This is a genomic window from Vibrio sp. TRT 1302 (assembly GCF_050113875.1).
Lineage (GTDB): Bacteria > Pseudomonadota > Gammaproteobacteria > Enterobacterales > Vibrionaceae > Vibrio.
In genome coordinates this window covers 519,043-576,713 of record NZ_JBNJOF010000001.1, presented here as the reverse complement: position 1 = coordinate 576,713, position 57,671 = coordinate 519,043, and the positions used below count along the sequence as shown (strand labels likewise).

Below are 57,671 nucleotides of genomic sequence, written 5' to 3'. Positions count from 1 at the left end.
ACGAATCTTGACCGTTCTTCTAAACAGTACTGTTGGCCATCTTGATTGAAAAAGGCTTTGAATGTGACAAAACCTTCGTTGTCATCTTGCCCTGACTCTGTGCCGACAACGTCTAAGCCACACCAATCACTGTTAATTGACTCAGCTATCTCATCACGCTGCTGCGGGGCGTTACAACTCGGGTGATAGGTGTTTACCACATAGTCTACTAAGCCTTTTACGTGTGCTGAGTAGCGCGAACGCATCAGTTGTTCGGGGGTTTTGGCTAGTGAATGGTTGTCATGGATAGGTTCACAACAGACGCTGTAATCTTGTGAACTGCCACAAGGACACGAACTCATAAAGACTCCAATTAATTCGTTTTAACCGATAGAAGATCTGCAGTCCATTTCACCGATGAATCGTAACACTCGCTTAGAATGTCATGATCTAGGCCAATGTTTTCACATCGCTGATGGACTTCGTCCCACTCAGCGTGTTCGTACGCTTTGGTCAGGGTGAGAATGTCGCCAAGTATGCCTTCGTTGGCAATAATTGCGAGTTTTATCGTTTCGTCGATTGAGATTTCTTCGAGAATTTGTGCCAGTGGGCGATCAAGTAAACTGTCCAATAGCGAAAACATGCCGGTTAAGAATGCATGTCCTGGTTCGAGTTTGGTATCAAGATTAGAGGCCAGCAGCTCACAGTATCGCGCTCTTTGAATGGACAAGCCATACAAGTAATCTGGTTTGCTATTTTGCGTAGAGGCAAGCGCGACGAGAGAAATAAACTTGCGTAGTTTCTCTTCTCCTAGATACACCAACGCTTGCTTGAAAGATTGGATTTTTGAGCAAACGATAGAAGAAGAGTTAACAAAGGTCAGTAATTTATAGGACAGCGTCAGATCTTTGGTGATGAGTGCTTCAATTGCCGTGTAATCCATATCTGGCTTAGACACTTCAGTCAGTAACTGAACGACTGTCATGAAGGATGGTTCAAGCGATTTGCGGCTGATCATTTCGGGTTTACTGAAAAAGTAACCCTGAAAATAGTCAAATCCAGCGGATTTAGCTTGTTCGAACTCTTCATAGGTTTCCACTTTTTCTGCGAGGAACTCAATATTGGAACCAGCAAGTCTGAGTATAAAAATGCGAGCTTTTTCGATAGAAACTTGGCGGATATCGAATTTGATCAGGGAAATGTAAGGTAAAAATGGTTTCCATTCTCTGGTTGGCACAAAATCATCGAGTGCCATCTTATAGCCAAGGGCTGACATCTCTTTGACAGCCTGCAATAACTCTTTAGTGGGGGCACAGTTTTCTAAGATTTCAACGACGAGACTGTCCGATGGGAAAAGGGTCGGCACCTTATTTATCAGGCTTTGGTAGGGGAAATTGACAAAGCCTAACTTGTCTCCCAAGGTTTCATAGTGAGTAGAAAGGAAGTGATCTGAGAGTAGGCGACTTGTCGCTTGCTCAGGATCAATATCTGGAAACGTGTTTTTTGGGCCATCCCTAAACAGGAGCTCATAGCCAACCGTATGTTTATCTTTATCGAGAATGGGTTGTCTTGCTATATACGAGTGTTTCAAGGTAGTTACCGCGCTTCTTGTCTAAATTTATTGGATCAAAATCACCGGAAAGGGTACGCCATATTGTGCATAAGTTCAGTCACTTAACCAGAAAAAGGTCTTTGTTGTAGGTCGAAATTATTTTTGTTGTAGACCAATACTGAACCCTGAGTGTACCAGTCACCCAACACTATTCTAGTATAGACGCGATCACCTTGTTCAAAAGTGTGAACATTCGGCCGGTGTGTATGACCATGGATCATAAGCTCTACATTGTATTCGGTCATCATTCTCTCTACTTCGCCTTGTGTCACATCCATGATGTCTAGAGATTTGGTTTTCTTGTCATCTTTGATGTCAGACTGAACTTTGGACACAATCTTCTTTTTAATGAACATTGGAATGCGATTGAAAATCCATTGCAGCCAAGGCTGGTGTACTTTGGCACGAAATTCGAGGTATTTAACGTCATCGGTGCACAGGGTGTCACCGTGGAGTACGACGGCCTTAGTACCATAAAGGTCTATAACGGTTTCATCGCCAAGGAGTGTAACTCCCGTCTGCTTAGCAAATCGGCGGCCAACGAGAAAATCGCGATTACCCTGAGTAAAAAAACAAGGCACGCCGTGGTCAGTGAGTCTCTTAAATTCGTCCCGTACGCTTGAGGCAAACTCGGAGCGGTCATCATCACCAATCCAGAATTCAAATAAGTCACCAAGAACATAAAGTGCATCGGCGTGGATCGCTTCCTCGCGCATAAAGCGGATAAAGCATGACGTCGTTTCAGGTGTCGTCGGGGATAGGTGTAGATCAGAAATAAATAGTGTGGTCATAGTAGATTAAAGAAGAGAGCGCAGGGCGCTCTCTTGAATCGGATTATTCTTCGATTGTTGTGCTAGTGATGAACACTTCTTCAAGTGGCACGTCTTGGTGCATGCCCATAGAACCAGTACTTACACCTTTAATTTTGTCAACGATGTCCATGCCTTCAACCACTTCACCGAATACACAGTAACCCCAACCATCTAGGCTTTCGCTACGGAAATCTAGGAAAGTATTGTTGTTAACGTTGATGAAGAACTGAGAGCTTGCTGAATGCGGTTCCATCGTACGTGCCATCGCGATGGTACCTACTTTGTTGCTCAGACCGTTATTTGCTTCGTTTTTGATTGGAGCACGAGTCGGTTTTTCACGAAGACCAGACTCCATACCGCCACCTTGAATCATGAAACCATCGATAACACGGTGGAACAGTGTGTTGTCGTAAAAACCATCACGGCAGTACTGTAGGAAGTTTGCGCTAGTTTCTGGTGCTTTTTCTTCATTTAGTTGAATTTTGATGTCACCAAAATTTGTGTGAAGGGTGATCATGATTTTGTCCTTTACATATGTTTTTGACTTGAAGCAAAGATTCTAGCGTAACTTTTGCGACATTAATACGTGAAAAGCGCAGGTTGAGAGCTGAGTAGCAGTGCTAATGATGGCTTTTTAACCGTTTGAGGGATTACCTATTAGTGCATGACTTGATATACTGGTTCACTATTTTGATTCACCGGAAATATTAGAAAGAGATCATGTTAAAGATATACAACACACTCACAAGACAGAAAGAGGAATTCAAACCAATCAATGCCGGTAAAGTTGGCATGTATGTCTGTGGAGTAACCATCTATGATCTCTGTCATATTGGCCACGGTCGTACCTTTGTTTCTTTTGATGTTGTCTCTCGTTACCTGCGTTACCTAGGTTATGACCTAACGTTTGTGCGCAATATTACCGACATCGATGACAAAATTATCAAACGTGCCAACGAAAACGGTGAAAGCTGTGATTCATTAACGGAACGTCTGATTGGTGAGATGCACGCTGATTTTGATGCATTGAACATGAAGCGCCCTGATGTTGAGCCGCGTGCGACAGAATTTATTGCGGAAATCATTGAACTGGTTGAAAAACTTATCGAGCGTGGTTTTGCTTATGTAGCCAGCAACGGCGACGTTATGTTCGAAGTTAAGAAGTTTGACGAATACGGTAAGCTATCAAAGCAAGATCTTGATCAACTTCAAGCGGGCGCACGTGTTGATGTAGAAAGCGCAAAACGCAGTCCGCTTGACTTTGTGTTGTGGAAAATGTCGAAACCGGGTGAACCAACTTGGGAATCACCTTGGGGCCCTGGTCGTCCAGGTTGGCATATCGAATGTTCGGCGATGAACTCCTCAATTTTGGGCAACCATTTTGACATTCACGGCGGCGGTTCTGATTTGCAGTTCCCTCACCACGAAAATGAAATTGCTCAATCATGCTGTGCTCATGGTACTCAGTACGTAAATACTTGGATGCATAGTGGCATGGTGATGGTAGACAAAGAGAAAATGTCTAAGTCGCTAGGAAACTTCTTCACGATCCGTGATGTCCTTGAACATTATGATGCTGAGACCGTTCGTTACTTCCTAATGTCAGGTCACTACCGTAGCCAGCTGAACTACAGTGAAGAGAACCTCAATCAGGCTCGTGCGTCTCTTGAGCGTTTATACACGGCTCTACGTGGATTGGATCTGGCAACGCCAGCCGCTGGTGGAGAGGAGTATGTTACTCGCTTTGCAGAAGCAATGAATGACGACTTCAATACACCAGAAGCTTACTCAGTGCTGTTTGATATGGCGCGTGAGATCAACCGTCTTAAAACTGAAGACTTATCGGCGGCAAGTGCTTTAGGTTCATTGATGCGCGAACTCGCTGATGTGATTGGTATCTTGCACCAAGATCCTGAAGCGTTCCTTAAGGGTGACGCTGGCAACGATGATGAAGTGGCAGAGATTGAAGCGCTGATTAAGCTACGTAACGATAGCCGTGCTTCAAAAGATTGGGCTAACGCAGATATGGCTCGAGACAAGCTAAACGAGATGGGTATCGTGCTAGAAGATGGTCCAGAAGGCACCACTTGGCGTCGTAAGTAATAGATCTCGATGCGATTGATGCCTTGTTCAGTTTTAGACCTGTGGGTGAGCGTTAAGTCGATCGCATTGGTATAGCAATTTTCTAAGGGCTGTTTATTCAGCCCTTTTGTTTATTTTTTTGATTATTTTGATGGGTAAAAACAGTGGCTCAGATGTACTTCTACTACTCTGCAATGAATGCGGGTAAATCAACCACTCTTCTTCAATCTTCGTTTAACTACCAAGAGCGAGGAATGACACCAGTTATTTTTACCGCTGCGTTAGACGACCGTTACGGTGTCGGTAAAGTCAGTTCACGTATTGGTTTACAGTCGGATGCGCATCTGTACAACTCTGCAACCAATCTCTATCAGGAAATTTCTAGCCTTAATGAAGTCGAGAAGCGTCACTGTATCTTGGTCGATGAGTGTCAGTTCCTGAGCAAAGAACAAGTTTACCAATTGACCGAAGTGGTTGATAAACTTCATATTCCAGTATTGTGCTACGGATTGAGAACCGATTTCTTAGGTGAGCTGTTTGAAGGGAGCAAATACTTGCTGTCTTGGGCAGACAAGCTTGTAGAACTAAAAACGATTTGTCACTGTGGCCGCAAAGCGAACATGGTTATCCGTACGGATGAAAATGGTGTTGCGATTGCCGAAGGCGATCAGGTCGCAATTGGTGGCAATGATAAATATGTTTCTGTCTGTCGTCAGCACTATAAAGAAGCGCTAGGTAAGTAGCAGATACAAAAAACGGAGCGCTAGCTCCGTTTTTTGTGTGTATTCGATAATCTGAGATTAACGAGCACGGAAGACGATGCGACCTTTAGATAGATCGTATGGAGTCATCTCTACAGTTACTTTGTCACCAGTAAGAATACGGATGTAGTTCTTACGCATTTTACCAGAGATGTGAGCAGTAACTACGTGGCCGTTTTCTAGCTCAACACGGAACATTGTGTTTGGAAGAGTATCAAGGACAGTGCCTTGCATCTCAATTACGTCTTCTTTAGCCATTTAATCCTCTTTTCAAAATGGACAATTCCAACCGGCGCACAATGCCGATCAAAATGAATTATGTAAAGTTGGGGCGTATTCTACCCTTGCCAACGCTGATTTACTAGCCTTTGATGACGCTGAAAACGGACTTTATAGTTCATCGCCGGACATTCATCAATTTGATAGCCCAAATAGAGCCACTGCTTACCTTGCTCAATACAGTATTCAGCTTGGAATAATACCGCTAAGGTACCTAAGGATAATGAGTGTTCAGGTTCAAAAAAGGTGTAAAACGCACTGGCGCTATTCGACAAGATATCTGTCACAGCGATCGCGACAAGTTGTTGCTCTTGGTAAATATGGAGAAACTGAGTGTTTAACCAATTGCATTTCGAAAATTGAGCAAACTCCTCTTTTTTAGGAGGGTACATTGATCCACTTTTGTGGCGTGACTCAATATAACGGGCATATAAATCAAACCAGTTATCGTCCATCCTCTCTTTCAATTGCCAATGATATTGAGCCGCTTTTTTTAATAGGCGCTTTTGATTGCGTGATGGTTCAAAATCGGGAATAGAAAGGCGTAGCGCTTGGCAGGATTGGCACTGATCACAATGGGGTTTATAGATCGTATCACCACTACGTCTAAAGCCGTTGGCTAACAGTACCTCATAGCTTGAGCCGCAATGCATGGCAGGATCAAGTGCGACAGCAACGCGTTCCTGACGATCGGCTAAATAGCTGCAAGGATGACAGTCAGTCAATCCAATGCGGATTTGTTGCAGATCAGAACTCATTTATCTCCTCATATTTCACAAGTGAGCCACTGATTGTTAAAACAGCCTTCAATGACAGGTTGGTTCTTAAATGATAGCAGTCTTTGCATGAAATCTTCACGCTGCAACTCAATAGCGCCGAGTGATTTTAGGTGGGCATTCATGACTTGGCAGTCAATCAGTTCCCCTGCATACCTTTGAAAGTGGTTGCATAAATACCATAAGGCAATCTTAGATGCGTTGGTTTTTAAACTAAACATCGACTCACCACAAAATAGTTTTCCGATTGAAAGACCATAAAGTCCACCAACCAACTCTTCCTGATGCCAAACCTCGACGGAATGACAGTGACCCGATTTTGCCAGTTGTTTATAGGCATCCCGCATATCTTCATTAAGCCAAGTTTCATCCTCATGACGAGTCGAGGCACACAAGTCGATGACACGTTCTGTTGCTTGATTAATACTGACTTTATACTGATGCTTTCGCTGAAATTTTTTGAGACTTTTTGCTGGTTCAAATGTCTTAGGATTAAAGACTGCTCTTGGCGAAGGGCTCCACCAGAGAATCGGTTCGCCAGGGCCATACCATGGGAAGATGCCGTTTTGGTAGGCCAAAAGTAATCTGTCTGGTTGGAGATCGCCGCCAAAAGCCAGCAGGCCATTGGGATCAGCCAGTGCTTCCAAAGGTGAGGGGAACCAGAGTTCATCACAGTTAAGTTCAGTCAGATATATCGCCATGAATAAATAGAGGAAACAAGAATGAAGAAGTTGTTATGGATCATATTGGTTTTTCCCCTGATTGCCAATGCAGCTTACCAAAGAAATACCGCACGGCCAGTCAACGAAGTGGTGTTTGGTCAAGTTGATACGGTGCGATATATCACCCAGCAAGAGATCGTCAAATCACAAGGTTCAGGATGGGAAACACTCCTTGGTGCCGTGGTTGGTGGAGTGGTTGGTAATCAATTTGGCGGCGGGACAGGCAAAGAAGTGGCTACCGCCGTTGGAGCGGTTGCCGGTGCCGGTATCGCACGTAGTAGTGCGAACCAAGTCTATCGGATGGAGCATAAGCTGGTGGAGTTGTTGATTGAAACCGATCAGGGGAAATTAATCGATGTCATTCAGGACATAGACAGCAGTATGCTTTTTGAAAAGGGCGATAAGGTTCGTATTCTATATTTTGATGATGGCGTTAGAGTCGATAAAGAGTATTGATAGTCATAATAGGCACCAAAGTCCCGACGACATATTTATTCAGTTTAATTGTGACTTTGCTCTGGTTTTACTAAGGCTTTTTAGATAGGCTGCAAGTACGAAGAATTTTTCATCATCTCGTTTAGGAAGACGGGATGAGCAAGGAACATCAATTTAAATGGAAAGCCTTACGTTACAACCTATCAATAAAGTCAATGGTGAGGTCAACTTACCGGGTTCAAAAAGTGTTTCAAATCGTGCGTTACTTCTCGCAGCCTTAGCAAGTGGTACAACACGATTAACTAATTTGCTCGATAGCGACGATATTCGTCATATGCTGAATGCACTGAGCAAGCTAGGCGTGTCTTACCGTCTATCTGATGACAAAACTGTGTGTGAAGTCGAAGGTTTAGGTAAGCCTTTTCAAGCGACAGAAGCACTAGAACTGTTTTTAGGCAACGCAGGTACAGCGATGCGTCCCCTTGCTGCCGCATTGTGTCTAGGTCAGGGAGAGTTCATCTTGACGGGTGAACCTCGCATGAAGGAGCGTCCTATTGGTCACTTGGTTGATGCATTGCGTCAAGCAGGCGCTAAAATTGAGTACCTAGAGAACGAAAACTACCCACCACTCAAAATCTTCGGCACGGGGCTGAAAGGCGGAACAGTCGAGATTGATGGCTCGATTTCAAGTCAGTTCCTAACGGCTTTCTTAATGTCGGCACCACTTGCTCAGGGTGATGTAACGATCAAAATCGTTGGCGAATTGGTCTCAAAACCATACATCGATATTACGTTACACATCATGGCTCAGTTTGGCGTTGAAGTAGAAAATAACGACTACCAAGAGTTTGTTATCCGTCATGGTCAACACTATGTTGCACCGGGGGATTTCTTAGTTGAAGGTGATGCATCATCGGCTTCTTACTTCCTAGCGGCGGCTGCGATCAAAGGCGGCGAGATTAAAGTGACAGGTATTGGTAAGAAGAGTATTCAAGGCGATATTCAGTTTGCCGATGCTCTTGAAAAAATGGGTGCTGAGATTGAGTGGGGTGATGACTACGTTATCTCCCGCGTGGGTGAGCTTAAAGCAGTCGATATGGATTTCAACCATATTCCTGATGCGGCAATGACTATCGCAACTACGGCACTATTTGCCAAAGGTACGACCGCGATTCGCAATGTGTATAACTGGCGCGTGAAGGAAACCGATCGTTTGGCGGCGATGGCGACTGAGTTGCGTAAAGTCGGTGCTGAGGTGGAAGAGGGTGAAGATTACCTGATTGTGACACCTCCGGAACAACTGATTCACGCTGCGATCGATACCTATGATGATCACCGTATGGCGATGTGTTTCTCCCTTGTTGCACTCAGCGATACACCAGTGACCATTAACGATCCGAAGTGTACTTCAAAAACTTTCCCTGATTACTTTGATAAGTTGGAAGGGTTGAGTTCGTAGAGCGCTTTGTTTGTGGAGAACGAAACCGGATGTCTCCATACCGGATATTTAATTTGGTGTGGTTCGACAAGCGCGTGATTCTCGTTCTTGGCAAGGTCTAAGTGTGCTCCCGAAGGAAACACTAAAAATCAAAAAGGGTTGGCTAATGATGCCAACCCTTTCTTGTTATCCAGTTATCTAGCTCTCTAGTTATCCTTCAAGCGTGAACTCTTTCGACAAATGATGTGCTAAGTACTTAAACATATTAAAGACAGCCGTTGTCTTCGTTGTTGGTAAGCCATTGTCATCAAGAAAATAATTTCCTTTGAACACTAAGACGTCGTCTTTTTCTTCAACGCTGTCGGCTCTCATGCCATCAATGTAATCATCGTGTTCTTGGATGATGTGATTAGCAATCATGAGAAGCTCAAGTTGTGAAACGACTTTTTTTTCGCTCATTGGGGGATACCTTTGTAGATGATTTCTTCTAAGTGAAGAGGTTTGCTGAAAATTGTATGAATAATGACGATAAAATCAATTGCGATAGATCAATCGCACTGCGGACACTTAGTCGCTTAAGCTTGTGGGTTTTGTGACTGGTGGCAAAAAACCTTATCTAAAGTTGGCATCGTAGATCTTATGCCGTTTAGTATGTGGCGTTTTCATAAGTTGCCCGAATCAATCGCGCATTATTTTGTCGTTTGGTAATGCTTACCATTTCTAAGACATCGCTGCATTGTCGAGCAGTCAATGTAGAAATTAAAAAAAGATATTGATCTTCTTGCAATCTCGCTCAATAGTAAAAAAAGAAGCAAAGTATTAAGTATATCGTGCGATATGTATCGCACTTGATAAAGGACACTTGAGTCAATTATGGGTAAGTCACTGGTTATTGTGGAGTCGCCTGCTAAGGCGAAGACCATCAATAAGTATTTAGGTAAGGACTTTATTGTAAAGTCCAGTGTAGGTCACGTACGTGACCTACCGACTGCTGGTCAAAGCACGGGCCAAAAAGCTGCGGCCGTATCAACCACAGGCTTAAGTGCTGAAGAAAAAGCGCGCATCAAGAAAGAAAAAGATCGTAAGTCACTGATTAAAAAAATGGGCATTGACCCATACCATGGCTGGGAAGCGAACTATCAAATTCTGCCGGGCAAAGAAAAAGTCGTTGCAGAATTACAGAAGTTAGCCAAAGACGCAGATTGCGTTTACCTAGCAACCGATTTAGACCGCGAGGGAGAGGCTATCGCTTGGCACCTTCGTGAGATCATCGGTGGCGATGAAGAGCGATACAAACGCGTTGTATTCAACGAAATTACAAAAAATGCTATCCAACAAGCGTTCGAAAAGCCGGGCGAATTGAGCATGGATGGCGTTAATGCGCAACAAGCACGTCGTTTCATGGACCGTGTGGTGGGCTTTATGGTCTCGCCACTGCTGTGGAAGAAAGTCGCACGTGGTCTGTCTGCTGGCCGTGTTCAGTCCGTTGCGGTAAAGCTATTGGTTGAACGTGAGCGTGAAATCAAAGCGTTTATTCCAGAAGAGTTCTGGGATATCCATGCTGATACGAAAACGCAAGACAAAACAGATTTCCGTCTGCAAGTCGCGCAGAAAGATGGTGTTGCGTTTAAACCGGTTAACGAAGCCGAAACTAAAGCGGCTATTGCTGTGCTTGAAAAAGCGCGCTATGAAGTGTGTAAGCGTGAAGACCGTCCTACATCAAGTAAACCATCCGCACCATTTATCACGTCTACGCTGCAACAGGCTGCCAGTACGCGATTAGGTTACGGTGTTAAGAAAACCATGATGCTCGCTCAGCGTCTTTACGAAGCGGGTTACATCACTTATATGCGTACCGACTCAACAAACTTGAGTGCGGAAGCGGTTGAAACTGTGCGTGGTTATATCGGTGATGAGTTTGGTGAGGCATACCTTCCTGCGAAGCCAAATGTCTATGGCAGTAAGCAAGGTGCTCAAGAAGCGCACGAAGCGATTCGTCCATCCGATGTTTCTGTGAAGTCTGAAGATCTTCAAGCAATGGAAGCCGATGCGCACAAGCTATATTCATTGATTTGGAACCAGTTTGTTGCCTGTCAAATGACCCCAGCTCAGTACGACTCCACTACGGTCAGTGTAAAAGCTGAAGAGTACACCCTAAAAGCTAAAGGTCGTATTCTTAAGTTTGATGGCTGGACTCGTGTTCAACGTCCACTAGGCAAGAACGAGGACCAGATCCTACCTGCGGTTCAAGTTGGCGACAGTATCGAATTGGTCTCGCTTGATCCTAAGCAACACTTTACTAAGCCGCCAGCGCGTTTTACAGAAGCTGCGTTGGTAAAAGAGCTTGAGAAGCGTGGTATTGGCCGTCCATCAACCTACGCATCAATCATCTCTACGATTCAGGATCGTGGTTACGTTAAGGTTGAACAACGTCGTTTCTATGCAGAGAAAATGGGTGAGATCGTTACTGACCGTCTAGACGGTAGTTTTGATGACCTGATGAACTATGAGTTCACGTCTCGTATGGAAGAGAAACTTGACCAAATCGCCGAAGGTGAAGCGAATTGGAAAGGCGTACTTGACGACTTCTTTAAGGACTTCACGAGCGATCTTGAAAAAGCTGAACTGGATGAAGATCAAGGTGGCATGAAGCCTAACCATATCGTATACACCGATATCGAATGTCCGACATGTTCGCGTCCTATGGGTATTCGTACGGCATCTACCGGTGTGTTCCTTGGTTGTTCTGGCTATGCACTACCGCCTAAAGAGCGTTGTAAGACAACGATCAACTTGGGTGACGAAGACGGCATTATCAATGTTCTGGAAGAGGACGTTGAAACAGCGGCACTACGAGCTAAGAAACGTTGTCCGATTTGCGAAACCGCGATGGATGCGTATCTGATCGACGATAAACGTAAAATGCACGTTTGTGGTAACAACCCAAATTGTGATGGTTACGTTGTTGAACATGGTGAGTTCAAAGTGAAAGGGTACGATGGCCCTGTTGTCGAGTGTGACAAGTGTGGCAGCGATATGGTGCTCAAGAACGGTCGATTCGGCAAGTACATGGATTGTACGAGTGAAGAGTGTAAGAACACACGTAAGATCCTGAAAAACGGAGAAGTCGCGCCTCCGAAAGAGGACCCTGTTCATTTGCCAGAATTGCCATGTGAGAACTCAGATGCTTACTTCGTACTTCGCGATGGTGCGTCAGGTTTATTCCTAGCGGCGAGTACCTTCCCTAAATCACGTGAAACACGTGCGCCTCTAGTGGAAGAACTGGTGCGTTTTAAAGATCGCCTTTCGGCCAAGTTCCATTACTTAACGGAAGCACCAGAAAAAGATCCTGATGGTTTACCAATGGTGGTTCGTTTTAGTCGCAAGTCAAAAGAGAACTATGTCCGTACTGAAGTCGACGGTAAGCCTACTGGCTACACCGCACTTTATGTGGACGGTAAGTGGGAAATAACGGATAAGCGCAAGAAACCTGCAAAAAGCAAGTAGGGTATAGAATACGAAAGGCAGCCGATAATGGCTGCCTTTTTTTTTAGCCGAACGCTTGTCTGTTTTCATATTTATGAGATCAATATACAATTATTCACCTATTGGTTGTTAATATACTGTGATTCTCAGTCTGTCTTTTGACAATATTATCTCTAGCTTCTATTGATTTAGAAGAATAACGGGAAGGGCACCATGAGACAGAGATTAAGGCTTCTAACTATCATTATCGCAGGTAGCTTGGTTTTGGTGATAGCCGCTTTTACTATCTCAAAACGAGTGCTAGATAGCGTGATTGAGGGATTGCTGTGGGAGTTTGCTCAAGTCTCTGCCAAACATGACGCAGAAGTGTTAAAGCCTATAACGGCTCAGTCCGAGATCGTAAAGCAGTTGGCTACTCATCCCAATATCACTTCATGGGCGCAAAACAGCGAAGATTCAGTCTACTTAGCCGTTGCAGAGGATACACTCGAACACTTTCGTTGGCAGCTGGCGTCCAAAAACTTCTTCGTCGCCTTAGATCAGAACCTGTCTTATCACTACAACGATGTGAATAGCATCCGCCAAGGAACTTTCTTTCGCCACTACCTGGATCCAGATGCGATTACCGACAAATGGTTTTTTGAGCAGAAGTCGAGTGGAATCGATCTCTCCGTCAATATCGCTCATGATGTACATCTGGGCTTAACCAAGATCTGGATTAATCAGACCATAGAAAAGAACGGTCTGTTTTTAGGTATTCTCGGCACAGGTATCGATTTTACGGAACTGATCGAGCAGTTTCATAACTCACACCCCACAGGGATAGATACCTACTTCATTGATGAACAGATGAGGATTCAGCTGGTTCTAGGCGTCGATTCTGTTCAATACCCACTGCGTGATAGTCGTTCAAGGAAACCCCTGCTCAGCAGTGTAATTAGCAACGAAAAAGATTATCAAGCGCTCGAAAAACTGATGAAGTTGCAGAAGAAAGGCCAAGAAGCGCAAGTACTGATGGTTAACCAAGGTGGTGGGCGAGCCGCTGTTGCGATTCACTACATCGAGTCTCTAGGGTGGTATGAAGTGACCTTTGTCAGCATTGAGGCAATAGTGCCGACATGGGTGAATACCCAACTCTATTTCCCACTGCTTGCTGTAACCTTAATCGTCGCAGTTCTTCTCTTTGGTTGGCTAGTCAAGCACTGGTTAGCCCCTCGAGAATATTGGAATCAGCGCATTTATCGACTTGTGCAAGACAACTCAACAGGCCAAGATGGCGCTTCACTCAATCTTGAACAGTGCTTGGATGTGCTTGAGCACGAGTTACAAAATAGTCGCAAGGGATTAGATAATCTGGTTGCGTCTAGAACGGCGATACTGGATGAGCTATCAACATTTGATGTCTTGACCCAGATACATAACCGTAGAGGTCTAGAAAAAGAGCTCAGTGCTGAGTTAGCGCGCTCTTCTCGTGAACAGTATCAGTTTGGTTTGCTGTGGATTGACGCTGGAATTAAGGTGCAATCTGACTCTGAAGAAGAGAGTCATCAATACCAAAATGCTTTGCAGTTGGTGGCGAGAGGCTTACAACGAGCGATTCGGGAGTACGATGTGGCGGCAAGATGGGCGGAAGATGAGTTTTTGGTGCTGGTTAGATGTGGTCAAACTAGGACTTTAGAACGCATCGCCGAGCGCATTAAGCAGTATGTCGATTCACATCAAGATAGTGACACCATTCATTCCCACCATTTGATCAGGCTTTCTATTGGTGGAGCACTTATTCAACCTCAGATGAGTTTGCAACAAGCTCTCGCGTTGGCAGACAGTTCATTGTATCTGGCACAGTCCAACCAATCGACGATTCACATTCACACTGTGCCAAGTGAAAGGCAAACGGCTTGATTTATCTGGGGTTCAACCCTAGGTAATACCCTGATTGTATTCACCGAAGCTATGCGAGCGAAGTCACGTTAATGTAGTTAATTTGTTGCTTGTTTGTGACCTTGTGGCGAGATAGTGTGAGCTATCGCAGAGGGCTGAAAAGCAACAATTGTGAGCTCCAAAGGACGGCATGTTTTAAATTGTAATCTTCCTGAAATACGATAACTTATAATAATCCTTTTACGCCAAGAACTAGGCTTAGAGTCTTGCGCGGCAGCGATTGTTGTGCCCATTCCTACGAGGAACAGGAGTGGGCTAAAGGAATTAGATGAGCCCCCCTAAATAATGGCTCATTACACAATAAATAAAATGGAGAGAATTAAATGGCTGGTGTTTTGGGAATGATCCTTGCTGGTGGAGAAGGCTCGCGCCTACGCCCACTGACGGAGTCTCGCAGTAAACCCTCGGTGCCTTTTGGCGGTAGCTACCGTCTTATCGACTTTGCACTAAATAACTTTGTTAATGCTGACCTGATGCGTATCTACGTGTTAACACAGTTCAAATCTCAATCTTTGTTTCACCACCTAAAGAAAGGTTGGAATATCAACGGTATTACCGACCGTTTTATTGACCCTATTCCAGCACAGATGCGTACCGGGAAGCGTTGGTATGAAGGTACGGCGGATGCTATCTACCAAAACCTTGGCTTTATGGAATTGTCCGAACCGGATCAAGTTTGTATTTTTGGTTCAGACCACATCTACAAGATGGATATCAAGCAAATGCTTGATTACCACAAAGAAAAGCAAGCTTCGCTCACCGTTTCGGCTTTGCGTATGCCTTTAAGTGAAGCATCACAATTTGGTGTTATTGAAGTCGATGCTGAAGGGCGAATGGTAGGTTTTGAAGAAAAACCAGCGTACCCGAAATCTATCCCTGGCGATCCAGAATACGCGTTAGTGTCTATGGGTAACTATGTATTTGAAGCACAGACGCTTTTCGCTGAGCTGATTGAAGATGCAGATAACCCAGACTCAACTCATGACTTCGGCAAGGATATCATTCCAAAAATGTTCCCTCGCGGCGATGTGTTCGTGTATGACTTCAGTACCAACCGCATTACTGGCGAGAAAGAAGAAGTGTACTGGCGTGATGTCGGTACGATTGACGCATATTGGCAGGCTCACATGGATCTGCTCGCGAAGGACGCGCCGTTCTCGCTGTATAACCGTAAATGGCCTCTTCACACCTATTATCCACCGCTACCACCGGCAACGTTTACTGACTCTGACAATGGTCGAGTACAAATTATCGATAGTCTTGTGTGCAGCGGTAGCTATGTTCGCGGTTCGAGAATTGAAAAATCGGTACTCGGCTTCCGTAGCAACATCGCCTCTGCGTGTGACATTAGCGAAAGTATCCTACTGGGCGATGTTAAGGTCGGTGAGGGCTGTGTACTGCGCCGCGTGATCGTCGATAAGGATGCGGATATTGCACCGGGTACCCAAATTGGTGTAAACCTATCGGAAGATAAGAAACACTACCATGTATCGGAAGAGGGTATCGTTGTCATTCCAAAAGGAGCACGTATTGGCTACTAAGAATCTATCCATTCTATTTGTAGCATCGGAAGTTGAAGGGTTAATCAAAAGCGGTGGCTTGGCAGATGTTGCCAAGGCGCTGCCTGAAGCATTACTCACATTACAGCAAGATGTTCGTATCACTCTACCCGCATACCAGAAAGTCGCGGGCATTGATCAAGCTCCAGTTTTACTGGACACACAGCTTGAATATTGGCCGCACACACCGTATCGAGTTAAACAACTCGAAATCGCGGGAGTACCTGTCTATGCGATTGATTGCGAAGGGTACTTCAACCGCTCGGAAATGTACGCAGAGAACAACCAAGCGTATCAAGACAACGGTGAAAGGTTTGCTTTCTTTAGTGCCGCGTGCCTCGATATGTTACCGAAACTTGGCTTTCAACCAGATATCGTTCACGCCAATGACTGGCATACTGGGTTTGTTCCCTACTTACTGAAACACCGATACGGAGCGGATGCGTTTTTCTCAGGGACGAAAAGTGTACTCTCGGTGCATAACGCCGTATTCAAAGGGGTGTTTAGCTATGATGAGTTACAGAATCTACCAGAGATGCACACACGCTACGCTGGCGATGCGGCTGTAAGTGACACCCATGTAACCATGCTAAAAGCGGGCGTTATGTGTGCAGATAAGATTAATGCCGTGAGTCCTACTTATGCTCAGGAACTAAAAACTGAGTTAGGTAGTCATGGTATGGCTGCGGAATTTCAGCACAGAGCCGAGGATTTAGTCGGGATACTAAATGGTTGTGACTACTCGGCATGGAACCCTCAAACCGATCCTTCTTTGCCTGTGAACTACAAAGCAACGCGACAAAGCATGGTCCGAGGGAAGAAAGCGTGTAAGAAAGAACTTCAGCAACGTGTTGGTTTAGAAGCGTGTGATGTCGCTGTATATGGCATGGTTTGTCGACTAACGCACCAGAAAGGTATCCACTATCTAATCCCGATTCTGGATGCTTTCTTGAAGCATCAAGTTCAGGTCGTGATCGTGGGCACGGGAGACCCTGTCTTGGCGGCGCAGCTAAAAGAGATTGAAGCGTTGCACAGCGATAAATTCGTCTTTGTCGAGGCTTACGATAATGACCTTGCTCATTTGGTCGAGGCGGGCTCTGACTTCTTTATCATGCCTTCTGAATTTGAACCGTGTGGATTGAATCAAATCTATAGTATGGCTTATGGCACGTTACCTATTGTCCGTGGTGTCGGGGGATTACGTGATAGTGTCAATGATTACGACGAAGAACCCAATACGGCGACGGGTTTTGTTTTTCAACAACCTGAGCCAAGTGAGTTATTAAACGTTCTACAACGTTCACTCTTGCTATATGCCCAACAGCCAAATGAAGTTAAACGCGTTCAATTGTATGCGATGGAACAAAACTTCTGTTGGTCCAAAGCGGCTGAAGAGTATATCAACCTGTATCGGTCGGCCCTTCACGCTTAACCTGTCTAAAGGCGTCATTTCGACGCCTTTTTCAATGATATTTACATTTTTGACCAGAGAATGACGGATAAATCGAGTTGTCGGACTTAAATCCTTCTAGGATTATGGTAATCTCCTAAGCCAAGATTTTGAACCTAAGTGGCCCTTGTCTGATATGAGCGATACCCTGTTATTCCACAAAACGTTTGCACACCCTACTAGTGACGAGTGGGTTGTCTTTGTGCATGGTGCTGGGGGTAGTTCATCGATTTGGTTTAAACAAATCAAAGCGTACAGGGAGCATTTCAATCTATTGTTGATTGATCTTCGCGGTCACGGCAAATCGAATCAGTTACTCAAAGAGCTGATTGCAAACCGTTATACCTTCAAAGCTGTGACCATGGATATTCTCAAGGTCCTTGATCACCTCAAGATTCGTTCAGCCCATTTTGTGGGTATGTCGCTGGGTACCATTATTGTCCGTAATATCGCAGAGTTATCGACGGACAGAGTGAAATCAATGGTGCTAGGAGGCGCTGTAACGCGTCTGAATACACGTTCTCAAGTGTTGGTCAAACTCGGAAACCTTTGTAAGCACATTGTTCCTTACATGTGGTTATACAGCCTTTTTGCCTATATCGTGATGCCTCAACGTACGCAAAAAGAATCCCGTCACTTGTTTATCCGTGAAGCCAAAAAGTTATGCCAAAAAGAGTTCAAGCGTTGGTTTATTCTTACCGCTGAAGTTAATCCGTTGATGCGTTACTTCAAGGATCGTGAGTTACCCATCCCAACGCTATATTTGATGGGCGAGCGTGACTACATGTTCATCCAGCCAGTCAAAGAGATGGTTGCCGCTCACCGTAAAAGCCAATTACTTGAAATCGCTGATTGTGGTCACGTCTGCAATGTTGAAAGGCCTGATGAATTTAACCAACACTCGATAGCCTTTATTCAACAGCAAATCGAAGCCAAATAGAGTTAGGGCGCACAGGCGCCGCATTGCCAGCACAAACCGAATTGAGCTTCGTTTTGTTCAGCACACCCACTACACAGCCAGCTCACGCCTCGTTCAGCACGCTTAAAATCGGCAATGATTGCTTGTGCTTGAGCGAGTTGTTGCGCATCGAATAGCCAAATATACGGTTCACTGTTCTCACCAAAAGGGAGCTCTCCCTGTAAACCGAATAAACCTTCTCCTCGCACCTCACAAAGGATTTGCTGTGATTTCAATAACTCACAAACGATATGTGCTTCAGGTGGCGTTGCTGCTGAATAGAGGCGCATTACACGTTTCCGTTTGAGGCTGAAGGCGTTGATTTCAGTTTGCCCATTATCCACTTAGCAACAACAGGGAAAAGACCTAATAAGGCAAAGGAAGCCAACACACTTGGAGAAACGATACCGGATAAGCTATCAATCTGCGCCAACTGGGTACCCGCGTTGAGGTATACCGCTGTGCCTGGCAACATACCTAATTGGCTCACCAAGTAGAATCGTGCAGTCGCAATGGGTGTTAGTCCCATCAATAGATTGATCAAAAAGAAAGGAAAAACCGGAATTAGACGTAACGAGAATAGATAAAATGATCCGTCACGTTCAACGCCTTGGTTTATTGCTGACAACTTATCACCAAACTTGGTTTGAACCCAGTCTCTAAGAAGATAGCGGCTGCTTAAAAAAGCCAGAGTTGCGCCAATGGTACTGGCAAAAGAGACAAGGACTAAGCTTGTCCAAAAACCGAATAGGGCCGCTCCCAATAGCGTGACGACAGCAGCACCCGGAACAGAAAATGCGGTGATGGTTACGTAAGCCAAGAAATAGCTGGCGGCCGCGACAACAAAATTATCTGCGATAAATAGAGCGAGCTCGGCTTGCTGAGCTTTCGCATTTTCCAGAGTGAGATACTGTCCAAAATTAAGGGCTAGCAATACAACAACAAGGATGAACACAACGCCCAAAATCAGTTTTTTACTCATACAACATCTCCATCAAACATCAAAGCTAGCGAAATTAAAGTGTTAATAGACTAGAAAGGGAAAGCAAGCAGTAAATTTCACAAATAAGAAAAAAGTCAGCACTAAGGCTGACTCTTTATTGATTCGATAACTTATGTGTTAGTGATGGCTAAGCTCGTTGAGCAGCTCTTGGCGTCGATTTTGAGGAATGACGGACCAATGAGTGCCATTGATAGCACCTTCTAATGCCCAAAGTAGCTCGATGTTAACGTCAGAAGAGTGAGTAGACTGAATCGCTTTGAATGCGTTAACTGAACCGGTTTCTTCAAGGTTTTCGACACTTTCGATACCCGCTTTCTTGAGCATACGCTCAGTAGCTAATCGTAAGTTCGGTAAATCTTTGAGGCGACTTGGCTTCGTTTGCGATTGAGTTTTCTTCTCTTTATTTGCCGCATCAAGTGCAAGTTTGGCGAGTTCTAAGGTTTTATTGGTATCTGAACTCCAGTCATCACACAAGGCGTAGTATTTCGTTACAACGGGAAATCCGCGTTTTTTATAAACGTAAGGTTCGAGTCCTTGAGATTTAAATTGTTTAGTCAGTGCTGCGTCTGCACGAACGTGAAGCTTATCGTTGACCACGAGTGCGAACATCGTGTCATCAGCAAAAATGCCAAAGCCACCAAACATTGAACGAGACTTGATGTAGCCAAGTTGCTCAAATAATCGCATTGAGTCTTTTAGTATTGGTTTATCCATGCTGTGTATTCTCGGTGTATAGTTATACGCCACCAGTTCAGGTCCGAGAGATTAGCAAAATAATGCAGGTACTTTGTTAGTAAGGCGTCATACAACCGTGAGCAATTCGTGTATGACAAGTGCATATTCACCATCGGCAACCCCGCTACCAGACATATCATGTTTAAGGCCGGAGGCTTTGCGTCCCACCCTTTCGGAGTGGTTTGCCCTGTTCGTGGCATTATTCGAACATTTAGAGCATAAATAAAATATGCGCAGGACATCACGCCGAAATGGAATAAGTGTGATCTTGGTTCAGTAAAAAGAAGCAAATTATCCGCTTAGCCAATAGTGTGCTACCGGCTAAGCGAACGGTTTGAACTATTTGTTCAAATCACGGACGGTATTTCGTTCAACAATCTCAGGGTGCATTTCAAAGATACGCTTCTCATGCTCTTTATCTTTGATACGCTCGAGCAAGATTTCGAATGCGTTTTTACCGACACGACGTTTTGGTTGGTGGACAGTCGTTAGTGGTGGAGAGAAGTACTCAGCCAGCTCAATATTGTCATAGCCGATGACTGACATATCTTCAGGAATTCGAATGCCTTTTTGCTGAAGACGGCTCATCAAACCCAATGCCATAGTGTCGTTGAAACAGAACACAGCACTTGGCTTGTTATCCATCGCAGCAATTTTGTCTGCCGCTAATACGGCGGTATCACACTCGAAGTTACCTTCAAGAATCCAATCTTCATTCACCGAAAGTTCTGCTTCACTCATCGCGCGTTTGAAACCGCGAATACGCTCCTGACAGGCAGCTTTTTCAAAGTGACCACTTAGGCAGGCAATATCTTTATGACCACGTTCGATCAGATATTTTGTTGCTAAATAGCCGCCTTCTTCTGAGTTATCAATGATCTTGTCCGCTTGCGAGCTCTCAGGGCCCCAGTCCATCACGACTTTAGGGATATCTTTATGGCGATCGAGCATTTCGCTCAGCTCTTCAGTAAGGTCTGAACACATGACTAAGATGCCGTCTACGCGCTTCTCTGCCAACATGCGGATGTAGTCGCGTTGCTTCTCGTAGATGCCACCCGTATTACACAAGATAAGCGTGTAACCCTGGCGGTAGCAGTAGCTTTCTACGCCATCAATCACTTCTGAAAAGAATAGGTTTGTTGATTGGGTGACCAACATACCGATTGTACGAGTCGTGTTACATTTCAAGCTACGCGCTACAGCACTTGGCGCATAGTTTAACTCGTTCACCGCTTCCATTACTTTTTCTTGAGTAGCTTCAGCAACAAAGCGTGTTTTATTAATTACGTGAGACACAGTGGTTGTTGAAACACCGGCTAGGCGAGCAACATCTTTAATAGTGGCCATAAGGTTTTGTCCTGTCGATGACTGCCACGGAAATATATTCAAGTGTAGAATAAAATAGTCTGGCAGAAAGTATCAGAAACACAAAAACCGCCCTTATTTAGCGGTTTGTATTTGAATCGTTCATTTTTATCGTTTGCGGTCACGATTTTAGACCGCAAACTCTCAGAGAGCAAACAAAAAACGTCAAAGTTGTATGTTTGAGCTCACAATGTACGTTTTTTTACTCGCCTGCAAGATAGCTGCAATCTAGCTCTAAGAAAGCGCTAGTAAGGCTGGCGATTGCAGAGTAAAAACCGAATTCATCGAGTGTCTGACACTTGGCTGAAAATTTCGGAACCCAGCTCAAAAGGTGTTGCTGAATAAACGCTTCTTGCTCTTTTAACGCATCTTCTAAATGACGCTCTTGTTCCAACTCGTTTGAGCGAATAATAAGATTGCCAAGAAAGTCGAGTTCGATTGCAAGATGGTCGGCTGGCTCGTTTAGTTCTTTTTCAACTGCAACCCCATGTTTCGCCATCAGCTCTTCCATCTCTTTCGCTGGCGTGTCGTTAAGTAATCCCGATTGACCAATGTACATAGAGGCATAAGGAAGGGCAGAGTCTCTGTCTGACTTTAAAAACAGATCGCAGAAATCTGCGGCGAGTTCCAATTGAGCATCTTCACGATCCATCAATCGATTGAGTGCATCAACGACGCGGTCAATTGCAGGTTTTAAAGCGGCATTTTCACCCAAACCAGTCAAAAACGCGCGGATTTCAGCGGAATGATACTGCGCGATATTTTCCTCAGTAAGCTCATTGGCAAACAGGCTTGATAGCCACCAGTAAATCTCGGCACGTTTCTCATTAAATGCTTTAATTTCTTGCATTAGGTTCAACTCCTAAAATAACTATCTACTAGTTTAACCAATAAAAATGAATAGTGATAACGGCTTGTGTGACAAGTTACCACCAATTATGAATGGATATTAATGGGCGGGTGACTTTTGTCTTGAATCAAGAAAAAATCATCTTTCTTAGTTTTAAAGTGATAATTACTAGAAATGTTACTATTTATGAATAGAATACAATTTTAGAGCAATTCCCAATGTAAATTAAGTGGTGTAGATGAGCTATCATGTACTAGTTGTAGAAGATGACGCAGTCACGCGTAGCAAACTCGTTGGTTACTTTCAGAACGAAGGTTATAACGTGAGTGAGGCTGAAAGCGGCGAGCAGATGCGTCATACGCTACAAAACAATGCGATTGATTTGGTGATGTTAGATATTAATCTTCCTGGTGAAGATGGGTTAATGCTAACGCGCGAACTTCGCAGTCAATCTGACATTGGAATTATCCTGGTAACAGGACGCACGGATAGCATCGATAAAATTGTTGGCCTAGAAATGGGCGCAGATGATTACGTCACCAAACCGTTTGAGTTACGCGAACTTTTGGTTCGAGTTAAAAACTTATTGTGGCGCATCTCTTCTGCCCGCAACGCATCTGCAACACTAGACGCAGCGCAGCAAGACGACAATGTAGTACGTTTTGGCGAATGGACATTTGATGTTCAACGACGTGCATTAAGTCGTAATGGAGAGCCAGTAAAACTCACCAAAGCTGAGTATGAATTGCTGGTTGCACTCTCTTCATACCCTAATCAGGTATTGAGCCGTGAGCGTATTCTCAACATGATTAGCCACCGTGTCGACGCACCGAACGATCGTACCATTGATGTGCTTATAAGACGTATGCGAGCGAAAATGGAATTCGATCCAAAGAACCCTCAGATCTTTGTGACGGTTCATGGCGAAGGTTATATGTTTGCAGGCGACTAGTCACTCTTTATGAATTAAAAAAACCGAGGCACTTGCCTCGGTTTTTTATTTTGTGATGACAGCAAGTTGCTAAACGTTGCTCTCTGAAGCCTGCATAGCTTTCTCTTCATAGTCTGACGCCCAGTCTCGAAGAGTCTGCCAAATACGACCCAATGTCTCATGCCAGTAACGTTCAGTTTGCTCGAGGTAGACCGCTTTTGGCGCATATTTCGCCCAGAACTCGGTTACATTTTCATGCGCTAGGTAGTTAGTTGGTGCGGCATAAGGTTTTAAACCTGCTGAGTGGAACTCATTCAGTGCGCGCGTCATATGGCTTGCTGAAGTCACCACAACCAGTTTCTTGTTTGTCACGAAAGCTGCTGCTTGTCGCGCTTCTTCCCACGTATCTTTGGCTGTTTCAAGCAAAATGATGTCGGACTTAGACACACCAAGAGCGAGTGCGACTTTGGCCATCATTCGTGCGTTGCTCACTTCGGAACCTGCGGCGTAACCAGATAAGATAAGTTTGGCGCCAGGGTAGATGCGTAAAATTCGAATACCTTCTGTTAGGCGCATCAAACCAGAACGGCTTAACTCAGATGTTGGTGGTATTTTATCGTCGACAACGTGGCCGCTGCCCAAAACCATTACATAATCGATGGGCTCATCGACTGGGAAAAACGCCGAGTATTGGCGCTCTAGTGGCATCAATAGACGAGATGAAACGGGTTGGAAGGCGATAAGGAAAATGCCAATAAAAGAGAATAGAACAACAAAGCAACCTGTCTTCTGCTTTCGAGTAAACATGATCAACATTAGCCCGAATAGGCCAATGATGAGCAGGGCCGGCAAGGGCATTAGCAGAGAAGACACAACTTTTTTCAGCTCAAACATACGAAATAGTCCGAAAAAACATCAATTGATTATATTTTAAGAGAAAGCCTCTTTATTCCTGCTTTTCTTGTGACAGAATAGCAGCACGATTAGACATGATAACTCAAGCTGCTGTGACTGAAGACCGCAATTTCGACGATATTGCCCACAAATTTGCAAAAAATATTTACGGTTCTGACAAAGGCGAGATTCGTCAAGTCATTGTTTGGGAAGATCTTCAACAGATACTTCATGCCGTAGATGGGGCGAAACAACCACTGAATGTGCTGGATGCTGGGGGCGGCTTGGCACAAATGTCGCAAAAGCTTGCTAAACTCGGACATCACGTCGCGTTATGTGATCTATCTTCTGAAATGCTGCAATTAGCAGAGCAGGATATTGCAAATAATGATCTGCTTGCGCAGTATCGCTTCATTCATTCGCCAGTCCAATCGATTGATCAACATCTCGACACTCAAGTAGATATCGTTTTGTTTCATGCAGTCATGGAGTGGTTGGCAGACCCGAAACCGGCATTAGAAAAAGTGCTTGAGCAGGTGAGACCTGGTGGTATGGCTTCCATCATGTTTTATAACCACCATGGGCTGGTCTACAAGAATGTTGTATGTGGCAATATTCCCCATGTTCTTGATGGGATGCCGCATCGTAAGCGTTTTAAATTACAACCGCAAAAAGGCTTAATACCTGAAGAGGTATACCAGTGGATAGAAGACGCTGGTTTTTCAATTTGCGGCAAATCTGGTATTCGTTGTTTTAGTGACTACATAGGCAATATGGAGTACATGGGCGACTACCAGTATGAAGATGTGTTGGCACTAGAAAGACAATTGTGCAGACAAGAGCCATACCTCTCGTTAGGCCGATACATACATGTATGGGCGAAAAAGAAAGATAAGCAGGACTAACAATGAGTGAGATGACTCTAAATGCTGCAGAGCAGCCGATCGACGAGTTGGTCGGCTGGGTAAAACAGCACGATTTCTCATTGAATCTGACCACAGAGCGCTTGGCATTTTTGATCGCTATTGCTGTGCTCAGTAACGAAAGGTTCGATGAAGAGTTAGGTGAAGGTGAACTGCATGATGCGTTTACCATAGTGACTCGATTATTCGAAGAAACAGGGGATGCCTCTGCGTTCCGTGCAAACAACGCCATCAATGAGATGGTGAAACAGAGACTAATCAGCCGCTTTACCAGTGAAATTAACAACGGAGCAAGTATTTACCGTTTATCGCCTCTCGCGATGGGTATTACTGACTATTACGTTCGCCACAGAGAATTTTCTAAGCTTAAATTATCTATCCAATTATCTATGGTTGCAGATGAAATGGCGAAAGCGATTGAGTCTGCACGTCAGGGTGGTACACCTGAGCATTGGCGCAAGAATGTTTATGGCGTCTTAAAATACTCGGTTGGAGAGATTTTTGACCAAATCGACTTGAACCAACGTGTGATGGATGAGCAGCAACAGTCCGTCAAACTTCAAATTGCAGAGCTGCTGAACAAAGATTGGCGAGATGCGATAAACAACTGTGAGTCGCTGCTGTCTGAAACGTCCAACACGCTTAGAGAGTTGCAAGATACGCTTCAAGCGGCGGGTGATGAACTACAAACTCAGATTCTTGATATTCAAGAGCTTGTATACGGTGATGATGAGCTCGAATTTATTGCCGAAACACTGTTCGCACTGCAAATGAAACTTGACCGCATCACAAGCTGGGGTCAACAAGCGATTGACCTTTGGATTGGCTATGACCGCCACGTCCACAAGTTTATCCGTACCGCGATTGATATGGACAAGAACCGAGCGTTTAGTTCGCGTTTACGTCAATCGATAAAAGATTATTTCGATATGCCTTGGTATCTGACTTATGCAGATGCTGAGCGTCTAACTGACCTTCGTGATGAAGCGCTAGTACTTCGCGATGATGAAGTCACAGGCCAAGTGCCGCTAGAGGTGGAATACGAAGAGTTCCAACAGGTCAATGATGAATTGGCAGAACGCATTGGCAATATGCTCCGAGTTCATAAAGAACAGGGTACCGCCATTGATCTTGGTATCGTGCTACGCGATTACCTAGCTCAGCATCCGCAGACTCATCATTTTGATTTAGCACGAATTGTTATCGACCAAGCAGTACGCCTTGGTTATTCCGAGTCAGATTATCAGGCAATTCAGCCAGACTGGCAGGCGATCAACGATTTTGGTGCAAAGGTACAAGCAAATGTCATCGACCGATACTAATGAATACATGCCAGACAATTTGGCAAAAGCAATTTCGAACCCTCTGTTCCCTGCGCTTGATAGCATGCTGCGAGCAGGGCGTCACATTTCCAGTGAAGATCTAGATAACCACGCACTGTTGTCAGACTTCGAAGTTGAGCTGAGCTCTTTTTATCAGCGTTACAACACAGAGCTAGTTAAAGCACCTGAAGGCTTTTTCTACCTTCGTCCACGTTCAACCTCTTTGATTGGCCGCAGCGTTCTTTCCGAACTGGATATGCTGGTGGGCAAGGTGCTGTGTTTCTTATACCTAAGCCCTGAGCGCTTAGCTCATGAAGGTATCTTTACCAACCAAGAGTTGTATGAAGAGCTGCTTGCTCTTGCTGATGAATCTAAGCTAATGAAGCTTGTGACCAACCGTGCGACAGGTTCAGACTTAGACAAAGAGAAACTGTTCGAAAAAGTACGTACGTCTCTACGTCGACTACGTCGTTTAGGCATGATCATCAATATTGGTGAAACGGGCAAATTCAGTATCAGTGAATCGGTATTCCGCTTCGGTGCCGATGTACGTATCGGTGACGATATGCGAGAGGCACAACTGCGTCTTATCCGCGATGGTGAAGCGGTTGTCCATACCAAAGAACCAAGTCAGGGTAGCCTACTTGAGCAAAATAATGATGACAATGACGATCAAGCCGAAGAGCAAATGTTAGAAGAGGGTGAAGCATGATTGAACGTGGTAAATATCAATCGCTAACCATGGTCAACTGGAACGGCTTCTTTGCGCGTACATTTGATATCGATGGTCTAGTAACAACGCTTTCTGGCGGTAACGGTGCAGGTAAGTCGACGACCATGGCGGCCTTCATCACCGCATTGATCCCAGACCAGACCTTACTTCACTTCCGTAATACCACCGAGGCGGGCAGCAATCAGTCATCTCGTGATAAAGGTCTTTACGGTAAACTGCAAGCGGGTGCTTGTTACGCAGCGCTTGACGTGGTTAACTCACGAAATCAACGTTTACTGTTTGCCGTCAAGCTACAGCAAGTGGCTGGCCGTGATAAGAAAGTCGACATCAAGCCATTTGTTGTTCAGGGTTTACCAAGCCATGTGAAACCGACCGATATTTTAATTGAGAGCGTGTCGGCAACTCAGGCACGTGTTCGTCAGATTAACGAAGTAAAGGAAGCGGTCGGACAATTCGAGGGTGTGCAATTTAAAGCGTTCCCTTCCATCGTTGACTACCACTCGCAAATGTTCGAGTTTGGCGTTATTCCGAAGAAACTGCGCAACTCAAGTGATCGCTCGAAGTTCTACCGTTTAATCGAAGCGTCGCTGTACGGTGGTATTTCAAGTGCGATTACTCGCTCACTGCGAGACTACCTGTTACCGCAAAATGGCGGCGTGAAGAAAGCGTTCCAAGATATGGAATCAGCGTTACGTGAAAACCGTATGACGCTGGAAGCGATCAAAACGACCCAAGCAGACCGTGACCTGTTCAAACATCTTATCACTGAGTCAACTAACTACGTGGCAGCAGACTACATGCGCCATGCAAATGACCGACGCAACAAGCTAGAGCAGACTCTGTCTTTACGTAGTGAGTTGTTTGGTTCACGTTCAACGTTAATCGAGCAGAACAATCTACTTAACCGAGTGCAAGAAGAGCTTGAGCTGCTGGTTGAGTCTGAGTCTGCTTTAGAGCAAGACTACCAAGCGGCGTCTGACCATCTGCAATTGGTGCAAAATGCTTTGCGTCAGCAAGAAAAGATTGAGCGCTACCAAGAAGATCTTGAAGAGCTCAATGAGCGCCTTGAAGAGCAGTTGATGGTGGTTGAAGAAGCGCAAGAGCGTGTCGTGATGGCTGAAGAGCAAGCGTCTGTTTCTGAAGAAGAAGTGGATAGCTTGAAGAGTCAGTTAGCCGACTACCAGCAAGCGTTGGACATTCAGCAAACCCGTGCGCTGCAATATCAGCAAGCGGTTGAAGCGCTAGATAAAGCAAAACAACTATTGGGCAACGAAGGCTTAACTGCGGAATCGGCGCAAGCGCTTGTATCTGAGTTGAAAGCTCAAGAAGCCCAAAGCACGACAGAGTTGCTCGCAACTAAGCATAAGTTAGATATCTCATCAGCGGCTGCTGAACAGTTTGAATCAGCTCTCAAGCTGGTCGCAAGTATTGTCGGACATGTAGAGCGTACAGAGGCTTCAACAGCGGCTAAAGCCGCGATTGAACAGAGTCGTGAAGCACAGCGCATTGCTCAGAATGAACAGCAATGGCGAGCACAGCATCGTGATGTGGAACGTCGCTTACATAAGCAACGCCAAACTCAGGAGTTGGTCGCTGAATATCAAAAACAGCATCAAGTGGCACTGACCGATGAAGCGACGTTTGAGATCGAGCGTGAACGTCACGTTCAACAGATCGAATCTCTAGAGATATCTCAAGAAGAGTTGCGTGAGCAACGCAGTGAGCAGCGTCGTCTTGAGCAAGATGCATCCGCTGAGATCAACAAGCTTGAAGCCATTGCTCCAACTTGGATTGCTGCGAATGATGCTCTCGAATCACTTCAAGAGCAAAGCGGTGTAGAACTGTATGACAGTCAGGCTGTCATGAGTCATATGCAAGTCGTTCTAGAGCAAGAAAAACAACAGTCTATCGCCAAAGATAAACTGGCTGAACGTCGTAGCAAGCTTGAAGATGAAATTGAACGACTCGCGTCTCCTGGTGGTTCCAACGATCCGCGTCTTAAAGGCTTAGCCGATACCCTCGGTGGGGTTCTGCTGTCTGAGATTTATGACGATATCACCATTGACGATGCGCCGTATTTCAGTGCGATGTACGGCCCAGCTCGCCATGCGATTGTTGTATCGGACTTGTCTGGTATCGAAGAGAAGCTGGTTGAGTTAGATGACTGCCCTGAAGACCTCTACATCATTGAAGGTGACATCGATGCCTTTGATGATAGCTCATTTGATGCCGAAGAGCTTGAAGGTGCGGTATGCGTGAGAATGAACAATCGTCAGATGCGTTATTCGCGTCTGCCAGAAATTCCTTTGTTCGGTCGTGCTGCTCGTGAGCAACGTTTGGAACTGCTGCGCAATGAGCGCGAAGAGGTTGTAGAACAGCATGCTAAAGCGGCGTTTGATTCGCAAAAACTCCAACGTCTGTACCAAGCATTCAACAACTTTGTGGCTAAACACATTCAGGTTGCGTTTGAAGCTGACCCAGAGCAAGCATTGATCGTAGTACGTGAAAAACGCGGCCAATTAACACGAGCTTTGGCAGATCTAGATGCCAAAGAACAGCAGCAACGCAGTCAGTTATTGGCAAGCAAGCAAGCGATATCCGCTCTCGATAAGATTGCACCAAATATGGCTCTTATTGAGGATCAGGCACTACTTGCTCAGTTTGAAGAACTGGAGCAAAACATTGCCCAACTGACAGATGCCAAAGCGTATATTGCTCGTCATGGCAAGGCGATTGCTGAGCTAGAAAAAATTGCTTCAGCGCTGGAAGCTGACCCTGAGCAGTTTGATGCTCTGGAAGCGGAATACCACGCCGCTGACCAAAAACTTCAACAGCTCAAAACCCAGATTTTTGCTGTGGCAGATTTGGTTGAGCGTCGTCATTACTTCGCTTACTCAGACTCAGTCGATTTGTTGAATCAAAGTAGCGAATTGAGCGAGCAGCTTAAATCGAAACTGGTCGAAGCGGAACGTATGCGTACTCGTTCACGCGAGGAGTTTAAACAGGCTCAAGGCCAGATGAACCAATACAACCAGGTGCTAGCCTCACTTAAGAGTTCGCATCAGGCGAAGCTTGAAACGGTTCAAGAGTTCAAACAGGAGTTACAAGAATACGGCGTCACGGCTGACGAGGGTGCGGCTGAACGCGCTATGCGTCGTCGCGATGAACTGCAAGAGCGTTTGCACACGTCACGTTCTCGTAAGAGTGAATACGAGCGCACTATCACTGCGACAGAACTTGAGATGAAAGCGCTGGCAAAACGTCTCAAGAAAGTACAGAAAGATTACGTTGATCTGCGTACCTTTGTCGTTGCAGCGAAAGCAGGTTGGTGTTCAGTACTTCGCCTAGCACGCGAGAATGATGTGGAACGTCGCCTTCACAAGCGTGAACTGGCTTACATGTCTGCGGATGAACTGCGCTCTATGTCGGATAAATCCTTGGGCGCATTGCGTCTTGCGGTCGCCGACAATGATGATCTGCGTGACGCGCTACGTCTTTCTGAAGACAATGCTCGTCCAGAACGCAAAGTCCTGTTCTATATTGCCGTATACCAGCATCTTCGTGAGCGTATTCGTCAGGACATTATTCATACTGATGATCCTGTTGAAGCTATCGAAGAGATGGAAGTGGAACTTGCGCGTCTAACGGAAGAACTGACACAACGTGAAAACCGTTTGGCAATCAGCTCGGATTCTGTTGCGAGCATAATTAAGAAGACGATTCAGCGTGAGCAAAACCGTATTCGTATGCTTAACCAAGGTCTATCCAACATCTCATTTGGTCAGGTGAAGGGCGTTCGACTCAACGTTAAGATCCGTGAAAGCCATGAAATATTGCTCAATGGCCTGTCTACGGGACAAGAACAGCACAAAGATCTCTTCGAATCAACGCGTTACACCTTCTCTGAAGCGATGGCGAAGTTGTTCCAACGTGTCAATCCACATATCGACATGGGGCAGCGTTCTCCACAGGTTCTGGGTGAAGAGTTGCTGGACTACCGTAACTATCTGGAATTAAGCGTGGAAGTTAACCGTGGTGCAGATGGCTGGCTTCAGGCTGAGTCAGGCGCGCTATCGACAGGTGAAGCCATTGGTACCGGTCAATCGATTCTATTGATGGTTGTACAGAGTTGGGAAGAAGAGTCTCGACGTCTACGTAGCAAGGACATTGTACCTTGTCGTCTATTGTTCCTTGATGAAGCAGCACGTCTTGATGCTAAGTCTATCTCAACTCTGTTCGAGTTGTGTGACCGTCTCGACATGCAGTTACTTATCGCTGCACCAGAGAACATCAGCCCAGAAAAAGGGACGACCTACAAGCTGGTCCGTAAGGTATTTAAAGACCACGAGCATGTTCATGTTGTTGGCTTACGTGGCTTTGGACAAACCAAGAAAGCCAATAGTGAAGTCCAGCAACTGGTCGAAGAGCTATAAGAGACAAAAAAGCCCGCGAAAGCGGGCTTTTTAGTCGTATAAGCAGAGCTATCTAGGAATCTCTTTGGCGAAGATACCGAACTGACGTGCAGCATAAGCGACTCGTTCGGCTGGCTTCGGATACTCAGCAGGAGAACCAAGACTCTCGATATGATGTAGGCGAGGTAGTAAGCCAGCGCCGTTGGCGATTTGAATAGCAAGTCCAGGACGAGCATTCAGTTCTAGCACCATTGGACCTTCCTCTTTATCAAGTACCATATCGGTACCCATATAGCCGAGCCCAGTCATTTCCCACGCACTTGACGCAAGGATAAGCAGTCGTTCCCAATGAGGCACTTGAAGGGTTGCTAACTCCATGCCAGTGTCTGGATGGTGAGTAACAGGTTGGTCAAACTGCACAGCTCGGACAGCACGACCTGTCGCGATATCAATGCCCACACCAACGGCACCTTGGTGCAAGTTTGCTTTGCCATCGGATGCCGCCGTCGAACAGCGCATCATCGCCATTACCGGATAACCTTTGAAAACGATGATGCGCACATCAGGTACACCTTCGTAGCTGAAACCTTCAAAACAGTCATCAAACTTAATCAAGTTCTCCACAACAGCAACATCGTTTTTGCCGCCTAAGGAGAAGAGTCCCGCCAATGCATTACTGATATGACGCTCTACATCTTCTTGATTAATGGTGGAGCCTGAAGGCTTGGTGTACACACCATCTTTATGTGACGTGATAACCAGAATACCTTTACCACCACTACCTTGGGCTGGTTTGATCACAAAGCCAGGCCAGTTCTTTACCATTTCGTGAATGGTTTTAACTTCAGCCTGATTGCGAATCACACCAATCAGCTTTGGTACCGTAGCGCCAGCCGCTTCAGCAATGATTTTGGTTTTGAGCTTGTCGTCAACCAGCGGATACTTTGAACGATCATTGTATCGGCCTATGTAACTGTGGTTACGCTTGTTCATGCCCATAATGCCTTTGTGGCGGAGCTTGAACGGCGATGTATATTTCGAAAACATCACTTACTCCTCCGCTAGCGGTTTAAAGCGACGGAGTTCAGTCAAGCGGTAACCTGTGTAAGTACCTAGCAGCAAGATAGCCGCTAACACGATCAACTGTAGACCGATAAAGTTAAAGGTCAGGTGTTGAATGAATGGGTTCGTCATCGCGAGATAAACCAGCACGGCAGTGAGCAGTGAGCCACCGCCTTGCAGCACGACTTCCTTCGCGCCTTCTTCTTCCCAAAGAATGGACATACGTTCAATCGTCCAAGAAAGAATAATCATTGGGAAGAAAGTAATCGATAACCCTTCGGTTAAACCAATCTTAAACGCGACAACAGTAAACACAGAGATGATCATAATTACTGTGATGATCACCGCCGATATCCTCGCGACTAACAGTAAGTTGAGCTTCGATAGATAACTTCGGATGATGAGGCCCGTACCGACGATCAGCAAGAAGCCAACAATACCCGTAACTAGTTGAGTCTGAACAAAGGCAACGGCAATCAACACCGGCATAAATGTACCTGAGGTTTTCAGACCGATAATCACACGCAAGAACACAACGATCAGAGCGCCAATCGGGATAAGCATGATGGTTTTAAACATCGCTTGCTCTTCGAGAGGCAAGCTGTGAATCGAGAAGTTTAATAGGCCATCTGCGAGTACTTTATCTTTGGTTGCTTGTGATGGCGTAATATCCTGCGCGATCATAGAGAAGTGAACCTGACTGTTTTGACCGCCCACTAAATCAAGCAGTGACACATTAGATTCGTCCCAGACCAGAATGTTGTCAGAAATGGCAGGGTTAGCGTTGTTTGGATTAAACAGAACCCACTGTTTTCCATTCCATACCTGATTCATGTGCTGGATAGTTTGTCGACGACGGCCATCTTCTAGCTCAATAACGCCAACGACTTTGCTTGGTACTTTGGCGTAAGCAAGGATTTTTGCCACTGCATCAACTTTGCTCATACGGTTCAGCAGTAGCGAAGCATTTTGGCTCTCTGAATCGTTGATTGATTTGATCAACTCGCGAGTGAAGGTAATGTCGTCAGCAGAGCGTTGATTCGCACGTTCAATCAATGCAAGAACGGCAGCTTCAGCGGGGCCATCAAAGGTTGGTTGAGTCATTTCGTCAGTTGGTGGTGTTGATTCGACCTTAGCTTGAGGGTCAACCAAGAACTGAGCTTTATAGTAGATGGTTTGTGGCCCTGTGGCCTGACGTACTGACCATTCGGCGCGGCGTCCTGATTCAGTTTCTACGTATGAGAGACCGTAACCAGGAGAAGAAGATGATTCATCAATTAGGGTGAAGCCTGTCTGAGTATGAGGCGCAGCTAATGACGCTTTGACAGACTTAGATTGACCACTAAATTCAATGCGAGCCTCGATGTCCCAGACCTGACGTGCTTCGCCTGGTGTCCAAGGAACACCATAATTTTGGTGGCGGAAGATGCTCAATGCAATACCAGCAATAATTAATAGGGCAACTGATATATAAAAAGGGATTTTTGAAGTCATAAGCTTACGCTACCTTGTTATTTTTCTTGGTTTTCCGTATGGATGTATTTTTTACTTACATCAACGACAGCTATATCACGGATGAATTCGCGTCCTAGTAGTACAGGATGACTCATCTGAGAACGATCCGCCAAGGTAAATTGCGCTTTTTCATGGATTTTTCCGAGTTTAACCCACAATTCAATTACCGCTCGTCTTTCGACTTCTGCGTTGGTTGATTGGCGAATTTTTACGAAGCGAAGAATAGGTGCTTCGATCCAGTTAGATTCATCTAGTGTTTTCTCTCCATCTGAAAGATGGAAGCGTACCCAATTTTTACCATTGCGCTCGAACTCTTCAATATCGATAGCGTTGAGTGATGATGTCGCAGCTCCGGTATCAACACGCGCGTCAAAAGATTGCTTAATTGAATCAATGGTTACTTTTTCTACTTCGCCAAGCACGATGCCATGAGTAGGTGTTGGTTGGGCTGGAGCAGGGGTAGTGAGGACTACCGGCGCGGCAGTTTTACGGACTTCATTCATCGCTTCTGTTCTGAAATCGGACAACTGCTGTTCAAGTAAGTTGACCTGATCCTCAAGACTCTCGATGTAATCAGACTGGTTGCTCAATTGCAAAGCTAGGTTTTCGTATTGAGTGGTGAGATTTGTTTCTGAAGCCTGAATGGCTGCAAGTGTTTCTTGGTGGAGTTGTTCGCTGTTTGTCAGCGTACAACCAGAGACTAGCATTATGGCCATTAAAGGGGTCAATCTTGTCAACATTGAGAAACCTGAACGTAAATAGAATTATTAATTAAATAAGAAGTTTAGCGTATATTTTTTATCGCAAACAAGCAGCAATTGGATTGATGCTCTCAAAATTTGAGGAAGGGATGATCATACGCAAAAAATAAGGATGCTGAGCATCCTTATTATTGTATTGGCTATTGGATACGAGAGAAACGTTTTCAAGTCGAACTTGGGTTAACTCTCTGTCAATATTTATGGTTTTTTAGCAACCAGAATCGCGCGTCTTGGTGCTGGGTGACCTTCGACGGTTTTCGATGGGTCATTCGGATCTAAGTAATCAGGCAGAGAGTTGTGAGTCATCCACTCAGTGGTACGTTGCTCCCCAACGCTTGTGACATTTTCATCGACAATACGCACATCGACAAAGCCCACTTGTTCCAACCAAACCTTGAGTGCTTTTGCGGATGGGAAGAAATAGACGTTACGCATCTGAGCGTAGCGATCAACAGGAACAAGTACAGAAGTCTCATCACCCTCGATAACTAATGTCTCTAACACCAGTTCTCCACCAGAGACCAATTGGTCTTTCAACTGGATAAGATGATCCAGTGGAGAGCGGCGATGATAGAGCACACCCATGCTAAACACAGTGTCGAACGCTTCCAGTTTAGGAAGTTGTTCAATACCTAGAGGTAGCAAATGCGCACGCTGATCGTCACCCATCAGTTTACGTATCGCTTCAAACTGAATCAGAAATAGGTGTGAAGGGTCGATACCGACAGTTAACCGAGCGCCTTCACCCAGCATGCGCCACATGTGGTAACCGTTACCACAGCCGACATCAAGCACGCTTCTGTTTTTCAGTGGTGAAATGTGTGGCAATACGCGATCCCATTTCCAGTCACTGCGCCACTCAGTGTCAATATGAATGCCGTGAACATGGTATGGGCCTTTACGCCACGGGTGGAATGTGCGCAACAGGCTTTCAAGCTTGTTCAACTCACCTTGATGAAAAGGCGTGTCATTGGCAAGAGTGACAGAGTTTTTTAGATCGACTTGGTCAGGCGAACCTTGTGGGATCTTGTTCAATGCTTTGACCCAGCGACCAAAGTCACCATGTTCCGCATTTTGCCAGTCGGTTAGCTGCTGAGGGAGTACGTTTAACCAAGGTTGAAGGCGAGTATCTTGAGCAATCAACTGGTAGAAATTAGCAAAATTAAACATAGTTTTATCACTGATAATAAATTAAAAATTTGACACAAGATGAGTGAGTCGGAAAATTTCTCACTATTTAATCGCGAACATAGAGCCAAAGTTAAAGCATTGGAACCACACATCGTAGCTAGTGAAGCCAATTGCTTTAAAACGCGTTTTGTGCTCTTGCTTAGAGTCAGGACGCATTACGTTTTCAATGGCGCTTCTCTTTTGACTGATCTCAAGCTCGCTGTAGCCGTTAGCTCGTTTAAAATCATGGTGGAGATCAATCAGAAGCTCATTGGACACTTGGTCTTCAAAAACGTATTTTTCAGACAGAATTAAAATCCCGCCTGGACGTAAACCAGCGTAGATCTTTTCAAGTAAGGCATATCTGTCTTCGGGAGACAAAAATTGCAGGGTAAAGTTAAGTACCACAACAGAGGCATTTTCAATCTCAATATTGCGGATGTCCGCTTCAACGACTTCCACTGGCGTGTCACTTCGATACGCATTTACGTGTAGCTTACAGCGTTCTACCATGGCCGATGAGTTATCTACGGCGATGATTTTACAGCCTTCTTGATTGATGTGACGACGCATAGAGAGCGTTGCAGCACCGAGTGAACAACCTAAGTCGTAGATGGTTGAATGCGGCTTGACGAAGCGCTCTGCCAGCATACCGATCGCAGAGATAATATTGCTGTAGCCCGGTACCGAACGTTGAATCATGTCTGGGAAGACTTCCGCTACACGCTCATCAAAGGTGAAATCCCCAATTTTATCGATTGGAGCCGAAAAAATAGTATCTGGATTGCTCTTAGGGTTCATACTCGGTTCTCACTAGATGTCGGCTTGGTCGCCAACATGGTCTACAGCTATTAAAAAGGCGCGTATTTTATGAGAAATAAACGCCTGTGTCATGTTTTGTGGTGATTCTCTTTAGAACATCTGAAGCTGTGATACGCCATCGTCTGCTGGAAATGGTGATAAGTCAGGCAAACGGGTCTGTTGCTGCAAACCCTTATACAAGGTTGCAGCCAACTCTGGAGCGATAAGGTTATCCGATGTGTGAATAAACAAATACGGCTGTTTTCCTTGTGCTATCCATTGAGGCAGTTTAGCTAACCATGGCTGAAAAAAAGCGAGATTCTTCTCTTCTTGTGGGTGGCCAATAAAACGCACCATCGGCTGACTTGCCGTGGCGATGGCATGGACAGGCACTTTGGGTTTTTTCTGTTGGGCATCAAGCAGGGAATCGTAGTGGGGGTGCGTAGGCTCAAGTTGCTCAGAGAACACTGGGCGGCTGTCCATGATTATGCGATCGTAATTGTTTTCGATCAGCCACTGATTCAAGGCAATTTCCGCTTCGCCTTTAGCAAAAAAATCGGGATGGCGAACTTCAACACCGATAGGAAAGTTGGGTGGAAATAGGGCGCAAAATTTCTTCAATGAATCGAGATGCTCGGGTGAAAAGGCCGCGGGAAGCTGGATTGTCCATTGGCCAATCCGATCATGCAGTGGTTGCATGATTTGCATGAACTCTTTCAACTGACTTTGGCAGCCCCGCAGCATTTGTTGATGAGTAATCGCTTGAGGTAGCTTGAAGGTGAAACGAAACTCGTCGTGAGTGGCTGCTTTCCAATTGTTGACGGTGCTTAATGTTGGGGTCGCATAGAAGGTGGTATTTCCCTCAACGGTATGAAAGACGCGCGCATATTTTTCTAGCCTTTCAGAGGGTTTCGTCCCTTTGCCATAAAAGCTTTGCTGCCAATTGTTGTGAGACCACATGGTCAGCCCGAGTCTGACGGGTAAACGGTCCATATTTTGTACTTAACACCCATGATTTGATTAGTAGAATAGAGCTTTGCCGAACCACCCATTATGGGGCTATAATCAGCGCCAATTTTCTTATATTGATGCTGTTTTACGCCTTTATTGCTTTAAAAAGCATCAATAGATGATAAATCGCAATAAATTGTATGCTGGGTAGTCGATCTCTACCAACTTTCAGCGTATAAATGGAACTTTGCTCTATCGGTAAAGTTAACACCGATAGATAGTAATCAACAAATTTAAAGAGATTGGGAAATTCATTATGCGTACCCATTACTGTGGTCACCTGAACAAGTCCCTTGCAGGACAAACTGTAGAACTTTGCGGCTGGGTTAACCGTCGCCGTGATTTAGGCGGTCTTATTTTCATTGATATGCGAGATCGTGAAGGCGTAGTTCAGGTTGTTGTCGATCCAGATATGGCAGACGCGTATGAAATCGCAAACACTCTACGTAATGAGTTCTGTATCAAGCTAACTGGTGAAGTACGAGTACGTCCTGAAAGCCAAGTGAACAAAGACATGGCTACGGGTGAAGTAGAAATTATCGCCAAAGGTCTAGAAATCATTAACCGCAGTGATGTTCTACCACTAGACTTCAATCAGAAGAACTCTGAAGAGCAACGCTTAAAATACCGTTACCTAGATCTTCGCCGTCCAGAAATGAGTGACCGCATCAAGCTACGTGCAAAAGCGTCAAGCTTTGTTCGTCGTTTCCTAGATAACAACGGTTTCTTAGATATCGAAACGCCAGTTCTGACTAAAGCGACCCCTGAAGGTGCTCGTGACTACTTAGTACCGAGCCGCGTACATAAAGGTAGCTTCTACGCGTTACCACAATCTCCACAGCTATTTAAACAGCTGCTAATGATGTCGGGCTTTGACCGTTACTACCAAATCGTTAAGTGTTTCCGTGATGAAGACTTGCGTGCAGACCGTCAGCCTGAATTCACTCAGATCGATATTGAAACGTCATTTATGTCGGCTGATGAAGTTCGCGCGACAACTGAGAAAATGATCCGTGAAATGTGGCAAGAGCTGCTAAACGTTGATCTAGGTGAATTCCCAGTAATGCCGTTTAGCGAAGCTATCCGTCGTTTTGGCTCTGATAAGCCAGATCTACGTAACCCACTCGAGCTTGTAGACATCGCTGACCTAGTGAAAGACGTTGAGTTCAAAGTCTTCTCTGCGCCTGCTAACGACGAGAAAGGCCGCGTTGCTGTTATTCGCGTACCAGGTGGCGCGTCACTGACACGTAAGCAAATTGATTCTTACGGCGAATTCGTTGGTATCTACGGTGCTAAAGGTCTAGCTTGGATGAAGGTTAACGACCGTGCAGCAGGCATTGAGGGTATTCAGTCTCCTGTTGCTAAGTTCCTAAGCGAAGACGTGATCAACGGCATTCTAGATCGTACGCAAGCTGAAACTGGCGATATCATCCTATTTGGTGCAGACAAAGCAAACATCGTTGCTGAAGCAATGGGTGCTCTACGTCTGAAACTAGGTAAAGATCTAGAGCTAACCAATGAATCTGCATGGGCGCCGCTATGGGTTGTTGACTTCCCAATGTTTGAAGAAGACGACGAAGGCAACTTGCACGCAATGCACCACCCATTCACATCACCTCTAGGTGTGAACGCGGAAGAGCTAAAAGCGAACCCAGCAGCTGCAAACTCGAACGCATACGACATGGTGCTAAATGGCTATGAAGTGGGCGGTGGTTCAGTACGTATCCACAACGCAGAAATGCAAGCAGCAGTATTTGACATTCTAGGTATCGATGCACAAGAGCAGCAGCTTAAGTTTGGCTTCCTATTGGACGCACTTAAGTTCGGTACACCTCCACACGCAGGTCTAGCATTCGGTCTTGACCGTCTCGTTATGCTGCTATGTGGTACTGAGAACATCCGTGATGTTATTGCGTTCCCGAAAACAACAGCGGCTTCATGTCTACTGACCGATGCTCCAAGCCTAGCGAATCCAGCGGCGCTTGAAGAGTTGGCTATCGCTGTCAAAGTAGCAAAAGAAAAAGACGCGGAATAATTTTCGAGTCACATCAATCTATTTGCAGCCGCTTGGAAACAAGCGGCTTTTTTGCATTCAAAGCATGAATATTACGCGTCTTTGTGTTAAAAATACGTAACACTTTTGGGTAATAGAAACTTATATGAATGATCACCTAATTCAATACAACGCAACGCAGCAACTTAGGCGCAAAGTCTTAGTTGGAATGTGCATTGTATTAGGATTGGCAGGATTACTATTTGGTCTGGTCAATATTCTCTACTTTGGTGCGAGAGCCCGAGTGTTGGGCATTTTGGAACTGGTCTATTTTGTTGCCTGTTTTGGGATGTTGTTTTACATCTGGAAGCGGGAGCAACCAAGTTGGTTTCTCATCTTTCATTGTTTCGTCCTGACATTCTTAATCTGTTTTGGCACCTATGTCAGCAGGATTGAAAGCTCGCTCTATATATGGGCGATAGCGTTACCGACTGTATTCTATCTAGCGTTGGGTCTTAGGGTTGGATTTTACTGGAGTTTGATTTGTCTCGCTTTAGAGCTAGTTGCCCTTCATTTTGCCCTGCAAGACACCGTGTTAGTTCGTTCTACCGTCTTGCTCAACTTCGTATTGGCTTATGTGTTTGTCTGGACGATTTCTCATGTTTACGAGGACAGTCGAGTTAAAGGGGTCGACAGACTCAATGTGCTCGCACATCAAGACGCCCTTACGGGAGCACAAAACCGCCTCGCTTTGGTCACTGCTTTTCAGCAGCAGCCAGTAGCACTTGAGGGAAGCTATCTGTACACCTTAGACATAGACGACTTCAAAGTGATCAATGATAGCTACGGCCATGCGGCGGGTGACGAAGTCTTAAAAGAGGTAGTGAGACGCTTAGAGAATGTCGTGAACCGCCAAAAGATTTATCGCATGGGCGGTGAAGAATTTGTTGTTGTGCTCGAGCCTGAGCTGATTCCAGAGCGAGGAGTGACCGAGCTGGTCGAAAAATTACAGAGCAGTGTGATGGGCAGCCCCATTAATTTCAATTCAACCTCAATTAATGTCACTTTTAGTGCAGGCGTGGAGCAGTTTACCTGTTCTGAAGGCTTAGACAAGACGTTGTCTAAAGCAGACAACGGCCTGTACTTAGCCAAAAAAGCAGGGAAGAAGTGTTCCTTTTATCAAGGAAAAGCGGTCGCTTAACTCGATTGCAGCTGTGCAGTTAAAGCGTGATTTCTTTCCATTCCCCAGGTTGTAAATCACCCAGCTTGATCTCTCCGATGGAGTGACGGATTAATCGTAAGGTTGGAAAACCTATGTTGGCTGTCATGCGACGAACTTGACGATTACGCCCTTCAACAATGGTGATTGCTAGCCAAGTTGTTGGAATGTTTGCGCGGAAGCGAACGGGTGGGGTGCGTGGCCACACGTTTGGTTCAGGCATAATCTCAACTCCAGCAGGCAGTGTCATTCCATCTTTCAGTTCAACCCCTTTGCGCAGCTTGTCCAAATCATCTTCGGAAGGTGCGCCATCGACTTGTACCCAATAGGTCTTAGGTGATTTAGAGCTAGGCTGAGTAAGTTTGGCTTGCAGAATGCCATCGTTCGTCAATAGCAGTAAACCTTCGCTGTCTCGATCGAGTCTTCCTGCGGCATAAACACCTTTCACGGGAATAAAGTCTGCTAAGGTCTTTCGTCCATCACCATCCGTAAACTGGCTTAACGTATCAAACGGTTTATTAAACACGATGACCTTGCGATCTTGCAGCGAGATTTTGGGCTTATTTGACGGAGAGGCTTTACGAGCATTGGAAGAAGGTTTATTGGTTCCACCATTTGATTTTTTGTGTTTAAAACCAGAGCGTTGCTTTCTCGATGTCGCAGAGGATGAGTCACGGCGAGTGCGTGATGACATGTTAACTACCTTGCAAAAATGTAAATAAAGTGTGTTGTAAAGTTTCTTCAGCGGCTTAGATGAGCTATCATTTGCGCGCCCGAAAACAGGATTGTTGAACAAGATAATAGACTATTATCATGTTTTTGTTTAATTATAACTAACCGCGCTCAAGTCACTCGCTGTGAAGCGACCAAAACAAAAAGAGACGGACAAAACGCGACAAGTGAGGGGATGAATAATCAACTTGTTGCCGGCCATTTACACAAAGCTACTCATCCGATGGCTTTGCTAGAACAATAGGGAAATTTCATGCCTACAGAAAAACCTACAATTATTTACACCATTACTGATGAAGCACCTGCGCTAGCGACATATTCACTTCTTCCAATTATTCAGTCGTTTACTGCTTCTTCAGGTATCAACGTTGATACACGTGATATCTCTCTAGCTGGGCGTATTATTGCTAACTTCCCAGAGCACCTAACAGAAGAACAACGCATTGGTGATGCACTGACTGAACTTGGTGAGTTGGCTAAAACACCAGAAGCAAACATCATTAAACTACCTAATATCTCAGCATCTATTCCTCAGCTGAAAGCAGCGATTAAAGAGCTACAAGAAAAAGGTTACAACCTACCTAACTACCCTGAAGAACCAAGTACGTACGAAGAAGAAGCTATCAAAGCAACGTACGACAAAATTAAAGGTAGTGCGGTAAACCCAGTATTGCGCGAAGGTAACTCTGACCGTCGTGCTCCTCTATCTGTAAAGAACTACGCGAAGAAGAACCCACATTCAATGGGTGCATGGTCTAAAGATTCGAAGTCACACGTTTCTAGCATGGCAGACAACGACTTTTTCGGTAGTGAAAAATCTCATACCGTTTCAGGTGAAACAAAAGTTGCCATTGAGTTTGTTGATGCTGCGGGTTCAGTAAAACAGCTTAAAGCACCTTTTGCACTGCAAGACAAAGAGATTATCGATTGCTCAGTAATGAACAAGAAAGCCCTAGTGGAGTTCTTTGAAGCGCAAATCGAAGAAGCAAAACAGCAAGACGTATTATTGTCTCTGCACATGAAAGCAACAATGATGAAAGTCTCTGACCCAGTGATTTTTGGTCATGCTGTGAAAGTGTACTACAAAGACGTATTTGCGAAATACGGTGACCTATTCGATAAGCTTGGCGTTGACGTAAACAACGGTCTGGGTGATGTGTACGCTAAGATTCAAGCGCTTCCTGCGGCACAGAAGGAAGAGATTGAAGCGGCTCTACAGGCTGTGTACGAAACTCAACCGCCTTTGGCGATGGTTGACTCAGATCGCGGTATCACAAACCTACATGTTCCAAGTGACATCATTGTCGATGCTTCTATGCCAGCAATGTTGCGTTCGTCGGGCCAAATGTGGGGACCTGACGGCAAGCAGAAAGACACTAAAGCGATGATTCCAGATCGTTGCTATGCAGGCATCTATCAGGCTGTGATTGATTTCTGTAAAGAGAACGGTGCATTCGATCCAACAACAATGGGCAGCGTACCAAACGTTGGTCTAATGGCTCAGAAAGCCGAAGAGTACGGTTCTCATGATAAGACCTTTATCCTAGATGCAGCGGGCACAGTGCGTATCGTTGATGCATCAGGTGCAGTTCTACTAGAGCAATCAGTAGAAGAAGGCGATATCTTCCGTATGTGTCAGGTTAAAGACGCACCAATCCAAGATTGGGTGAAGCTTGCAGTTACTCGTGCACGTGCAACGGGTGCGCCAGCGGTCTTCTGGTTAGATGAAAACCGCGCTCATGACGCTCAGCTGATTGAGAAAGTAAACGAGTACTTGCCTCAACACGATATCGACGGTCTAGAGATCAAGATCCTTGCTCCACTAGAAGCTTGTCAGTTCTCTCTAGAGCGTATTAAGCAAGGCCTAGATACGATCTCAGTAACGGGTAACGTTCTTCGTGACTACCTAACTGACTTGTTCCCGATTCTTGAGCTTGGTACGTCTGCGAAGATGCTATCAATCGTTCCTCTAATGAACGGTGGCGGTCTATTTGAAACGGGTGCGGGTGGTTCTGCTCCTAAGCACGTTCAGCAGGTAGAGAAAGAAAACCACTTACGTTGGGATTCACTAGGCGAGTTCCTCGCTCTTGCCGCGTCTCTTGAGCACCTAAGCACAGTCACTGGCAATGCTAAGGCGCAAGTACTGGCAGACGCTCTGGACAAAGCAACCGGTGACTTCCTAGATAACAACAAATCTCCTTCGCGTCGAGTAGGCGAACTGGACAACCGTGGTAGCCATTACTACCTAGCAACATACTGGGCACAAGCACTCGCGTCACAATCTGACGATGCTGAGCTTGCTGCTGAATTTGCGCCAATCGCTCAAGCACTAGCCGCGCAAGAAGAGAAGATTGTTGCAGAATTGAATGGTGCACAAGGTGTCGCTGGTGACCTAGGTGGCTACTATGCACCTGTGTTTGAAAAAGCGTCAGCTTTGATGCGTCCAAGCGAAACACTTAACGCAATCATTAACGGCTAAGTCATACATTAGAGACAACAAAACCCGCTGAAAAGCGGGTTTTTTTTATGTTTAAAACGATTAAGTTGGCAGCGATTTTATTTTGCTGGTTGAGCTTCAACCGGAACTACACAGCTTGCGTGATAGCCTTTAGGTCCTTCTTCCACTTCAAAATTCACTTGTTGGCCAGCTTTCAGAGTACGATAACCATCCATTTTAATGGTTGAATAATGTGCAAACACATCTCCATCCTCTCCCTCTGGACAGATAAAACCAAATCCTTTGGCGTTGTTAAACCATTTTACTGTACCTGTAGCCATGCTATACATCCCTCATGCATTTTGTTACTGATGTTGTTTGAATGTTTACATTGATTCCTTGTAAACAGAAAGTGAATTTCCATTCAGCCGCTGCCAAATTTTCAGTCACTATTTGACCAATGTAGCCAATGATTGAGCACAGTCAATAGGAAAAAGGTATTACAGTCTACATATTTACAAACAAATCACTTTTGAGATTTACATTTTTGTAACGATTTGGCTTGATAAATATCGATAATATATAAGTGGCTGTTATTGTTTTTGGTTTCTTTTTAATCAATTAGATACATCTCTTCCGCCGATAGAAATCTTTTATTTGCAGCGACGCAATTGCTGCATTAGTCTCTAAGTAAGAACAAAATTTAATTGCAGCGTTTTGTTCGGAATAGTAAGAACTAAATTCAAAACTTCTGCTCTGTGAAGTGGTAAAATTAAAAGAGTCAAACATCAACGTCTAATAGTCATGAGCAAACATTTTGAATGGGTTACTCCAGATTCAGATCTGCTGGAGCTAGAGAAAACAAAAGTTAAGCCACCGTCCATGTATAACGTTGTCCTAAACAACGATGACTACACGCCAATGGACTTTGTGATTGAGATCCTAGAGCGTTTTTTCTCTATGGATATCGACAAAGCAACGCAGGTGATGCTCCAGGTGCATTATGAGGGAAAAGCAATTTGTGGCACGTATACTGCAGAAGTTGCTGAGACCAAAGTAGCGCAAGTTACAATGTATTCTAAGGAAAACGAGCACCCTTTGCTTTGTACAATGGAACAAGCCTAACGCTTGTTCGAGCAACCTAAGTTGTTCTTATAGGAGGTACTTATGCTGAATAAAGAATTAGAGTCGAGTCTAAACGGCGCATTTGCTCGCGCTAGAGACAAACGACATGAGTTTATGACTGTCGAGCACCTCCTGTTAGCATTGTTAGAAAACGATGCAGCGAGAGAGGCTTTGCAGGCATGTCAGGCAGATATAGATTCGCTTCGTAGTGAACTGGATGTTTTCATTGATCAAACTACCCCTCTCATTCCAGAAAACGACGAAACTCGCGAAACGCAACCCACTTTGAGTTTTCAACGCGTTTTGCAACGCGCAGTCTTCCATGTTCAATCTTCCGGTCGTAGTGAAGTAACAGGGGCAAACGTCCTTGTGGCGATTTTTAGTGAACAAGAGTCTCATGCGGCTTATCTACTTAAGAAAAACGACATTAGCCGCCTAGATATTGTTAACTTTATTTCTCACGGTATTACCAAAGCGTCGAGCTCGAGTGATGATTCTCATTCATCTGACTCTTTCAGCGACAACGTTGAGGATACCGGCTCAGAGGAGCGCCTAGAAAGCTTTGCAACGAATCTTAACCACATTGCAAAACAAGGGCAGATCGACCCACTGATTGGTCGCGAGAAAGAATTAGAGCGAACGATTCAGGTATTGTGCCGTCGTCGTAAAAACAACCCATTACTGGTCGGTGAGGCTGGGGTTGGTAAAACGGCGATCGCTGAAGGTCTTGCATGGCGAATTGTGGAAGGCCAAGTGCCTGAGATTATCGCTAACAGCGTGATTTACTCGCTGGATATTGGCTCGCTACTTGCGGGTACTAAGTACCGTGGTGACTTTGAGAAACGTTTTAAAGCGATTCTTAAACAGCTAGAAAAAGAAGACGATGCCATCCTGTTTATCGATGAGATTCACACCATCATCGGTGCAGGTGCCGCCTCTGGTGGTCAAGTTGACGCGGCAAACCTAATCAAGCCATTACTAAGCAGCGGCAAACTTCGTTGTATCGGTTCGACAACTTATCAAGAGTACAGCAACATCTTTGAAAAAGAGCGCGCACTATCGCGTCGCTTCCAAAAAATCGATGTGGTTGAACCGTCTCTTGATGACACCACTAAGATACTTATGGGCTTGAAACCTAAGTATGAAGCACACCATGAAGTGCGTTATACCAACAAAGCGCTTCGTGCGGCGGTTGAGCTATCGGCTAAATACATTAATGAGCGTCATCTGCCTGATAAAGCGATTGACGTTATTGATGAAGCAGGTGCTCGCAGTCGTTTGGCTCCAGCGAGTCGTCGCAAGAAAACCGTAGGTGTTGCAGACATCGAAGCTATGGTTGCTAAAATGGCGCGTATACCTGAAAAATCTGTCTCATCTTCAGATAAAGAGATACTGCAAAAACTCGATGAGAAGATGAAGATGCTGGTGTTTGGTCAAGATGATGCCATCGATGTACTAAGCGAGGCGATCAAGTTGACTCGTGCGGGCCTTGGTGCAGACCATAAACCAGTGGGTTCATTCTTGTTTGCAGGCCCGACGGGGGTCGGTAAGACTGAAGTCACGGTTCAATTGTCGAAACTACTTGGTATCGAGCTACTTCGCTTTGATATGTCTGAATACGGTGAACGTCATTCGGTGAGCCGTTTGATTGGCGCGCCTCCGGGTTACGTCGGATATGATCAGGGTGGTTTGCTGACTGACGCCGTCATCAAGCATCCTCACTCAGTCGTTCTGCTCGACGAAATCGAGAAAGCGCATCCAGATATCTTTAACTTGCTACTGCAAGTTATGGATAATGGTACTTTAACGGACAACAATGGTCGTAAAGCTGACTTCCGTAACGTTATTTTGGTGATGACTACGAACGCTGGTGTTCAGGAGACCGTTAAGAAATCTATCGGTCTGATCCAACAAGATCATAGTCATGACGCTATGTCGGAGATCAAGAAGGTCTTTACGCCAGAGTTCCGAAACCGTTTGGATAACATCATCTGGTTCAATAGCTTAGATGAGCATGTGATCCACCAGGTTGTCGACAAATTCATTGTTGAGCTACAAGCGCAGCTTGATGCTCGTGGTGTATCGCTCGAAGTTTCGGATGATGCTCGCCATTGGCTTGCAGTGAAAGGTTATGACAAAGCCATGGGGGCTCGTCCTATGGGGCGTGTTATCCAAGAGCAACTGAAGAAACCACTCGCGAATGAACTGCTATTTGGTTCTTTAGTGGACGGCGGTACAGTGAAAGTTGATCTCAATGATGATGAGCTAAAGTTCGAGTATCACAGTGAGAAAGAAGCGGCCATTCATCCGTAAGCCGTGGAAATGTTAACAAAGCCAGAGCATTGCTCTGGCTTTTTGTTTATCGGCTTCAAGCTGGGTCGTTAACCAAAAACAGATTTCACCGCCTGATATGCACTTTCTACACTTGTTGGAATGGATTGTTCAATTTGGAAACCAAGCTTGGGATAGTCTTTAATTCGCTCGAAATCTCCCAGCATTGCTGTCACTGTCGTTGTGAGGTCAATGTCCTCGTTGAAGTAATCACAGAAAGTGGTTTTGGGTGATGTGACACAAATGTGCTGACAAGGCGTCGGCCACTGCTTAACGAAAGTCGCGTAGGTACGTCGCTCCATGTACGGCTTTTGAACCAAGATAAACGACTCAAAATTTAGCCCTAGATTTTGCAATAACTGGTAGGTGAAACGAACATTTTCACCTGTGTTGGTCGCTTTATCTTCAACAATAATGTCAGCCGCTGGTACACCAAGATCTTTCGCGTAATCGGCAAAAGTCTGGGCTTCACTAGAAGTAAAAACACCTTCAGTTAATCGGCCAACGCCCCCCGAAAAGATGATTTTAGACGCCCATCCTGCAAGATAGAGTTGAGCCGCATGCTCCGCAACGCGGATATCGTTGCTGCCAAGCACAAAGATGCAATCAGACCGTTGTAAGGTGTCTGAAAGCTGCATGTACTGCCATAAATGTTCAATCTGCTGGTAGAGTTTTAATTGACTCATAAGATGTCGACCTTTTCTAGAGTGCATCCAAGGTGTGTTGAAAATGAAAGCGATAACCTAAGGAAATAAGTTTATCGGCGACGATGCGTTTGTCTGGGACATGCACGAGAGTGGGCAGCTTGTTATCGCTCTCAACACTGTCTAACGCTGCCTGATAGTATTCTGCTTTACTCACCGTGTTCGGGGTGGTGGCGTTGACAGTGGTATCTATGCTGTTCAGGGCCATAAAACTTACAACACCTACAGCATCGTGCAAATGAAGCATGTTAGCAGGAGCTTGGTCGCTAACTTGTTTTAACATCGCCGCGAATCTAGAGGGATGTCGGTTGGGGCCAACCAATCCACTGCAACGAACAATTGCGTAGCTGAGCCCAGAATGAATTAGGTGATGCTCAGCCTGCAACATGATCTTGGCATTGTCACTAAACTCAGGATTATCGATACTTTTATCCAGAGTCGCATCCTCCTCGACCATCTCTTGAGCAAGGTTAGGGTACACAGTGGTAGAACTCACCATGACAACCCGTTGAACCCCATTGTTTTGCGCAGATGCAATTAGCGTTTGCCAATTCCCAAGGTAGTCTTGACCACTCTGTTTGCGAAAACCCGGAGGGAAACAGCCAATAACGATGTCAGTTGGAGTTGAACTGAGCTGTTGGTCGAGATCTTTACTGCCATTCGCTAGGTTAGCGACGAAACTATTGATACCGAGTTGTTCAAGTTCCTTCACGCCCTCTGGTGTCGTTTTGCTGACATGGACACTGTGTCCAATAGAGGTCAAGTACTGGCCAAGTGGTTTACCTAACCAGCCTCCGCCTACGATAGTTATCTTTTTCATTATTTCGTCCCTGATAGGAGCGTACGAAGCTCTGTACGAAGAAGTTTGTGTACTGGTTTGTTGGCGAACCCTTGGTGCTGAACAACATCGACATTGGCTTGCCATTGTAGCTGCTCAAACTCGATTGGAATTCGCTTAATCTGTTTTTCTTCACAAGCATTGGCTGCGATATGAGTAGGTAAAAATCCCCAGCCAAAGCCTTGAGCGATCAAGCCTAATAATACGTGGTAGCTATCTGCGTACCAAATATCGGGGCTGTATGCCTGCTGAAATCCGCTGACTTTGTTATTTCTAGAGCGTAACAACAATTGGCGATGAAGCAACAGTTGATCGACATTGGCAGATGTTTGCATTGCAAGGGGATGTTTCTGACTCACATACAGATCAAATTCAACGTGGCCAATCGATTCGAAATCAATGCAGGCAGGGGTGTTGATCTCTGAGAAAATTAATCCGGTTGTTGCTCTTTTTTCGGTCACCATATCGAGAATGTCGGTACTTGAAGAGACCAGTATCTCAACCTTTAGATGGGGGTATTGGCTTGTTACCTGTTCAAGTACGCCTGTGAAATTGGCTAACGGAATCCCTTCATCAATGGCAATGGTGATCGCTTGCTCTTGTGGAGCGAGCAGGCTATTGCTGCACTCAATCAAACGTTGATGCTGCCTGAGAGTCGCGTTGGCGTGGGGGAGTAATTGTTTCCCTGCCTCTGTCAGGACTGGGTAACGACCTTGACGATGAAACAGTTCCGTCCCGCAGTCGATTTCTAAATTCATTACATGCTGACTCACCGCAGACTGCACTTTATTAAGCTTGCGAGCGGCGGCTGAAAATGATCCAGTTTCGACGGTAGCGGTAAAGGCTGAAAGTTGCTCAATACTAAACATATCACTTTTACTGATGGTAACTAACTTTTTAGTATCTTGATTATAGATGATGATGTCACTCCAAGTTGAGATCAAACAGAGATATTAAGATGCAGACTAAAGAACGTATTTTTCACGCAGTATCCTTTGAGGCACTCGCCCTAGCGATCATTATCCCAGTGACGTCCTTGATTACTGGAAAAGGAACCAGTGACTTAGCGTTGGTAGGGATTGGACTGAGTCTTTTTACCGTGATTTGGAATTACGCCTACAACATCGCATTTGATCGGCTCTGTGCTGTTCCCCGCCAACAACGAACGTTCCGAGTACGCTTGCTGCACACCTTCGGTTTTGAAGGTGGGCTGATTTTTATTACGGTGCCGAGCATTGCATGGTTTTTAGCCATTGGGCTTCTAGAAGCGATAATGTTGGAAGCAGGGTTTCTCGTGTTTTTCTTTTTCTACGCGACTGGATTCAACTGGTGTTATGACCGAGTGCAACCCTATAGATGGTTAACAGCAAGAGTTTAGCGCAATACGGAGAGCGTCCTATTATTAAAGAGTGTCTTACCCGTCTTGGTGGAGACCTAGATAAGTATGAAGTGGCTGCTCCTTGTCTGTCTGTTACTCTATTCCTTGGCGATTCAACCCGCACCGAGGGTGTATATGACGTCGCTAGACTGGCCGCCATATTCTGGTGAGTCATTGCCTGACAATGGATTCTCAGTGGCTATTGCCCGAGCCGCTTTTTCGGCAATGGGGTATGAGCTGGTGGTTGAATTTAAACCTTGGGTACGGACTGTCGCTTTAGCATCGAAAAAAGATCAGTATATCGGTTATTTTCCTGAGTATTATTTTGAAACCAGTGAGTTTGTCTTTTCTGCCCCCATAGGTAGTGGTCCATTAGGACTGGTGGAGAATGTTAAGTGGCCTATCTCTTGGAGCCAACTTGAAGACTTGCAGATGTTGCGAATTGGAGTGGTTCAAGGGTACATCAACACAAAACAGTTTGATGACATGGTCAGCCAAGGTTTAATTCAGGTCGAAGCCTCTGCCAATGACACTCTCAATATCCACAAAGTGGCAAAGGGACGATTAGATGCCGCAGTCATTGACGCGAACGTTTTAGATTATTTAATCCGTATCGACCCGCGTGAGAAGATGCTGTCGAAGATGATTAGGATGAACAGTAGGATGTTGGAGAGTAAGTTGCTCTATCTTGCATTCAAAAACACGCCAGAAGGGAACAACTGGCGTGCTATCTTCAATCAAGGTCTAGAGAAGATCGATGTTGAGGCAATCATAGAACAATATAACCAGACCCAACTGCTCGGGGTCACATTGCCCGCCTCAGAGCAAGGTATGCAAGAAACTAACTAGAAAGTACGCGCAGTGCTTTGTCTGCGTGTTCAGCCATTTCAATACCTTCGTCAGTTAAGTAGCCACCATCAGGAAGTGTACACAACCCTTTCTCATATAGGCGCTGTACAGCCGCCTGCATCTCTTCAGAAGCGTCATGGTGAACTTTAATACCGGTTGCAGCACTACTGATATCAAACTGAAGCAAGAGATTAAGTTCAGCCATATGGTCAGGCGTAAATTTCATAATTAATTCCTTATCGAACGTACTGGATTCAAGGTAATCAGGATGATGTGAATCGGCAACTCAATGAGTTGAGAAATGTTATCCAAGCCTTACTTTAATAACAGGATAGAACGAAATTGGTTATCTGCTGTGCAATCGAAGAGAGACTAGATCAGAATCAAAGAATTATCTGCTAAGCGGAATATTGGGTATTCAGTATCAGGGACAATCTCCCTAATGTTAGGGATTTCAAGATCTAATATGATCTTACTACCAAATACTCCACGCACTTTCTTGAGACAAGTTGTGCTATTACTTGCGCTCCCTTTCAATACGGGAATACGCTGCATCTTACGCAATGCTCTGATTCACGTACATGGCAGGCGAAATGGGTCGCTATACTAATGTCTAATAGCCAACAAGCATAATAAAGTTTGTTATTATGAATATTCAAACTAAAACAATGAATAGCTCTCTACTTTAGTAGTAATTGATGTTTAAGTTTATGATTTTAAATGCTATTTACAATTGATTTGGTGAGCATTTATCTAAATTTATCTTTGTATTAGCCTTAGTTTTCATGAGGTGAAAAAGATTTTGTCTACTTGAATGATTTAACGCTTGAATTTGATCACAATTCACGTAATTATCCGCGCCCACTAACCCATATGTTGCAAAATGTTTCCCGATGATAAATCTCAATCAGTTTGATTCATTATTACCTCCTCAAATGGCTGAGCGTGCGGCAGAAATTGGCGTAGGCAAAGCAACGAAAGATCCTGTTAAATCATTCCTATTGGCGATCTCCGCAGGTATCCATATTGGTATCGCATTTGTGTTCTATACCATAGTAACAACAGGTGCAGGTGACCTGCCTTGGGGTATCACACGACTGCTGGGTGGCCTTGCCTTCAGTTTAGGTCTGATCCTTGTGGTGGTGACGGGTGGGGAGCTGTTTACCAGTTCTGTTTTGACCTTAGTGGCGCGTGCCAGTGGCAAGATTACGTGGAAAATGCTGTTTAAGAACTGGCTGGTTGTCTACGGTGGAAACCTTATTGGCGCCTTGTTGCTTGTCGTTTGTATGTTGATGACCAAACAGTACATGTTTGACCATGGTCAGGTTGGCCTTAACGCAATGGCGATTTCCCAGCACAAGCTACATCACACGTTTTTATCCGCTGTTGCTTTGGGGGTAATGTGTAACGTACTAGTCTGTGTCGCTGTATGGATGACCTTTAGTGGACGTACACTTACCGACAAAATTGCGGTGATGATTTTGCCTGTCGCGATGTTCGTATCTGCCGGATTTGAACACTGTATTGCGAACATGTTCCAAGTGCCAATGGCTATCGGCATCAAGTATTTTGCTCCAGCTGAGTTTTGGCAAATGACGGGGGCGAATATTGCTGATTATGCCGACCTGAACATGATCGATTTTATTACTAACAACCTAATTCCAGTGACACTAGGCAACATTATTGGCGGCGGCGTGTTTGTCGGAATGTGGTACTGGTTGATCTATCTGAGAGACTAACCGCATATCTCTTGATAAAAGGCTCACATTTGTGAGCCTTTTTAGTAGCAAAACAGCTTATCGATATTCGACACCCAGCCATTCATCTAACGCCTGAATCTCTCTTGGCTCATCTTTTAGCCAGTCACGAAAATCACTATTCTCACTATCCGTATTGGTAGCGTCACTGCCGTTGAAATACATTACTTTATCCCTCTAGTAAGTCCTGAGTGACAACCTAAGCGGGTCAGATGACAAGATTATTACGTTGCGTGAATTAAATTTTATGCGCATGAATGCAAAGAAAATTTTTTATTGACGTCTCTGTAAGCTCTGGATAGACCAGTTGTAATTGATGTATCACCACGGTTATCCACAGAATCTGTGGATAAGATCTAACATCCCATTGAAACGACTTACGAGATCATTCGGTAGATGGGATGTGAACCAGTATACGTCCTTCCTTGCTAATACAGTTTCTCACCGTCAGCTTGAGCGCAGAGACGATAGAAATCGTCATCATCACAAAGATCGCAACCATGATCATTAACTGATATTTAATGGCGATGATAGGACTTGCACCGCCCAAAATTTGTCCAGTCATCATTCCCGGTAGGGTAACCAAACCTGTCGTAGCCATTGTGGCAATGGTCGGAGCGAGTGAACGACGAATCGCATCACGCACAAAGGGCTGAGTAGCGTAATGTGGGGATGCGCCTAAAGACAACGCGGCTTCGTATTCACTACGACGAGTGTCGAGTGCTGAGAAAAAGGTCTGCATAGAGACGATATTACCACTCATAGAGTTACCCAAAAGCATACCTGCAAGGGGAATTAAATATTGAGCATTAAACAGCGGGATGGGTTTGATGACCAACAACGTGATAATTGAAAGTATCGGGAAAAGCCCCACAACCAAACCTGTGGTGATAGGCAGCATGAGCCTAGAGGCGGGCAATTTGGCTTTACTAATGATGGCACTGGAACCTATGAGCAACATGAGTATCAGCCACAGTAAATTTACAATTAAGCTATTGATAGTAAATAAGTATTCAAGATAGATGCCGACCAGTATAAGCTGCAATGTCATACGTGCCACACTGATGAAAATATCCTTACCTAGATCAAGCTGGTAGTAGTGGTCGCAAAGTAGTGGGATAACTAACAAACTAAAAAATATCGCCAAAACCAGCCAATCAATGTCTATAACACTGCCCATAATTTTCCCTCAATTAGCCCGTCGCTAGTTTATCAGACTACAGAACAACCTCGCCTTGTCTTGAATTCGGTAAACATAAGAAAAAGCACTCATTTTAGCTACATTACCGTTACAAATGGGCTAAGGTTAGCACGAGAAATGTGTGCCTCTAAAGTGGTATATGTTAACAATCGTTGACTAAATGATGCGCAAAATGAGTGGTTTTAACAACTTGTTTACTGTTAACAATTTTTCATATTTAGGCGCATATTGACACATCAGAATGCAATTAAACACAACTCTGGATGAGCTCAAAAAAGTGTTGGATAACAAGGGCAGAACGTCCGGAATTGATTGAACCCTACTAAGAGTATGGTCTAACATTTCTCTTTAGAGATTGTAAAAAAACTTTAGCTTATTCGATAAAGCTAACCAATAACACTAGATACAAAATAGGCAAATGTATGAGTGATGTTAATAAAATCGAGAGTGGTGAAAAACGCTCTCTGGAGTGGAAGTCATTCCTCTTCATCGCGGTTGTTCTCTTCCCTGTTTTAAGTGTGGCGTTCGTAGGCGGTTACGGATTCCTAGTGTGGATGCTGCAAGTATTCTTTATGGGTCCTCCAGGTGCTCATGGCATGTAGGCCAATGAGCTCAATTCCACATTTTTAAAAAGATTTTAAGAGAGCAAAACATGAAATCATTGATCATTAAACTGTGGCGTACCATGACACGCCCTGCAGTTCATATCAGCCTAGGTGTGCTGACTATGGGCGGCTTTATTGCGGGTGTTATCTTCTGGGGTGGCTTTAACACTGCTTTGGAAGCGACTAACACTGAAGAGTTCTGTGTCAGCTGCCACACCATGCGTGACAACGTATACGTAGAGCTTCAAGAAACCGTTCACTGGAAAAACCACTCTGGTGTTCGCGCGACTTGTCCAGATTGTCACGTACCACACAACTGGACTGACAAAATCGCTCGTAAGATGCAGGCTTCAAAAGAAGTGTTCGCTCAAGTATTTGGTAACTACGATGAACCAGGAGTATTCGAGGAGCGTCGTATTGAACTTGCTAAGCACGAGTGGGATCGTTTCTCTGCGAACAAATCGCTAGAGTGTAAAAACTGTCACAACTACGAATCTATGGACTTCGAGCAAATGTCTCCGACTGCACGTATCCAGATGAAACAAGCAGCAGAAAAAGATCAAAGTTGTGTTGACTGTCATAAAGGTATTGCTCACAAGCTACCAGCAGGTATGGACAGCATTGGCGGTATCGTTGGTGATTTAGAAGCATTGGCATCCAATACTAACTATGGTGTTGGTCAGTCACTAGTGAGTGTTCGTCACTTGCCAGTTTACTTCGATGCTGAAGGTACTCAAGAAGCGGGTCTACTAAACCCTGCATCTACGGTTAAAGTGATAGCAGACAAAGGTGACTTTGCTGAAATCGAAATCGATGGCTGGCGCAAAGCGAAAGGCTTTGGTCGCGTGATTCAAGAAGATTTCGGCAAAAACATTGCCGTTGCTTCACTTCTTAAAGAAGCATCAACAGACAACAACGTGGTGACAACAGGCGAGAAGCGAGTTGACGAACTAACGGGTCTTCCTTGGGAGAAAGTGGCTGCGAAAGTATGGATTAAGAAAGAATCTATGCTGAACGACATCACTCCTGTGTGGGAAAAATCGAAGGAAGCGTACAAGACAAACTGTTCAGTCTGTCATACACAGCCAGCTGAAGCGCACTTTGATGCCAACACATGGCCTGGTATGTTTGACGGTATGCTTGCGTTCGTTAACCTAGATACAGATAGCGAAGCACTTATCCTGAAATATCTACAGAAGCACTCTTCAGATTATGCTGAAGGTCACCACTAATAAGCGTCGGATGGAGTAATTTAAATGGCTATTACACGAAGAAGTTTTCTTAAAGGCGTTGCAACGACAAGTGCGGCGTCAGTAATCGGTCCGAGCTTGTTAGCGTCTGCTTCTGCAAACGCAGCTGAGACCGTGGGCACTTGGAAAGTGACAGGTTCACACTGGGGCGCGTTCCGCGCCCACATCTACGCGGGTAAAGTTCAAGAGATCAAGCCGCTAGAGTTAGATAAGAACCCAACAGAGATGCTTAACGGTATCAAAGGCATTATCTACAGCCCATCACGTGTGCGTTACCCAATGGTACGTCTAGATTGGTTGAAGAAGCACAAATACAGTGCGGAGACACGCGGTAACAACCGTTTTATCCGAGTGACTTGGGACGAAGCGTTAGACTTGTTCTATCGTGAGCTAGAGCGCGTACAGAAAGACTACGGTCCATGGGCTTTACACGCAGGTCAAACGGGTTGGAACCAAACTGGTTCGTTCAACAACTGTACAGCACACATGCAACGTGCGGTTGGCATGCATGGTAACTACATCACTAAAGTGGGTGACTACTCGACTGGTGCGGGTCAAACCATTCTGCCGTACGTTCTAGGTTCTACCGAGGTATACGCGCAAGGTACATCTTGGTCAGAGATTTTAGATAATTCTGACAACATCATCTTGTGGGCAAATGACCCAGTGAAAAACCTACAAGTAGGTTGGAACTGTGAGACTCACGAGTCATACAAGTACTTGGCTCAGTTGAAAGAAAAAGTCGCTAAAGGTGAGATCAACGTTCTGTCTGTTGACCCAGTTAAGAACAAGACTCAACGCTACCTAGAAAACGACCACCTGTACATTAACCCAATGACAGACGTTGCATTCATGCTGGCTGTTGCTCACGTGCTTTACAACGAAAACCTTTACGATAAGAAGTTCATTGAGACTTACTGTCTAGGTTTCAACGAGTTTATTCAGTACGTTCAGGGTGAGACAAAAGATAAAGTTGTTAAAACTCCTGAATGGGCAGAGGAAATCTGTGGCGTTAAAGCAGACAAGATTCGTGAATTTGCTCGTATGCTGGTTAATGGTCGTACTCAGATCCTTATGGGCTGGTGTATTCAACGTCAAGAACACGGTGAGCAGCCTTACTGGGCAGCGGCTGTTGTTGCAGCTATGGTTGGTCAAATCGGTCTACCTGGCGGCGGTATCTCTTACGGTCACCACTACTCAAGTATCGGTGTGCCATCGACTGGTTTTGCTGGCCCTGGTGGTTTCCCACGTAACCTTGACCAAGGTATGAAACCGAAATGGGACAACAACGACTTCAATGGTTACAGCCGTACTATTCCGGTTGCACGTTGGATCGACTGTCTATTAGAGCCTGGTAAAGAGATCAATTACAACGGCGGTAAAGTTAAGCTACCAGACTTCAAGATGATGGTGATTTCGGGTAACAACCCTTGGCACCACCACCAAGATCGCAACCGCATGAAGAAAGCATTCA

53 protein-coding genes and 1 riboswitch (2 of these 54 only partly in view) are annotated in these 57,671 nt (G+C 45.1%); of the genes, 25 read left to right on the top strand and 28 right to left on the bottom strand.

What is annotated here, in order from left to right:
• The 4 genes from ACQEXP_RS02690 to ACQEXP_RS02675 all read right to left on the bottom strand — a co-directional run.
• Positions 1-341: the 5' portion of a YchJ family protein gene (locus ACQEXP_RS02690; RefSeq protein ID WP_426967989.1), read on the bottom strand. It extends 160 nt beyond the left edge of the window; 341 of the gene's 501 nt are visible here — the first part of the coding sequence; its start codon is at positions 339-341; its stop codon lies off the left edge, out of view.
• An 11-nt stretch (positions 342-352) separates the two neighbouring features.
• The gene (locus ACQEXP_RS02685; RefSeq protein ID WP_269377155.1) at positions 353-1,570 is read right to left on the bottom strand and encodes an EAL and HDOD domain-containing protein; all 1,218 of its coding nucleotides are present in this window, start codon (positions 1,568-1,570) and stop codon (positions 353-355) included.
• Between the two features lie 83 nt (positions 1,571-1,653).
• Complete coding sequence (gene lpxH, locus ACQEXP_RS02680; protein ID WP_426967987.1) at positions 1,654-2,382, bottom strand: UDP-2,3-diacylglucosamine diphosphatase; 729 nt, start codon at positions 2,380-2,382, stop codon at positions 1,654-1,656.
• A gap of 43 nt (positions 2,383-2,425) precedes the next feature.
• Positions 2,426-2,920, bottom strand: a complete 495-nt coding sequence (locus ACQEXP_RS02675) for a peptidylprolyl isomerase (protein WP_269377157.1) — start codon at positions 2,918-2,920, stop codon at positions 2,426-2,428.
• A 203-nt stretch (positions 2,921-3,123) separates the two neighbouring features.
• On the opposite strand from ACQEXP_RS02675, the gene cysS reads away from it, so the two are divergent.
• Positions 3,124-4,506, top strand: coding sequence for a cysteine--tRNA ligase (gene cysS, locus ACQEXP_RS02670; protein ID WP_269377158.1), 1,383 nt, complete (start codon positions 3,124-3,126; stop codon positions 4,504-4,506).
• A 143-nt stretch (positions 4,507-4,649) separates the two neighbouring features.
• Positions 4,650-5,228: a thymidine kinase gene (locus tag ACQEXP_RS02665; protein WP_269377159.1), complete on the top strand. Its 579-nt coding sequence runs from the start codon at positions 4,650-4,652 to the stop codon at positions 5,226-5,228.
• A 57-nt stretch (positions 5,229-5,285) separates the two neighbouring features.
• Here ACQEXP_RS02665 and infA read toward each other — a convergent pair whose 3' ends face one another.
• The 3 genes from infA to aat all read right to left on the bottom strand — a co-directional run bounded on the left by infA (position 5,286) and on the right by aat (position 7,002).
• Complete coding sequence (infA, locus tag ACQEXP_RS02660) at positions 5,286-5,504, bottom strand: translation initiation factor IF-1 (protein ID WP_001040192.1); 219 nt, start codon at positions 5,502-5,504, stop codon at positions 5,286-5,288.
• An 80-nt stretch (positions 5,505-5,584) separates the two neighbouring features.
• Complete coding sequence (locus ACQEXP_RS02655) at positions 5,585-6,283, bottom strand: arginyltransferase (protein ID WP_269377160.1); 699 nt, start codon at positions 6,281-6,283, stop codon at positions 5,585-5,587.
• Between the two features lie 8 nt (positions 6,284-6,291).
• A complete protein-coding gene (gene aat / locus ACQEXP_RS02650) occupies positions 6,292-7,002 on the bottom strand; it encodes a leucyl/phenylalanyl-tRNA--protein transferase (protein ID WP_426967984.1) in 711 nt (236 codons plus the stop codon).
• 21 nt (positions 7,003-7,023) lie between these two features.
• On the opposite strand from aat, the gene ACQEXP_RS02645 reads away from it, so the two are divergent.
• Together ACQEXP_RS02645 and aroA are read left to right on the top strand one after the other, a co-directional pair.
• Entirely contained in the window at positions 7,024-7,479 is a 456-nt protein-coding gene (locus tag ACQEXP_RS02645) for a glycine zipper 2TM domain-containing protein (protein WP_269377162.1), read from the top strand.
• A 157-nt stretch (positions 7,480-7,636) separates the two neighbouring features.
• On the top strand, positions 7,637-8,917 hold the full coding sequence (gene aroA, locus ACQEXP_RS02640) for a 3-phosphoshikimate 1-carboxyvinyltransferase (RefSeq protein WP_269377163.1): 1,281 nt from the start codon (positions 7,637-7,639) through the stop codon (positions 8,915-8,917).
• Positions 8,918-9,106: 189 nt separating this feature from the next.
• On the opposite strand, the gene ACQEXP_RS02635 is transcribed toward aroA, so the two are convergent.
• On the bottom strand, positions 9,107-9,355 hold the full coding sequence (locus tag ACQEXP_RS02635; protein ID WP_269377164.1) for a YciN family protein: 249 nt from the start codon (positions 9,353-9,355) through the stop codon (positions 9,107-9,109).
• Positions 9,356-9,769: 414 nt separating this feature from the next.
• Between ACQEXP_RS02635 and topA the strand changes: the two genes are divergently transcribed.
• The 5 genes from topA to ACQEXP_RS02610 all read left to right on the top strand — a co-directional run bounded on the left by topA (position 9,770) and on the right by ACQEXP_RS02610 (position 18,272).
• Entirely contained in the window at positions 9,770-12,403 is a 2,634-nt protein-coding gene (gene topA, locus ACQEXP_RS02630) for a type I DNA topoisomerase (protein WP_426967981.1), read from the top strand.
• 192 nt (positions 12,404-12,595) lie between these two features.
• On the top strand, positions 12,596-14,284 hold the full coding sequence (locus ACQEXP_RS02625) for a GGDEF domain-containing protein (RefSeq protein ID WP_269377166.1): 1,689 nt from the start codon (positions 12,596-12,598) through the stop codon (positions 14,282-14,284).
• A 362-nt stretch (positions 14,285-14,646) separates the two neighbouring features.
• Positions 14,647-15,864 carry a glucose-1-phosphate adenylyltransferase gene (gene glgC, locus ACQEXP_RS02620; protein ID WP_138972408.1) on the top strand — a complete coding sequence of 406 codons (1,218 nt, stop codon included), beginning with the start codon at positions 14,647-14,649 and terminating at the stop codon, positions 15,862-15,864.
• On the top strand, positions 15,854-17,314 hold the full coding sequence (gene glgA / locus ACQEXP_RS02615) for a glycogen synthase GlgA (protein WP_426967979.1): 1,461 nt from the start codon (positions 15,854-15,856) through the stop codon (positions 17,312-17,314). The genes glgC and glgA overlap by 11 nt, the downstream gene beginning before the upstream one ends.
• A gap of 154 nt (positions 17,315-17,468) precedes the next feature.
• A complete protein-coding gene (locus ACQEXP_RS02610; RefSeq protein ID WP_138972410.1) occupies positions 17,469-18,272 on the top strand; it encodes an alpha/beta fold hydrolase in 804 nt (267 codons plus the stop codon).
• 2 nt (positions 18,273-18,274) lie between these two features.
• On the opposite strand, the gene ACQEXP_RS02605 is transcribed toward ACQEXP_RS02610, so the two are convergent.
• From ACQEXP_RS02605 to torD, 5 genes are all read right to left on the bottom strand, one after another.
• Entirely contained in the window at positions 18,275-18,580 is a 306-nt protein-coding gene (locus ACQEXP_RS02605; RefSeq protein ID WP_426967977.1) for a putative signal transducing protein, read from the bottom strand.
• Positions 18,580-19,272, bottom strand: coding sequence for a TVP38/TMEM64 family protein (locus ACQEXP_RS02600; protein ID WP_269377170.1), 693 nt, complete (start codon positions 19,270-19,272; stop codon positions 18,580-18,582). The genes ACQEXP_RS02605 and ACQEXP_RS02600 overlap by 1 nt, the downstream gene beginning before the upstream one ends.
• 138 nt (positions 19,273-19,410) lie before the next feature.
• Positions 19,411-20,007 (bottom strand): TfoX/Sxy family DNA transformation protein, encoded by a 597-nt coding sequence (locus ACQEXP_RS02595; protein ID WP_269377171.1) that lies wholly within the window; start codon positions 20,005-20,007, stop codon positions 19,411-19,413.
• 132 nt (positions 20,008-20,139) lie between these two features.
• Positions 20,140-20,225: riboswitch (cyclic di-GMP riboswitch) on the bottom strand.
• A 142-nt stretch (positions 20,226-20,367) separates the two neighbouring features.
• A complete protein-coding gene (purR, locus tag ACQEXP_RS02590) occupies positions 20,368-21,375 on the bottom strand; it encodes an HTH-type transcriptional repressor PurR (protein WP_269377173.1) in 1,008 nt (335 codons plus the stop codon).
• A 220-nt stretch (positions 21,376-21,595) separates the two neighbouring features.
• Positions 21,596-22,243, bottom strand: coding sequence for a molecular chaperone TorD (gene torD, locus ACQEXP_RS02585; protein WP_269377174.1), 648 nt, complete (start codon positions 22,241-22,243; stop codon positions 21,596-21,598).
• A gap of 238 nt (positions 22,244-22,481) precedes the next feature.
• Here torD and torR point away from each other — a divergent pair, with 238 nt between their 5' ends.
• Entirely contained in the window at positions 22,482-23,195 is a 714-nt protein-coding gene (gene torR, locus ACQEXP_RS02580) for a two-component system response regulator TorR (protein WP_269377175.1), read from the top strand.
• Between the two features lie 69 nt (positions 23,196-23,264).
• On the opposite strand, the gene elyC is transcribed toward torR, so the two are convergent.
• Positions 23,265-24,068, bottom strand: coding sequence for an envelope biogenesis factor ElyC (gene elyC / locus ACQEXP_RS02575; protein ID WP_138972417.1), 804 nt, complete (start codon positions 24,066-24,068; stop codon positions 23,265-23,267).
• A gap of 95 nt (positions 24,069-24,163) precedes the next feature.
• Between elyC and cmoM the strand changes: the two genes are divergently transcribed.
• Genes cmoM through mukB form a run of 4 tightly spaced genes read left to right on the top strand, consistent with a single transcriptional unit; the run spans position 24,164 to position 31,479 of the window.
• Entirely contained in the window at positions 24,164-24,973 is an 810-nt protein-coding gene (cmoM, locus tag ACQEXP_RS02570) for a tRNA uridine 5-oxyacetic acid(34) methyltransferase CmoM (protein ID WP_426967973.1), read from the top strand.
• A 2-nt stretch (positions 24,974-24,975) separates the two neighbouring features.
• Entirely contained in the window at positions 24,976-26,313 is a 1,338-nt protein-coding gene (gene mukF, locus ACQEXP_RS02565; protein WP_426967972.1) for a chromosome partition protein MukF, read from the top strand.
• On the top strand, positions 26,294-27,025 hold the full coding sequence (mukE, locus tag ACQEXP_RS02560) for a chromosome partition protein MukE (RefSeq protein ID WP_426967970.1): 732 nt from the start codon (positions 26,294-26,296) through the stop codon (positions 27,023-27,025). The genes mukF and mukE overlap by 20 nt, the downstream gene beginning before the upstream one ends.
• Positions 27,022-31,479: a chromosome partition protein MukB gene (gene mukB, locus ACQEXP_RS02555; protein WP_426967968.1), complete on the top strand. Its 4,458-nt coding sequence runs from the start codon at positions 27,022-27,024 to the stop codon at positions 31,477-31,479. Before mukE ends, mukB begins: the two co-directional genes overlap by 4 nt.
• A gap of 48 nt (positions 31,480-31,527) precedes the next feature.
• On the opposite strand, the gene ACQEXP_RS02550 is transcribed toward mukB, so the two are convergent.
• The 6 genes from ACQEXP_RS02550 to ACQEXP_RS02525 all read right to left on the bottom strand — a co-directional run bounded on the left by ACQEXP_RS02550 (position 31,528) and on the right by ACQEXP_RS02525 (position 37,760).
• Positions 31,528-32,505, bottom strand: coding sequence for an alpha-L-glutamate ligase-like protein (locus ACQEXP_RS02550; protein ID WP_138972421.1), 978 nt, complete (start codon positions 32,503-32,505; stop codon positions 31,528-31,530).
• Positions 32,506-32,508: 3 nt separating this feature from the next.
• Positions 32,509-34,014 carry an inactive transglutaminase family protein gene (locus ACQEXP_RS02545; protein WP_426967966.1) on the bottom strand — a complete coding sequence of 502 codons (1,506 nt, stop codon included), beginning with the start codon at positions 34,012-34,014 and terminating at the stop codon, positions 32,509-32,511.
• Between the two features lie 17 nt (positions 34,015-34,031).
• The gene (locus ACQEXP_RS02540; RefSeq protein ID WP_269377181.1) at positions 34,032-34,775 is read right to left on the bottom strand and encodes an ATP-dependent zinc protease family protein; all 744 of its coding nucleotides are present in this window, start codon (positions 34,773-34,775) and stop codon (positions 34,032-34,034) included.
• 219 nt (positions 34,776-34,994) lie between these two features.
• Complete coding sequence (gene cmoB / locus ACQEXP_RS02535) at positions 34,995-35,966, bottom strand: tRNA 5-methoxyuridine(34)/uridine 5-oxyacetic acid(34) synthase CmoB (RefSeq protein ID WP_269377182.1); 972 nt, start codon at positions 35,964-35,966, stop codon at positions 34,995-34,997.
• 63 nt (positions 35,967-36,029) lie between these two features.
• Entirely contained in the window at positions 36,030-36,767 is a 738-nt protein-coding gene (cmoA, locus tag ACQEXP_RS02530) for a carboxy-S-adenosyl-L-methionine synthase CmoA (protein ID WP_426967964.1), read from the bottom strand.
• 111 nt (positions 36,768-36,878) lie between these two features.
• The gene (locus tag ACQEXP_RS02525) at positions 36,879-37,760 is read right to left on the bottom strand and encodes a DUF72 domain-containing protein (protein WP_426967962.1); all 882 of its coding nucleotides are present in this window, start codon (positions 37,758-37,760) and stop codon (positions 36,879-36,881) included.
• A 274-nt stretch (positions 37,761-38,034) separates the two neighbouring features.
• On the opposite strand from ACQEXP_RS02525, the gene aspS reads away from it, so the two are divergent.
• Both aspS and ACQEXP_RS02515 read left to right on the top strand, forming a co-directional pair.
• Complete coding sequence (aspS, locus tag ACQEXP_RS02520) at positions 38,035-39,813, top strand: aspartate--tRNA ligase (protein ID WP_426967960.1); 1,779 nt, start codon at positions 38,035-38,037, stop codon at positions 39,811-39,813.
• A gap of 124 nt (positions 39,814-39,937) precedes the next feature.
• Complete coding sequence (locus ACQEXP_RS02515) at positions 39,938-40,972, top strand: GGDEF domain-containing protein (RefSeq protein ID WP_426967958.1); 1,035 nt, start codon at positions 39,938-39,940, stop codon at positions 40,970-40,972.
• Positions 40,973-40,991: 19 nt separating this feature from the next.
• Here the strand turns inward: ACQEXP_RS02515 and ACQEXP_RS02510 are convergent, their stop codons facing one another.
• On the bottom strand, positions 40,992-41,684 hold the full coding sequence (locus ACQEXP_RS02510; protein ID WP_426967956.1) for a pseudouridine synthase: 693 nt from the start codon (positions 41,682-41,684) through the stop codon (positions 40,992-40,994).
• 291 nt (positions 41,685-41,975) lie between these two features.
• Between ACQEXP_RS02510 and ACQEXP_RS02505 the strand changes: the two genes are divergently transcribed.
• On the top strand, positions 41,976-44,201 hold the full coding sequence (locus ACQEXP_RS02505; RefSeq protein ID WP_426967954.1) for an NADP-dependent isocitrate dehydrogenase: 2,226 nt from the start codon (positions 41,976-41,978) through the stop codon (positions 44,199-44,201).
• A gap of 77 nt (positions 44,202-44,278) precedes the next feature.
• Here ACQEXP_RS02505 and cspD read toward each other — a convergent pair whose 3' ends face one another.
• Entirely contained in the window at positions 44,279-44,500 is a 222-nt protein-coding gene (cspD, locus tag ACQEXP_RS02500; RefSeq protein WP_138972431.1) for a cold shock domain-containing protein CspD, read from the bottom strand.
• 463 nt (positions 44,501-44,963) lie between these two features.
• Here cspD and clpS point away from each other — a divergent pair, with 463 nt between their 5' ends.
• Together clpS and clpA are read left to right on the top strand one after the other, a co-directional pair.
• On the top strand, positions 44,964-45,284 hold the full coding sequence (gene clpS, locus ACQEXP_RS02495; protein ID WP_006879492.1) for an ATP-dependent Clp protease adapter ClpS: 321 nt from the start codon (positions 44,964-44,966) through the stop codon (positions 45,282-45,284).
• A gap of 42 nt (positions 45,285-45,326) precedes the next feature.
• Positions 45,327-47,597, top strand: a complete 2,271-nt coding sequence (gene clpA, locus ACQEXP_RS02490; protein WP_426967952.1) for an ATP-dependent Clp protease ATP-binding subunit ClpA — start codon at positions 45,327-45,329, stop codon at positions 47,595-47,597.
• A gap of 68 nt (positions 47,598-47,665) precedes the next feature.
• Here the strand turns inward: clpA and ACQEXP_RS02485 are convergent, their stop codons facing one another.
• From ACQEXP_RS02485 to ACQEXP_RS02475, 3 genes are read right to left on the bottom strand one after another with little or no spacing between them, the layout of a single operon-like run.
• A complete protein-coding gene (locus ACQEXP_RS02485) occupies positions 47,666-48,301 on the bottom strand; it encodes a YdcF family protein (RefSeq protein WP_426967951.1) in 636 nt (211 codons plus the stop codon).
• 16 nt (positions 48,302-48,317) lie between these two features.
• Positions 48,318-49,139, bottom strand: a complete 822-nt coding sequence (locus tag ACQEXP_RS02480; protein ID WP_426967949.1) for an NAD(P)H-binding protein — start codon at positions 49,137-49,139, stop codon at positions 48,318-48,320.
• Positions 49,139-50,026, bottom strand: a complete 888-nt coding sequence (locus ACQEXP_RS02475; RefSeq protein WP_426967947.1) for a LysR family transcriptional regulator — start codon at positions 50,024-50,026, stop codon at positions 49,139-49,141. Before ACQEXP_RS02475 ends, ACQEXP_RS02480 begins: the two co-directional genes overlap by 1 nt.
• Positions 50,027-50,115: 89 nt before the next feature.
• On the opposite strand from ACQEXP_RS02475, the gene ACQEXP_RS02470 reads away from it, so the two are divergent.
• Together ACQEXP_RS02470 and ACQEXP_RS02465 are read left to right on the top strand one after the other, a co-directional pair.
• Positions 50,116-50,535, top strand: coding sequence for a PACE efflux transporter (locus tag ACQEXP_RS02470; RefSeq protein WP_426967945.1), 420 nt, complete (start codon positions 50,116-50,118; stop codon positions 50,533-50,535).
• 66 nt (positions 50,536-50,601) lie between these two features.
• Positions 50,602-51,384, top strand: coding sequence for a substrate-binding periplasmic protein (locus tag ACQEXP_RS02465; RefSeq protein WP_426967944.1), 783 nt, complete (start codon positions 50,602-50,604; stop codon positions 51,382-51,384).
• Here the strand turns inward: ACQEXP_RS02465 and ACQEXP_RS02460 are convergent.
• Entirely contained in the window at positions 51,377-51,610 is a 234-nt protein-coding gene (locus ACQEXP_RS02460) for a TIGR02647 family protein (protein WP_138972437.1), read from the bottom strand. The two genes, ACQEXP_RS02465 and ACQEXP_RS02460, sit on opposite strands and share 8 nt — an antisense overlap.
• A 670-nt stretch (positions 51,611-52,280) precedes the next feature.
• On the opposite strand from ACQEXP_RS02460, the gene focA reads away from it, so the two are divergent.
• A complete protein-coding gene (gene focA / locus ACQEXP_RS02455) occupies positions 52,281-53,123 on the top strand; it encodes a formate transporter FocA (RefSeq protein WP_269377350.1) in 843 nt (280 codons plus the stop codon).
• Between the two features lie 57 nt (positions 53,124-53,180).
• Here focA and ACQEXP_RS02450 read toward each other — a convergent pair whose 3' ends face one another.
• Positions 53,181-53,306 (bottom strand): hypothetical protein, encoded by a 126-nt coding sequence (locus ACQEXP_RS02450; protein WP_426967942.1) that lies wholly within the window; start codon positions 53,304-53,306, stop codon positions 53,181-53,183.
• Between the two features lie 220 nt (positions 53,307-53,526).
• Positions 53,527-54,321, bottom strand: coding sequence for an ABC transporter permease (locus tag ACQEXP_RS02445; protein ID WP_426967940.1), 795 nt, complete (start codon positions 54,319-54,321; stop codon positions 53,527-53,529).
• A gap of 443 nt (positions 54,322-54,764) precedes the next feature.
• Between ACQEXP_RS02445 and torE the strand changes: the two genes are divergently transcribed.
• The 3 genes in view from torE to torA are tightly spaced (at most 50 nt apart) and all read left to right on the top strand, a layout consistent with a single transcriptional unit that may run on beyond the window.
• Complete coding sequence (torE, locus tag ACQEXP_RS02440; protein ID WP_138972439.1) at positions 54,765-54,944, top strand: trimethylamine N-oxide reductase system protein TorE; 180 nt, start codon at positions 54,765-54,767, stop codon at positions 54,942-54,944.
• Positions 54,945-54,994: 50 nt separating this feature from the next.
• Positions 54,995-56,179 carry a pentaheme c-type cytochrome TorC gene (torC, locus tag ACQEXP_RS02435; protein WP_426967938.1) on the top strand — a complete coding sequence of 395 codons (1,185 nt, stop codon included), beginning with the start codon at positions 54,995-54,997 and terminating at the stop codon, positions 56,177-56,179.
• Positions 56,180-56,203: 24 nt separating this feature from the next.
• Positions 56,204-57,671 carry the 5' portion of a trimethylamine-N-oxide reductase TorA gene (gene torA, locus ACQEXP_RS02430; RefSeq protein WP_269377199.1) on the top strand. The gene runs 995 nt beyond the window's last position, so the window shows 1,468 of its 2,463 coding nt (coding positions 1-1,468); the start codon lies at positions 56,204-56,206; its stop codon lies beyond the right edge, outside the window.

Bases quoted from the DNA above. Each gene is read 5' to 3' on its own strand.
- lpxH (WP_426967987.1), bottom strand. From the start codon at position 2,382: ATGACCACACTATTTATTTCTGATCTACACCTATCCCCGACGACACCT.
- ACQEXP_RS02675 (WP_269377157.1), bottom strand. From the start codon at position 2,920: ATGATCACCCTTCACACAAATTTTGGTGACATCAAAATTCAACTAAAT.
- cysS (WP_269377158.1), top strand. From the start codon at position 3,124: ATGTTAAAGATATACAACACACTCACAAGACAGAAAGAGGAATTCAAA.
- infA (WP_001040192.1), bottom strand. From the start codon at position 5,504: ATGGCTAAAGAAGACGTAATTGAGATGCAAGGCACTGTCCTTGATACT.
- ACQEXP_RS02655 (WP_269377160.1), bottom strand. From the start codon at position 6,283: ATGAGTTCTGATCTGCAACAAATCCGCATTGGATTGACTGACTGTCAT.
- aat (WP_426967984.1), bottom strand. From the start codon at position 7,002: ATGGCGATATATCTGACTGAACTTAACTGTGATGAACTCTGGTTCCCC.
- ACQEXP_RS02645 (WP_269377162.1), top strand. From the start codon at position 7,024: ATGAAGAAGTTGTTATGGATCATATTGGTTTTTCCCCTGATTGCCAAT.
- aroA (WP_269377163.1), top strand. From the start codon at position 7,637: ATGGAAAGCCTTACGTTACAACCTATCAATAAAGTCAATGGTGAGGTC.
- ACQEXP_RS02635 (WP_269377164.1), bottom strand. From the start codon at position 9,355: ATGAGCGAAAAAAAAGTCGTTTCACAACTTGAGCTTCTCATGATTGCT.
- topA (WP_426967981.1), top strand. From the start codon at position 9,770: ATGGGTAAGTCACTGGTTATTGTGGAGTCGCCTGCTAAGGCGAAGACC.
- ACQEXP_RS02625 (WP_269377166.1), top strand. From the start codon at position 12,596: ATGAGACAGAGATTAAGGCTTCTAACTATCATTATCGCAGGTAGCTTG.
- glgC (WP_138972408.1), top strand. From the start codon at position 14,647: ATGGCTGGTGTTTTGGGAATGATCCTTGCTGGTGGAGAAGGCTCGCGC.
- ACQEXP_RS02610 (WP_138972410.1), top strand. From the start codon at position 17,469: ATGAGCGATACCCTGTTATTCCACAAAACGTTTGCACACCCTACTAGT.
- ACQEXP_RS02605 (WP_426967977.1), bottom strand. From the start codon at position 18,580: ATGCGCCTCTATTCAGCAGCAACGCCACCTGAAGCACATATCGTTTGT.
- ACQEXP_RS02600 (WP_269377170.1), bottom strand. From the start codon at position 19,272: ATGAGTAAAAAACTGATTTTGGGCGTTGTGTTCATCCTTGTTGTTGTA.
- ACQEXP_RS02595 (WP_269377171.1), bottom strand. From the start codon at position 20,007: ATGGATAAACCAATACTAAAAGACTCAATGCGATTATTTGAGCAACTT.
- purR (WP_269377173.1), bottom strand. From the start codon at position 21,375: ATGGCCACTATTAAAGATGTTGCTCGCCTAGCCGGTGTTTCAACAACC.
- torD (WP_269377174.1), bottom strand. From the start codon at position 22,243: ATGCAAGAAATTAAAGCATTTAATGAGAAACGTGCCGAGATTTACTGG.
- torR (WP_269377175.1), top strand. From the start codon at position 22,482: ATGAGCTATCATGTACTAGTTGTAGAAGATGACGCAGTCACGCGTAGC.
- elyC (WP_138972417.1), bottom strand. From the start codon at position 24,068: ATGTTTGAGCTGAAAAAAGTTGTGTCTTCTCTGCTAATGCCCTTGCCG.
- cmoM (WP_426967973.1), top strand. From the start codon at position 24,164: ATGATAACTCAAGCTGCTGTGACTGAAGACCGCAATTTCGACGATATT.
- mukF (WP_426967972.1), top strand. From the start codon at position 24,976: ATGAGTGAGATGACTCTAAATGCTGCAGAGCAGCCGATCGACGAGTTG.
- mukE (WP_426967970.1), top strand. From the start codon at position 26,294: ATGTCATCGACCGATACTAATGAATACATGCCAGACAATTTGGCAAAA.
- mukB (WP_426967968.1), top strand. From the start codon at position 27,022: ATGATTGAACGTGGTAAATATCAATCGCTAACCATGGTCAACTGGAAC.
- ACQEXP_RS02550 (WP_138972421.1), bottom strand. From the start codon at position 32,505: ATGTTTTCGAAATATACATCGCCGTTCAAGCTCCGCCACAAAGGCATT.
- ACQEXP_RS02545 (WP_426967966.1), bottom strand. From the start codon at position 34,014: ATGACTTCAAAAATCCCTTTTTATATATCAGTTGCCCTATTAATTATT.
- ACQEXP_RS02540 (WP_269377181.1), bottom strand. From the start codon at position 34,775: ATGTTGACAAGATTGACCCCTTTAATGGCCATAATGCTAGTCTCTGGT.
- cmoB (WP_269377182.1), bottom strand. From the start codon at position 35,966: ATGTTTAATTTTGCTAATTTCTACCAGTTGATTGCTCAAGATACTCGC.
- cmoA (WP_426967964.1), bottom strand. From the start codon at position 36,767: ATGAACCCTAAGAGCAATCCAGATACTATTTTTTCGGCTCCAATCGAT.
- ACQEXP_RS02525 (WP_426967962.1), bottom strand. From the start codon at position 37,760: ATGGACCGTTTACCCGTCAGACTCGGGCTGACCATGTGGTCTCACAAC.
- aspS (WP_426967960.1), top strand. From the start codon at position 38,035: ATGCGTACCCATTACTGTGGTCACCTGAACAAGTCCCTTGCAGGACAA.
- ACQEXP_RS02515 (WP_426967958.1), top strand. From the start codon at position 39,938: ATGAATGATCACCTAATTCAATACAACGCAACGCAGCAACTTAGGCGC.
- ACQEXP_RS02510 (WP_426967956.1), bottom strand. From the start codon at position 41,684: ATGTCATCACGCACTCGCCGTGACTCATCCTCTGCGACATCGAGAAAG.
- ACQEXP_RS02505 (WP_426967954.1), top strand. From the start codon at position 41,976: ATGCCTACAGAAAAACCTACAATTATTTACACCATTACTGATGAAGCA.
- cspD (WP_138972431.1), bottom strand. From the start codon at position 44,500: ATGGCTACAGGTACAGTAAAATGGTTTAACAACGCCAAAGGATTTGGT.
- clpS (WP_006879492.1), top strand. From the start codon at position 44,964: ATGAGCAAACATTTTGAATGGGTTACTCCAGATTCAGATCTGCTGGAG.
- clpA (WP_426967952.1), top strand. From the start codon at position 45,327: ATGCTGAATAAAGAATTAGAGTCGAGTCTAAACGGCGCATTTGCTCGC.
- ACQEXP_RS02485 (WP_426967951.1), bottom strand. From the start codon at position 48,301: ATGAGTCAATTAAAACTCTACCAGCAGATTGAACATTTATGGCAGTAC.
- ACQEXP_RS02480 (WP_426967949.1), bottom strand. From the start codon at position 49,139: ATGAAAAAGATAACTATCGTAGGCGGAGGCTGGTTAGGTAAACCACTT.
- ACQEXP_RS02475 (WP_426967947.1), bottom strand. From the start codon at position 50,026: ATGTTTAGTATTGAGCAACTTTCAGCCTTTACCGCTACCGTCGAAACT.
- ACQEXP_RS02470 (WP_426967945.1), top strand. From the start codon at position 50,116: ATGCAGACTAAAGAACGTATTTTTCACGCAGTATCCTTTGAGGCACTC.
- ACQEXP_RS02465 (WP_426967944.1), top strand. From the start codon at position 50,602: ATGAAGTGGCTGCTCCTTGTCTGTCTGTTACTCTATTCCTTGGCGATT.
- ACQEXP_RS02460 (WP_138972437.1), bottom strand. From the start codon at position 51,610: ATGAAATTTACGCCTGACCATATGGCTGAACTTAATCTCTTGCTTCAG.
- ACQEXP_RS02450 (WP_426967942.1), bottom strand. From the start codon at position 53,306: ATGTATTTCAACGGCAGTGACGCTACCAATACGGATAGTGAGAATAGT.
- ACQEXP_RS02445 (WP_426967940.1), bottom strand. From the start codon at position 54,321: ATGGGCAGTGTTATAGACATTGATTGGCTGGTTTTGGCGATATTTTTT.
- torE (WP_138972439.1), top strand. From the start codon at position 54,765: ATGAGTGATGTTAATAAAATCGAGAGTGGTGAAAAACGCTCTCTGGAG.
- torC (WP_426967938.1), top strand. From the start codon at position 54,995: ATGAAATCATTGATCATTAAACTGTGGCGTACCATGACACGCCCTGCA.